At 58.4% G+C, this 57,671-nt stretch carries 45 protein-coding genes, 1 other RNA gene and 1 pseudogene (1 of these 47 running past the window's edge); 33 read left to right on the top strand and 14 right to left on the bottom strand.

Features of this window, described 5'->3' with window-relative positions:
• Positions 1 to 173 precede the first annotated feature (173 nt).
• From ffs to recR, 7 genes are all read left to right on the top strand, one after another.
• Positions 174 to 268: signal recognition particle sRNA small type (gene ffs / locus HMPREF2878_RS02725), an RNA gene on the top strand.
• 317 nt (positions 269 to 585) lie between these two features.
• Complete coding sequence (locus HMPREF2878_RS02730) at positions 586 to 2,055, top strand: SulP family inorganic anion transporter (RefSeq protein WP_070652798.1); 1,470 nt, start codon at positions 586 to 588, stop codon at positions 2,053 to 2,055.
• A 125-nt stretch (positions 2,056 to 2,180) separates the two neighbouring features.
• The gene (locus tag HMPREF2878_RS02735; RefSeq protein WP_180950677.1) at positions 2,181 to 3,452 is read left to right on the top strand and encodes an aspartate aminotransferase type Ic; all 1,272 of its coding nucleotides are present in this window, start codon (positions 2,181 to 2,183) and stop codon (positions 3,450 to 3,452) included.
• Between the two features lie 34 nt (positions 3,453 to 3,486).
• Complete coding sequence (locus HMPREF2878_RS02740; RefSeq protein ID WP_016421871.1) at positions 3,487 to 4,212, top strand: suppressor of fused domain protein; 726 nt, start codon at positions 3,487 to 3,489, stop codon at positions 4,210 to 4,212.
• 30 nt (positions 4,213 to 4,242) lie between these two features.
• A complete protein-coding gene (locus HMPREF2878_RS02745) occupies positions 4,243 to 7,287 on the top strand; it encodes a DNA polymerase III subunit gamma and tau (protein ID WP_049171191.1) in 3,045 nt (1,014 codons plus the stop codon).
• A gap of 113 nt (positions 7,288 to 7,400) precedes the next feature.
• Positions 7,401 to 7,724, top strand: coding sequence for a YbaB/EbfC family nucleoid-associated protein (locus tag HMPREF2878_RS02750; RefSeq protein WP_005511884.1), 324 nt, complete (start codon positions 7,401 to 7,403; stop codon positions 7,722 to 7,724).
• Positions 7,725 to 7,761: 37 nt separating this feature from the next.
• A complete protein-coding gene (recR, locus tag HMPREF2878_RS02755) occupies positions 7,762 to 8,388 on the top strand; it encodes a recombination mediator RecR (RefSeq protein WP_038627355.1) in 627 nt (208 codons plus the stop codon).
• Between the two features lie 56 nt (positions 8,389 to 8,444).
• On the opposite strand, the gene HMPREF2878_RS02760 is transcribed toward recR, so the two are convergent.
• Both HMPREF2878_RS02760 and HMPREF2878_RS02765 read right to left on the bottom strand, forming a co-directional pair.
• Positions 8,445 to 9,257 (bottom strand): type 1 glutamine amidotransferase, encoded by an 813-nt coding sequence (locus HMPREF2878_RS02760; protein WP_070652799.1) that lies wholly within the window; start codon positions 9,255 to 9,257, stop codon positions 8,445 to 8,447.
• Complete coding sequence (locus HMPREF2878_RS02765; protein ID WP_242458695.1) at positions 9,258 to 10,667, bottom strand: MurT ligase domain-containing protein; 1,410 nt, start codon at positions 10,665 to 10,667, stop codon at positions 9,258 to 9,260.
• A 289-nt stretch (positions 10,668 to 10,956) separates the two neighbouring features.
• Here HMPREF2878_RS02765 and HMPREF2878_RS02770 point away from each other — a divergent pair, with 289 nt between their 5' ends.
• The 4 genes from HMPREF2878_RS02770 to HMPREF2878_RS02785 all read left to right on the top strand — a co-directional run bounded on the left by HMPREF2878_RS02770 (position 10,957) and on the right by HMPREF2878_RS02785 (position 13,250).
• Positions 10,957 to 11,295 carry a helix-turn-helix domain-containing protein gene (locus HMPREF2878_RS02770; RefSeq protein ID WP_049190157.1) on the top strand — a complete coding sequence of 113 codons (339 nt, stop codon included), beginning with the start codon at positions 10,957 to 10,959 and terminating at the stop codon, positions 11,293 to 11,295.
• A 12-nt stretch (positions 11,296 to 11,307) separates the two neighbouring features.
• Entirely contained in the window at positions 11,308 to 12,207 is a 900-nt protein-coding gene (locus HMPREF2878_RS02775) for an ImmA/IrrE family metallo-endopeptidase (RefSeq protein WP_070652800.1), read from the top strand.
• A 96-nt stretch (positions 12,208 to 12,303) separates the two neighbouring features.
• Positions 12,304 to 12,807: a PIN domain-containing protein gene (locus HMPREF2878_RS02780; protein WP_141746274.1), complete on the top strand. Its 504-nt coding sequence runs from the start codon at positions 12,304 to 12,306 to the stop codon at positions 12,805 to 12,807.
• Positions 12,804 to 13,250: a thiol-disulfide oxidoreductase DCC family protein gene (locus HMPREF2878_RS02785; RefSeq protein WP_049190150.1), complete on the top strand. Its 447-nt coding sequence runs from the start codon at positions 12,804 to 12,806 to the stop codon at positions 13,248 to 13,250. Before HMPREF2878_RS02780 ends, HMPREF2878_RS02785 begins: the two co-directional genes overlap by 4 nt.
• A gap of 59 nt (positions 13,251 to 13,309) precedes the next feature.
• Here HMPREF2878_RS02785 and HMPREF2878_RS02790 read toward each other — a convergent pair whose 3' ends face one another.
• Positions 13,310 to 14,677 carry an exonuclease domain-containing protein gene (locus HMPREF2878_RS02790; RefSeq protein WP_083310807.1) on the bottom strand — a complete coding sequence of 456 codons (1,368 nt, stop codon included), beginning with the start codon at positions 14,675 to 14,677 and terminating at the stop codon, positions 13,310 to 13,312.
• Between the two features lie 415 nt (positions 14,678 to 15,092).
• Here HMPREF2878_RS02790 and HMPREF2878_RS02795 point away from each other — a divergent pair, with 415 nt between their 5' ends.
• Positions 15,093 to 16,133 (top strand): hypothetical protein, encoded by a 1,041-nt coding sequence (locus HMPREF2878_RS02795; protein WP_070652801.1) that lies wholly within the window; start codon positions 15,093 to 15,095, stop codon positions 16,131 to 16,133.
• Between the two features lie 134 nt (positions 16,134 to 16,267).
• Here HMPREF2878_RS02795 and leuA read toward each other — a convergent pair whose 3' ends face one another.
• Complete coding sequence (gene leuA / locus HMPREF2878_RS02800) at positions 16,268 to 18,085, bottom strand: 2-isopropylmalate synthase (protein ID WP_070559704.1); 1,818 nt, start codon at positions 18,083 to 18,085, stop codon at positions 16,268 to 16,270.
• Positions 18,086 to 18,362: 277 nt separating this feature from the next.
• Here leuA and HMPREF2878_RS02805 point away from each other — a divergent pair, with 277 nt between their 5' ends.
• Positions 18,363 to 20,996: a YhgE/Pip domain-containing protein gene (locus HMPREF2878_RS02805; RefSeq protein ID WP_070652802.1), complete on the top strand. Its 2,634-nt coding sequence runs from the start codon at positions 18,363 to 18,365 to the stop codon at positions 20,994 to 20,996.
• Positions 20,996 to 23,293: a YhgE/Pip domain-containing protein gene (locus HMPREF2878_RS02810; RefSeq protein WP_016421880.1), complete on the top strand. Its 2,298-nt coding sequence runs from the start codon at positions 20,996 to 20,998 to the stop codon at positions 23,291 to 23,293. Before HMPREF2878_RS02805 ends, HMPREF2878_RS02810 begins: the two co-directional genes overlap by 1 nt.
• A 6-nt stretch (positions 23,294 to 23,299) precedes the next feature.
• On the opposite strand, the gene HMPREF2878_RS02815 is transcribed toward HMPREF2878_RS02810, so the two are convergent.
• Both HMPREF2878_RS02815 and HMPREF2878_RS02820 read right to left on the bottom strand, forming a co-directional pair.
• Entirely contained in the window at positions 23,300 to 24,343 is a 1,044-nt protein-coding gene (locus HMPREF2878_RS02815; RefSeq protein ID WP_016421881.1) for a class C sortase, read from the bottom strand.
• 156 nt (positions 24,344 to 24,499) lie between these two features.
• The gene (locus HMPREF2878_RS02820) at positions 24,500 to 25,615 is read right to left on the bottom strand and encodes a DMT family transporter (protein ID WP_246821895.1); all 1,116 of its coding nucleotides are present in this window, start codon (positions 25,613 to 25,615) and stop codon (positions 24,500 to 24,502) included.
• Between the two features lie 648 nt (positions 25,616 to 26,263).
• On the opposite strand from HMPREF2878_RS02820, the gene HMPREF2878_RS02825 reads away from it, so the two are divergent.
• The 6 genes from HMPREF2878_RS02825 to HMPREF2878_RS02850 all read left to right on the top strand — a co-directional run bounded on the left by HMPREF2878_RS02825 (position 26,264) and on the right by HMPREF2878_RS02850 (position 33,235).
• Positions 26,264 to 27,529 carry an aspartate kinase gene (locus HMPREF2878_RS02825; RefSeq protein WP_070652804.1) on the top strand — a complete coding sequence of 422 codons (1,266 nt, stop codon included), beginning with the start codon at positions 26,264 to 26,266 and terminating at the stop codon, positions 27,527 to 27,529.
• A 9-nt stretch (positions 27,530 to 27,538) separates the two neighbouring features.
• On the top strand, positions 27,539 to 28,579 hold the full coding sequence (locus HMPREF2878_RS02830) for an aspartate-semialdehyde dehydrogenase (RefSeq protein ID WP_069359031.1): 1,041 nt from the start codon (positions 27,539 to 27,541) through the stop codon (positions 28,577 to 28,579).
• Between the two features lie 812 nt (positions 28,580 to 29,391).
• On the top strand, positions 29,392 to 30,348 hold the full coding sequence (locus HMPREF2878_RS02835) for an iron-siderophore ABC transporter substrate-binding protein (RefSeq protein WP_016421885.1): 957 nt from the start codon (positions 29,392 to 29,394) through the stop codon (positions 30,346 to 30,348).
• A gap of 51 nt (positions 30,349 to 30,399) precedes the next feature.
• Entirely contained in the window at positions 30,400 to 31,395 is a 996-nt protein-coding gene (locus HMPREF2878_RS02840; protein WP_222865141.1) for a FecCD family ABC transporter permease, read from the top strand.
• A complete protein-coding gene (locus HMPREF2878_RS02845) occupies positions 31,392 to 32,444 on the top strand; it encodes a FecCD family ABC transporter permease (RefSeq protein WP_016421887.1) in 1,053 nt (350 codons plus the stop codon). The genes HMPREF2878_RS02840 and HMPREF2878_RS02845 overlap by 4 nt, the downstream gene beginning before the upstream one ends.
• Positions 32,441 to 33,235: an ABC transporter ATP-binding protein gene (locus HMPREF2878_RS02850; protein ID WP_016421888.1), complete on the top strand. Its 795-nt coding sequence runs from the start codon at positions 32,441 to 32,443 to the stop codon at positions 33,233 to 33,235. Before HMPREF2878_RS02845 ends, HMPREF2878_RS02850 begins: the two co-directional genes overlap by 4 nt.
• Here the strand turns inward: HMPREF2878_RS02850 and HMPREF2878_RS02855 are convergent.
• Positions 33,232 to 34,155 (bottom strand): siderophore-interacting protein, encoded by a 924-nt coding sequence (locus tag HMPREF2878_RS02855; RefSeq protein ID WP_016421889.1) that lies wholly within the window; start codon positions 34,153 to 34,155, stop codon positions 33,232 to 33,234. The genes HMPREF2878_RS02850 and HMPREF2878_RS02855 overlap by 4 nt on opposite strands.
• A gap of 111 nt (positions 34,156 to 34,266) precedes the next feature.
• Positions 34,267 to 35,456 (bottom strand): annotated as a pseudogene (locus tag HMPREF2878_RS10960) (IS3 family transposase); the annotation flags it as partial.
• A gap of 519 nt (positions 35,457 to 35,975) precedes the next feature.
• Between HMPREF2878_RS10960 and HMPREF2878_RS02870 the strand changes: the two are divergent.
• The 7 genes from HMPREF2878_RS02870 (at position 35,976) to HMPREF2878_RS11435 (ending at position 45,750) form a co-directional block, all read left to right on the top strand.
• A complete protein-coding gene (locus HMPREF2878_RS02870; RefSeq protein WP_049171148.1) occupies positions 35,976 to 36,623 on the top strand; it encodes a hypothetical protein in 648 nt (215 codons plus the stop codon).
• Positions 36,624 to 37,562: 939 nt separating this feature from the next.
• Positions 37,563 to 40,490: a VaFE repeat-containing surface-anchored protein gene (locus HMPREF2878_RS11590; protein WP_070652807.1), complete on the top strand. Its 2,928-nt coding sequence runs from the start codon at positions 37,563 to 37,565 to the stop codon at positions 40,488 to 40,490.
• A 9-nt stretch (positions 40,491 to 40,499) separates the two neighbouring features.
• Complete coding sequence (locus tag HMPREF2878_RS02880) at positions 40,500 to 41,255, top strand: class F sortase (RefSeq protein ID WP_070652808.1); 756 nt, start codon at positions 40,500 to 40,502, stop codon at positions 41,253 to 41,255.
• 170 nt (positions 41,256 to 41,425) lie between these two features.
• Positions 41,426 to 41,785 (top strand): hypothetical protein, encoded by a 360-nt coding sequence (locus tag HMPREF2878_RS02885; protein WP_070601297.1) that lies wholly within the window; start codon positions 41,426 to 41,428, stop codon positions 41,783 to 41,785.
• 670 nt (positions 41,786 to 42,455) lie between these two features.
• Positions 42,456 to 44,090 carry a SpaH/EbpB family LPXTG-anchored major pilin gene (locus tag HMPREF2878_RS02890; RefSeq protein WP_070652809.1) on the top strand — a complete coding sequence of 545 codons (1,635 nt, stop codon included), beginning with the start codon at positions 42,456 to 42,458 and terminating at the stop codon, positions 44,088 to 44,090.
• A 237-nt stretch (positions 44,091 to 44,327) separates the two neighbouring features.
• Positions 44,328 to 45,341 (top strand): class C sortase, encoded by a 1,014-nt coding sequence (locus HMPREF2878_RS02895; protein ID WP_246821901.1) that lies wholly within the window; start codon positions 44,328 to 44,330, stop codon positions 45,339 to 45,341.
• Positions 45,334 to 45,750, top strand: a complete 417-nt coding sequence (locus tag HMPREF2878_RS11435) for a hypothetical protein (RefSeq protein ID WP_141753108.1) — start codon at positions 45,334 to 45,336, stop codon at positions 45,748 to 45,750. The genes HMPREF2878_RS02895 and HMPREF2878_RS11435 overlap by 8 nt, the downstream gene beginning before the upstream one ends.
• A gap of 73 nt (positions 45,751 to 45,823) precedes the next feature.
• Here HMPREF2878_RS11435 and HMPREF2878_RS11605 read toward each other — a convergent pair whose 3' ends face one another.
• Positions 45,824 to 46,222, bottom strand: a complete 399-nt coding sequence (locus tag HMPREF2878_RS11605; RefSeq protein ID WP_371326176.1) for a hypothetical protein — start codon at positions 46,220 to 46,222, stop codon at positions 45,824 to 45,826.
• Between the two features lie 42 nt (positions 46,223 to 46,264).
• On the opposite strand from HMPREF2878_RS11605, the gene HMPREF2878_RS02905 reads away from it, so the two are divergent.
• On the top strand, positions 46,265 to 49,462 hold the full coding sequence (locus HMPREF2878_RS02905) for an LPXTG cell wall anchor domain-containing protein (RefSeq protein ID WP_070652811.1): 3,198 nt from the start codon (positions 46,265 to 46,267) through the stop codon (positions 49,460 to 49,462).
• A 107-nt stretch (positions 49,463 to 49,569) separates the two neighbouring features.
• On the opposite strand, the gene HMPREF2878_RS02910 is transcribed toward HMPREF2878_RS02905, so the two are convergent.
• On the bottom strand, positions 49,570 to 50,202 hold the full coding sequence (locus HMPREF2878_RS02910) for a trypsin-like serine protease (RefSeq protein ID WP_070652812.1): 633 nt from the start codon (positions 50,200 to 50,202) through the stop codon (positions 49,570 to 49,572).
• Between the two features lie 828 nt (positions 50,203 to 51,030).
• Here HMPREF2878_RS02910 and HMPREF2878_RS02915 point away from each other — a divergent pair.
• The 5 genes from HMPREF2878_RS02915 to HMPREF2878_RS02935 all read left to right on the top strand — a co-directional run bounded on the left by HMPREF2878_RS02915 (position 51,031) and on the right by HMPREF2878_RS02935 (position 53,896).
• On the top strand, positions 51,031 to 51,558 hold the full coding sequence (locus tag HMPREF2878_RS02915; RefSeq protein WP_070652813.1) for an Asp23/Gls24 family envelope stress response protein: 528 nt from the start codon (positions 51,031 to 51,033) through the stop codon (positions 51,556 to 51,558).
• Positions 51,559 to 51,623: 65 nt separating this feature from the next.
• Positions 51,624 to 51,821, top strand: coding sequence for a hypothetical protein (locus HMPREF2878_RS02920; RefSeq protein ID WP_005511694.1), 198 nt, complete (start codon positions 51,624 to 51,626; stop codon positions 51,819 to 51,821).
• Positions 51,818 to 52,906, top strand: a complete 1,089-nt coding sequence (locus HMPREF2878_RS02925) for an Asp23/Gls24 family envelope stress response protein (RefSeq protein ID WP_070652814.1) — start codon at positions 51,818 to 51,820, stop codon at positions 52,904 to 52,906. The genes HMPREF2878_RS02920 and HMPREF2878_RS02925 overlap by 4 nt, the downstream gene beginning before the upstream one ends.
• On the top strand, positions 52,893 to 53,348 hold the full coding sequence (locus tag HMPREF2878_RS02930) for a hypothetical protein (RefSeq protein ID WP_049181727.1): 456 nt from the start codon (positions 52,893 to 52,895) through the stop codon (positions 53,346 to 53,348). Before HMPREF2878_RS02925 ends, HMPREF2878_RS02930 begins: the two co-directional genes overlap by 14 nt.
• Positions 53,345 to 53,896: an alkaline shock response membrane anchor protein AmaP gene (locus tag HMPREF2878_RS02935; protein ID WP_016421906.1), complete on the top strand. Its 552-nt coding sequence runs from the start codon at positions 53,345 to 53,347 to the stop codon at positions 53,894 to 53,896. The genes HMPREF2878_RS02930 and HMPREF2878_RS02935 overlap by 4 nt, the downstream gene beginning before the upstream one ends.
• Positions 53,897 to 53,961: 65 nt before the next feature.
• Here HMPREF2878_RS02935 and HMPREF2878_RS02940 read toward each other — a convergent pair whose 3' ends face one another.
• The 4 genes from HMPREF2878_RS02940 to HMPREF2878_RS02955 all read right to left on the bottom strand — a co-directional run.
• Entirely contained in the window at positions 53,962 to 54,546 is a 585-nt protein-coding gene (locus HMPREF2878_RS02940) for an RNA polymerase sigma factor (protein ID WP_187401382.1), read from the bottom strand.
• Between the two features lie 102 nt (positions 54,547 to 54,648).
• Positions 54,649 to 56,079, bottom strand: coding sequence for an ABC transporter permease (locus tag HMPREF2878_RS02945; RefSeq protein ID WP_070652815.1), 1,431 nt, complete (start codon positions 56,077 to 56,079; stop codon positions 54,649 to 54,651).
• Positions 56,066 to 56,803 (bottom strand): ABC transporter ATP-binding protein, encoded by a 738-nt coding sequence (locus HMPREF2878_RS02950; RefSeq protein WP_049171119.1) that lies wholly within the window; start codon positions 56,801 to 56,803, stop codon positions 56,066 to 56,068. The genes HMPREF2878_RS02945 and HMPREF2878_RS02950 overlap by 14 nt, the downstream gene beginning before the upstream one ends.
• Before the next feature lie 9 nt (positions 56,804 to 56,812).
• Positions 56,813 to 57,671, bottom strand: the 3' portion of a protein-coding gene (locus HMPREF2878_RS02955) for an efflux RND transporter periplasmic adaptor subunit (RefSeq protein WP_070652816.1). It continues 245 nt past the right edge of the window; only the last 859 of its 1,104 coding nucleotides appear in the window; its start codon lies beyond the right edge, outside the window; it ends in the stop codon at positions 56,813 to 56,815.

Genomic DNA, 57,671 nt, shown 5'->3' on the forward strand with positions numbered 1-57,671 from the left:
GCATGCGGACACACTTTTCTTTACTTAACCCTATGCCGGGGCTGCGGGGAGGCGGGGAACTGTCATGAAAGCTGTCACGAAACTGGTCACGGATCTTGTGGCGGCGCTGCATAAAGCCGCGCGGTGAATGCTTGTGGTGTGACTTTTTGCGTGGGCCTGTAGTAGGCTGTCTTCACGGATCCCATGTGGCGTCCATCTCGTGAACTCCCCCAGGGCAGGAATGCAGCAAGGGTCAGCGAGCTCTGACGGGTGCGTGGGGTCCCCTTTTTTTATCCCCGGCGTTCTTCTGGCACTTATGGCTAGGTTTCGGGCACTTGTCGGCGGTTTCCTGTGACCTATCGATGTTTTTTCGGCACTTATCCCCGCGAAATTGGCCAGGCCATTTCACCTATCGATGAGCTATTCACTTATGGCCACGCTGCAGCGCATCGATAGGTGAATACCTTGGCCACAAGTGGTCGCGTTCGCTGGTCTGGAAGAATACTGTGCATGAGCGATGCAGACGACACGCGAGTGCCACCACAGACAACACGAGAACCGCTAGAAACTCCAGGACCACCAGAAACCCGAGAAACCCCAGCGCCAATGGGCGTGTGGGACTCCTTCCGGTTCGCAGTTTCTTCACCGAAGCGCCTGCGCACCGAGCTGCTGGCCGGTGCTGCGGTGTCGTTCGCGCTAATCCCCGAGGTCATCTCGTTTTCCATCCTGGCGGGCGTGGACCCGGCGGTGGGGCTGTTTAGCTCGGTGATTATGGCCATCGTGATTGCCTTTACGGGTGGTCGCCCGGCCATGATTACTGCTGCCGCTGGTTCGGTTGCGCTCGTCGTCGCGCCGTTGTCGCGGACGTACGGGATGGATTACCTCATTCCAACGGTGCTGCTCGCGGGTGTGTTGCAGATTGCTTTTGCGGCGCTGGGTATCGCTAAGCTGCAGCGTTTCATTCCGCGCGCGGTCATGATTGGCTTTGTCAACGCGCTGGGTATCCTCATTTTCACCGCACAGCTGGAGCATCTCATCGATGTGCCGTGGTTGGTGTATCCGCTGGTCGCTCTGGGCATTGCGATTATGGTGTTCCTGCCCCGCGTGTTCACCGCGATTCCGGCTCCGCTGGTGACTGTGCTCGTCGTCACGCTTGTTGCGGTGGTGGCGGATTGGCGCGTGCCGAACGTGAGCGATATGGGCGAGCTCCCGGAATCCCTCCCGCAGCTGCTGATCCCGAATGTGCCCCTGACCTGGGAGACTCTGCAGCTGATTGCGCCGTATTCGGTGGGCGTGGCGATTGTCGGCATCATGGAATCGCTGATGACGGCGAAGCTCGTGGACGACATCACCGACACGCATTCGGACAAGACCCGCGAGACGTGGGGGCTGGGTGTGGCGAACATCGCGGGCGGTTTCTTCGGCGGTATCGCTGGCTGCGCGATGATTGGTCAGACGATGGTGGGTGTGAAGGAATCGTCGGGACGCACTCGCTTGACGACGCTCTTTTCCGGTGTCTTCCTGCTCATTCTGGTCCTTCTGCTCAGTTCTGCAGTTGGAGTGATTCCGATGGCGGCGCTGGTTGCGGTGATGGTCGTGGTGTCGGTGGACACGGTCGATTGGCGCTCGATTTCCCCGCGGACGTTGCGCCTGATGCCGCGTTCGGAGACGGCGGTGATGCTGGTGACGGTCATCGCCACGCTGGCGACGGATAACCTCGCCATCGGCGTGATTTCGGGCGTGGTCGTGGCGTCGCTGATGTTCGCGCGCCGTGTCGCTCATCTGGTCAGGATTGACGTGCTTGACGACGATCCCAGCGCCCACTCCCGGACGTACAAGGTGCGGGGGCAGCTGTTCTTCGCCTCCAGTAACGACCTGGTGTACCAATTCGACTACACCGATCCTGCGCAGCGGATTGTCATCGATATGTCGGAGGCTGAGATTTGGGATGCCTCCACAGTGGCGGCATTGGATTCGGTGCGGGTCAAGTTTGCTGACCGGGGCAAAGAGGTAGAGATTATCGGCTTGGAGGGGCCGAGTAAGCAGCGTCTGGATGCGCTGTCGGGGAAGTTGTAGAAATCCCAATCCGGGGTATGCCTTACACTTGGTTGCAAAGCCGGATGCGGCGCGGGGAAAAAGTTTTCCGTGCCAGTTTTGTCAGGTTTTAACTTATGTCCGATACCTGGGAGGGTGCGTACACCATGGCCGTGGATTCCTTCGATGTTCAGCAGTTGGCGGCACACAAGGATGAGTTTGCGAAGGCATATGAGGAACTGAAATCCCGTAACCTCGCACTGAATTTGACTCGTGGTAAGCCGTCGTCGGAGCAGCTTGATTTCGCAAACGCCCTGCTGGGGCTCCCGGCGCCGGATTACATTTCGGCTTCTGGGGAGGACGTCCGCAATTACGGCAACGCCAAGGGCATTACTGATATCCGCGCTATCTGGGCGGAACTGCTGGATCTGCCGGTGGAAAACGTCCTGGCACAGGATGCTTCCAGCCTGAACATCCAGTTTGACCTGATTTCGTGGGCTATGCAGTTCGGCAACGTGGACTCGGAGCGCCCGTGGAACGAGGAGCCGGTGCTGAAGTGGCTGTGCCCGGTTCCGGGGTATGACCGGCACTTTTCCATTACGCAGCACTTTGGTATTGAGATGATCCAGGTGCCGCTGAACGAAGACGGTCCGGATATGGATGTCGTGGAGAAGCTGGTTGCCTCCGATCCGCAGATTAAGGGCATGTGGAATGTCCCGATGTTCTCCAACCCGACGGGCGTGACCTACAGCGCTGAGGTCTGCCGCCGTCTGGTTGAAATGGAGACTGCCGCTCCGGATTTCCGTCTGATGTGGGATAACGCCTACATGGTTCACACGCTGACGGATGAGTTCCCGGAGGTTCACAACGTCATTAAGTGGGCGGAAGAGGCCGGTAACCCGAACCGCGTGTGGGCTTTCGGCTCGACTTCGAAGATCACCTTCGCAGGCGCTGGCATTGCTTTCTACGCTTCCTCGGACGCCAACTTGGAGGATTACCTCAAGCACGCTGGTATCCGCGGCATTGGCCCGAACAAGGTCAACCAGCTGGCTCACGCCAAGTTCTTCGGTGACGCGGAGGGCGTGCGCGAGCAGATGCGCCGTCATGCAGGTTCGCTGGCTCCGAAGTTTGAGAAGGTTCTGCAGATTCTGGATGAGCGCCTGACGGAGTACGGCGTGGCAGAGTGGTCGAAGCCGACCGGCGGTTACTTCATCAACCTCGACGTGGTTGATGGCACTGCTCGTCGCGTGGTGGAGCTGGCTAAGGAGGCCGGCATTGCGCTGACCGGTTCTGGTTCTTCCTTCCCGCTGAAGCAGGATCCGAATGATCGCAATATCCGCCTGGCACCGTCGCTGCCTCCGATGGAGGAGCTCGAGGTTGCTATGGATGGCGTCGCTACCTGTGTGCTGCTCGCCGCCGCTGAGAAGGCGACTGCGTAGGCCAAGTAGGCCGGTTAGGTCGGGATAGGACTATATGAACTTCGAAGAGACGAAGTTTTGGATCTCCGGGCTTTTCCCCGGAGAACCCCAGGTCGGCGAGTATGTGACGGAGCTGCCGGCCAGTGGTCGGCACGGGCAGGAACACGATTCGGCTCCGCTTCGGGTCGCTGAGTTCTCGCTTTACGACGGGCCGGACGGCCAAGCGAACGAGCGTCGTCCGGAAACGGCAGCCGCCACCGTGGAGTTGGGCCGCAACTACTGTGGTCTGACCGGCGCAGCAAAGACGGATATCCGCGTGGAGCTCTTCTCCGTCGCATACGCTGATTTTCCCGTGGCCACCATGGTCGCGGCCGCGGGAGCGCTGGTGGAGGAAGAGCCGGAGTTCCTGTCGCCAATTCCGGGCCGTGTCATTCCGAATGCGGTGCGGCTGGCGGCCGATCAGGTGGCCGAGGTAGGGGAGTCGTCGTCAAGCACTGCCTTTACCGTGGCGCACGTGCTGTGCACGGTGCCGTACGTGTGGAGCGACGGGGTGCCGAATGTGTCCGAGATGCCGGGCAAGATCAGCCTGCATGAGGGTGATGTGGAGTCCCCGCAGGGACGCATGACCACGATGACGCAACTGGTGCCAATTACGGATGCGGAGCTGGTGTTTTATGAGCAGCAGGGGCCGCAGGCGCTGATGCAGAAGTTGGCCGAAGTAGATGCTGACCTGCGGGATTGGTGCCGTGAGTCGGTTGTTTCCCAGGAGGGTTCGAACTAGCCGATCCGGGGTGGAAGGTAGGCTGAGCACGTGGCTCTGTATAGGAAGTATCGTCCGGCATCGTTCGCCGAAGTGGTGGGGCAGCGGCACGTAACTGACCCGCTGTCGGCGGCGTTGGAATCTCGGGATGCGCAGGGGCGTCCCAACCGCATTAACCATGCGTATTTGTTCTCCGGGCCGCGTGGCTGTGGCAAGACCTCGTCGGCGCGCATTATGGCGCGCAGTTTGAACTGTGCGGAGGGGCCGACGGCCACACCGTGTGGCCAGTGTGCGTCGTGTCGTGCGCTAGCGCCGGGCGGTCCGGGCAATTTGGACGTTATTGAGCTGGACGCGGCTTCCCACAATGGTGTGGAAGATATGCGTGAGCTGCGGGAAAAGGCTATCTTCCAGCCGGCGGAGTCGCGCTATCGCATCTTCATTATTGACGAGGCGCATATGATTACCGCTTCGGGTTTCAATGCGCTTTTGAAGATTGTGGAGGAGCCGCCGGAGCACCTCATCTTCATTTTTGCGACCACGGAGCCGGAGCGTGTGCTGCCGACTATTCGTTCGCGTACGCATCACTACCCGTTCCGGTTGTTGACTCCGCCGGATATGCGCGGGCTGCTTGAGCGTGTGGTCACGGCCGAGGGCGTGCGGGTAGAGCCGGACGTGTATCCGCTGGTCATCCAGGCCGGTGGTGGTTCGCCGCGTGACTCGCTGTCGGTTATGGATCAGCTCATTGCCGGTTCCGGCACCAATGGCGTGGATTATGAAACGTCTGCGGCCATTCTCGGTGTCACTGACAGCGTGATCATCACGGATGCGATTGAGGCGCTGGCAGCGGGCGATCGTGCGGCCATGTTTAGCGTGGTCGGGCGTGTGATTATGTCGGGTCAGGATCCGGCGCGGTTTGCCTCGGATCTGCTTGGCCGGGTGCGTGATTTGCTGGTGCTGTCCGCAGTGCCGAATGCGCTGGAGCAGGGCTTGGTGGAGATCCCGGAGAGCCAAATCGACGGTGTCCTGGAGCAGGCCGGGACAATTCCCCCGGCGACGCTGACGCGCTTCACGCAGGTGCTCTCTGATGGTCTGCGGCACTTCCGCGGCGTGACGTCGCCGCGCCTGCTGCTCGAAGTCCTCTGTGCGCGCATGCTCCTGCCCGCCACCGAAGACTCCGTGGAGTCGCTGCTGCAGCGCGTAGAAGCGTTGGAGCACGGCAGGCCCGCGCTTGCCGACGGCTCGGGGGCCGCAACCCCCGCAGCGGCACCGGTGTCTTCCGATGCGGGTGCGGCTGAAGCGTCGCCGATGCAGTCTGGCCAGTCGGCTCGGGAGGCGTGGCGCCAGCGGAATGCCCAGCGTAAGAAGGGTGCGCAGTCGGCTTCGGTCACTCAGCGCGGACGTACTGAGCAGGCAGCGCCAGCGCAGGCACCGTCGCAACCTCAGCCCCAGCCGGGACCGCAGCCTAAGGTTCAGTCGGAACCCGTTGAGCAGCAATCGGCACCAGCGGCAGCGGTGTCGCAGGAGTCGGTAACTGAGCCGAAGCCTGCACCAGAAGCACCTACTGCGCCCGCTGAGCAGCCTGAACAGCCTACGCAGGCTACGCCGGCCGAATCAGTTGAGCAGCCTCAGCAGGCTGAACAACCGCAGCAGCCTGAATCGGCTGAGCAGCCGCTGTCCGAGGAAGAGGCTCAGGCAGAGAAGATTCGTGAGTTCCGTCGGAAGATGGCGGAGCATGCCCGGATTAGCGAGCAGCAGACTCGGGCGCAGCTTGCACAGGAGCGTGAGCAGCAGACTCGTGAGCGTGAGGGGGAAGGCGGCTCCATGTCGATTGTCGAGGAGGAGCCAGTTGTCTCTTCCTCGCCAACACACTCTGAACAGCTAACCCAGCCGACTCAGGCCGCACAGTCTGAACAACCAGCCCAGCCCGAGCAATCAGCCGAGTCGGCACGGCCAACTCAGGCCGCCCAGCCCGAGCAGCCTGAACAGCCAACGCAGACTACTCAGTCGCCAGAATCGCAGCCGGAACCGCAGGTTCAGCCAGCACCAGAGCCAGCACCGCAACCGGAACCAACACCACAGCCGGAGCCCGAACCTGCACCCGCCGGTATCGAGCAAATCCGCGAGCGCTGGCAGGACATCCTTGCAGCTGTTGACGGCCCGCACGCGTTCCCCATTCGCGTGCTGGCTGAACAGGCAGTGCCACTCGATGTCGAAAACGATACGCTCATCATCGGCCACAGCACAGGAGCGCTCGCTACCAGGCTCAATACGCCTGATTACGAACAGGCACTGTCTGCTGCCGTAAAGCAGGTGACGGGTTTCAACGGCCAGGTGCACTGTGTCGTCGGTACGCGCCCGCGCGCACCGCGTTCAACAGCTACAGGTGGCGTTGCTGGGGAGGATGATTCGTCGTCAAGAGGTTCGTCCTCGCCGAACGACACCGCCCCTGCACCGACACCAGCAGCATCGGCACAGCCGAAAGCACCCGAGCCCGAGAAGCCGACGCAACCGGAACCGCAGGCGCAGCCAGAGCCCGCACCGCGCCCTCAGCGGTCGTCGGCCTACGCATCTGTTGCGGAACGCCGCGCAAAAATCGAGGCTGCCAAGCGTGCTGCGATGGGTCACCAGGCAGGTCACGACCAGCCAGCGCAGCCACATCAGCAAAGCCAGCCAAGCCAACCGACTCAGCCGAACCCGAACCCGGTCCATCAACAGCCGCAACAGCAGCCAAACCAGCCGCAGCCGCAGTCGTTCCTGCGCGCGGCGCAAGTCAATGCCCAGGCAAATGCCCAAGCTCAGGCCAATCAGGATTCGGGCTTCGGCGGCGTCCCGCTGCCACCAGAGCCCATGGAGGAGTTCGCTCCGCCAGAGGGCGCAGAGGGCGCAGGGGGCTACGGTTCGCGCACCCCGTCCAACGCCAACACCACCTACAACCCGGTTTCCCAAAACCTGCAGGACAACAACTACGAAGAGGACACCTCCGAGTATTTCGAGGCCGCGAACGAGGTCGGGTCGCTCGATCACCGTTCGCTAAAGGACGTGGTCATGGAGATGCTGGAAAAGGAGCTGGGAGCCAAACCGCTAGAAGACCGCTAGAGCCGTTAGAATGGGGCGGCGATGCGCGTCGTAAAGCAAGGGCGATGAGCCTTTAAGCGTGCGCGTAACTATAAATCAGCACGTAAAAAGCACAATAGTTAGGAAAGTTAGTTATGACTCAGCCAGATATGAACGCAATTCTGCAGCAGGCACAGCAGATGCAGGCGCAGCTGCAGGCAGCACAGCAGGAGATCGTCGCCTCCACCATCGTCGGTGAGGCCGGTGGCGGTCTGGTCAAGGTGACTATGCAGGGCTCGGGCGAGGTCACGGACATCGCCATTGATCCGAAGGTCGTAGACCCGGAGGATGTCGACGGGCTGCAGGACCTGGTCCTCGCAGCTTTCCAGGACGCTACCGCTAAGGTGCAGTCGCTGGCAGAGCAGAAGATGGGCCCGCTGTCCCAGGGCTTCGACGGTCTCGGTGGCCTCGGTTTCTAAATTAGCTTTTCAGACCAGTAATTGTAGGTAATTATCATTGTTCGAGGGACCACTCCAAGATCTCATTGATGAGTTCTCGCGCCTGCCGGGCATCGGCCCGAAGTCAGCTCAGCGTATCGCTTTCTACTTGATGAAGGCGGAGCCGGAGGACATCGGGCGACTCCAATCCGCGCTGGGGCGGGTGCGCGAGGGTGTGCAATTCTGCCGGGTCTGCGGCAACATCTCGGAAAGCGACGTGTGCCAGTACTGCTCGGACACACGCCGCGACCGTGGTCTGGTGTGCGTCGTTGAAGAGGCGCGCGATATCCAGGCCATCGAGCGCACGGGGGAGTACAACGGTCGCTACCACGTGCTCGGCGGGGCGCTCGATCCGCTCGGCGGCATCGGTCCGAACGAGCTCAATATCCGCACGCTGCTGCAACGTATCGCCGGCGTGCTTGACGACGTCGACGAGACCGAGCCCCCCGAAATCCACGAGGTCATCATCGCGACTGACCCCAACACCGAGGGCGAAGCAACCGCGACCTATTTGGCCCGGCTGCTCCGGGACTTCCCGGATCTCGAGGTCACTCGGTTGGCCTCCGGCATGCCGCTCGGCGGTGACTTGGAGTTCGTCGATGAACTCACCTTGTCCCGCGCGCTGACGGGCCGGCTGAAGGTCTAGGCCCGCCAACCGGCCGCTGACCAGTCAGCTCGGCCGGTCGCGCGAAACCACAAAAACTAGCGCTCGCTCTTCGGACGCGGCTTGGACAGGATGCGCTCTTCGCGCAGCTTATCCACGACCTCAAGGTCCAGAGGAGCCAGGCTCGACAGGTCCTGGTCGGTCGCGCGGGCCAGCATCAGGTCGGCCAGCTGCGGATTGCGGGCCAACACAGGTCCGTGCAGGTAGGTACAGATAATCGAGCCCTGCACCGCGCCCTCGACGCCACCGGCGGGGTTAAGTGCAGCAACGTCTACTCCCGGAGCAATCCCGGAGTCCGCCTGCTCTACCTCAGGGCCGGAGTTGCCCACGCCACGGACAACCCGACCAAGCGGCTTCGCATCGGCTCCCAGGGTCGTGCGACCCATGTGGTTTTCGAAGCCAGTCAGCGGGCTGGCGTCGACGTCGTCAAGCAAACCGTTCGTGGGATCGACGAGCGTGCAGATTTCGCCGATTGCGCGCGTGGGCAGCGAATCGGTGGTGCAGTCGACAAGGCCGAGACCTGCGACGTCGCGTCCGCCCGCGCGGAAGGAATTGCCGAAGATCTGGAAGCCCGCGCAAATCGCGAGGATCTGCTTCCCGGCCTCGGCTGCCTTTTTGATGCCGCCGTCATTGATCAGATGCTCCACCGCGATGGTTTGTGCGACGTCCTCGCCGCCGCCGACGGTGTAGATATCCAGGTCGGTGGGGACGGCATCGCCCAGCTTGATCGGGACAATCTCGGCGTCAATCCCACGCATCCGCGCGCGTTGCCGCAGCACCAGCGCATTTCCGTCATCGCCGTAGGTGCCCAGCACGTCCGGGAGGATCAGGCCGATAGACAGCTCGCTCATTTACTTTTCCTCCTGTGCTCGTTCGATGTCGCGCTTCAAATCGCGGAAGGCGGTGTAGTTCGCCAGCACCTCAACTCGGGTGACGCTTGACGACGACCCCCGCGCCTCACACGACCGGATCGCCTGCAGCGGATTTGCGACCAACCTCGCATCGATGCCCGCATACAGCAACCGCACCGCGAGGTCAGTTCCGCGTTCGCCCGCGGACAGCACATCCATGCCGTCGAAGTCCTCGAAGCGGACATCCCACAGCCAGGACAGATCCTCGCCGTCAGCGACGTGACCGTTGACTGCGATGACCACTGCATCTGCGGTGCGGTCGACCATGGACAGCGCCTCCTGCCAGCCGGCCGGGTTCTTGGCCAACAGCATGCGCACGTGCTTCTCGGCGCCTTTGTCATCTCTCACAACCATGGTGGAGTAGCGGCCCGCAACGTTGTCGACGGTCTCGGTGGCCCGGAGGGATTTCTCCAGGTCCGCGCCCATATCGACAGCGCCCGCAATCGCCAAGGTGGCGTTGCCGCGATTGGCGTTGCCCGGCAGCGTGAGGTTCATTGGCAGGGTGTCGCCAGCAGGCGTGATGACTCCCTCCGCAGTGATGCGGTAGTCCGGCTCTGGCCGCTTGAACTCCGAGCCGTCCGGGAGTGGCTTCACGGCGTACCAGTTGTGGCCGTCCTGGATGATGGGGCCGCCGGTGCGCGGGGAAGAGGTGGCATCGTTGGTCCAGCCACCGCCCGCGGAGACCCAAATAACCTTCTTGGCATCCCACGCAGCCGACGCGATGAGTGGGTCGTCGCAGTTGGCGATGACCGTCGCCTGCGGGTTAGCGTCCACCGCAGCGCGGAGTGTGGCCTCAATCTTGTTGATCTCGCCGACGCGGTCGAGCTGGTCGCGGGAAAGGTTCAGCAGCACCAGGACCTGCGGTTTCAGGTCCTCTGCGATGTGCGGGACGTGCAGCTCATCGACCTCCAGGACCAGGCTGTCCGCATCGGGAGTGGCGAGCAGCGCGGAGATAATACCCGCGTCCATGTTGTCGCCGCCCTCGTTGGTGGCCACGTTGTGGCCAGCGGCGCGCATGGCGGCCGCGAACATACGGGTGGTGGTGGACTTGCCGTTGGTGCCAGTGATGATCGCGGCCGGGCGTCCCTTGCCGAGGGAAGCCAGAATGCGCGGGTCAATCTTCTGCGCAATCAGGCCACCAATCATGCCACCCGCGCCGCGACCGGACTTCCGGGAGGCCCAGGTGGCGGCGTGAGCGGCGGATGTGGCGAGGCCGGCGCGCAGGCGGGCGCCGGTGTCGCGCAGGCCACGAGAACTATTCGAGTCGCGGGAGCCACTCGAAGCAGTACCGTGCGGGCTGGCATCCGCGCTATCAGCGGAATGCGATTGCGGAGAGGTGCCATTTGTCATGTGTGTAAATATTACGCGCACGAAAGGGCTAGGCCTAAGAAGCAGGCCTGTGAGGCCTGATGGGATTTGTGGGAGGTCTCCCTGCGGAGCCTTGAAATCTGAACTTTGAGGTGATTGCGATCATGTTGATCTTCGGGGATTAGGCGGTCATGCGGCGGAAGAGAGGAAGGAGATTACCGAGGTGAGAAAGCGTATTTGAGGAATCGAATTCAAGCACTGAATCAAAGAATTATTGTTTTGATTCATGTGTTGCCCTATACTGTCCACTAGCAGATAAGGGGGAAGAGGTATGGCTAATACAGAAAGCAACTTCTTCGGCGCGCGCTTGCATCAGTTGCGCACAAATCGTGGCATGACCACACGTGATTTGGCTGACGCCACCGATGGTGTGGTGTCGCAATCTGCAGTCAGTCGCCTGGAAAATGGCAAGGCGACTTACTCACTTGAGCAGGTTATGGCGCTTGCGTGGGCTCTTGGCGTGCCGTTGGATGAACTTGTGGAGGAAAACCCGGTCAGCCAGCGTGTGCAGGCCGTGGCCCGCACTTCACAGGATGGCGCGAGTGTTAAGGGAGCGCGGGAGATGCTTTTGCCTTACCTGCAGCTTCGAGTGCTGCTAACTCAAAATTAAGGAGGGTTCCCCATGTGCAGTGCGAGCAAGGAGGGGCTCGACCTTGCTATAGAGTTCCGCAAGAAGCACACCCTAGGAAATGATCCAATCGCCGACATCGCTGGCTTTATGCAGTTGGTTAATGCAGATTTTATGATTCTGGATTTACCAGCCAATGTTGATGCACTTGCTTTGCGTGACCCCGTGACGGGAGCGACAGTCATTGGAATTGCGAAGTCATCCGTTCCTTACCGTCAGCGGTTTACCGTTGCGCATGAAATTGGGCATTTTGTTTCCAATGATTTCGAGTCCTCGAAAATCGTTGCAGATGATGAGCACTCTGAGCCTGGAATATACGCCTGTGGCAAGCGTGATTATCAGGAAGTTCGTGCTGATGCCTTCGCTCGTAATGTGCTCTGCCCAACTGATGGGTTGAAAACAGACCAGAACCTCCGCGAGCTTATCGGTGGAGGTGACGTCCTTGCTGCGTTGTCCCATGTCGTTCGCAAGTATCAAATTTCGCCGCGAGTCGCACTTATTCAGATGAGGCGCGCAGACCTCATTAGCGAAGGGCAATCGGAAGAACTGAAAGGTGTATCAGCTCCCACGCTGGCTGCCCGGTATGGCTGGAAAGCTGACTATGACCGCGCGGTAAAGGTCTCCGAACTAGTGCAACCATCAGCGCGGTTGGTGAAAGACGTATATCGCGCTTACGAACAGGGGATAGTCGACCTTCCCAGCATTGCTTTTGCTGAAATGAGCAGTGTCGATGAGGTGAAGGAGCTGATAAGTGCATCGCAGTCACAGTTACCGCCATTGAGGCATGATGCGAATGTGCAGAATCAGGATGCGGCTGACACGGAAGCAGATCCCTTCGCGGAACTAGACGCTTTCTTCGGCGATGGTCCCGATAGTTTAGAAAGCGCCCAATAAACGATGGCTGGTTACCTCCTAATAGCTGATACAAGCGTACTTCTTAATTTCGTATGTTCGAAGAATCACCAGTATTTGCTCGACTTCGCAGGCAAGATGACCATCAGCATTCCAGGAGCAGTCAAAAATGAAGTCGAACGCAAATTGGATAAACGGCGCTTCAACTGCGGAAAGAGACACTGGGATTGGTTTCTGGGGCACCCGAATGTCGAAGTTCTCGACGATGACCACAAAAAACTTTATCCCTATGTTCGCCTCTATTCTGGTCCTGGCTATACCTTTCAAGGGGGCAAAGCTAAACACCTGGGAGAGTACATCGCTATCGCCCATTGTCTTTATGCGAAAGATCAGGGTAAGGGCGTAGCCACTGCGCTCATCATGGATGATGGTGATGCCTGTGAGCTAGCGCGGAAGCAAGAAGCTGGATACATTTTCAATACCGAGCACGTGCTACTGCAATGCGTGAAGTCGGGCTCTATTGGGTCGCGCGGGCAAGCCAAGGAAATTTGGGAAGACCTCCAGAAATTTGATGTCCTAGTCAATTTTGAGCACACCAAACTTAATGGCAAGAGTCTGTATAAAAAGGCCGCCGAAAAATGATGAACCCTGACATCACTTTCTACTACGACCGCGATTGTGGGTTCTGCGAGGCAAGCGTGACCCTTCTGGCCAAACTCAGTGGTGTCCGCATGATTGGTGCTAGTCCCGAAGACCAGTCCTTGCCAGAGGAAGTTCGTCAACACATCTCAGCTGAGGCGGTCGCCATGCTTCCAACCCCGGCGGTCGCCACAATCCCAGCCGAAGCAGCAGTCGGTGAACCTGGTGCTAAGAGCGGCCGAGAATTTCGGTACGGCCACGAGGCGATAGGTATCGCCTTGCGTGAGGGCGGCACCAAGGCACTATTCCGATGTGCGGGCACATTCCTGCTCTTCCCGCCACTGACAAAACTGTGGAGCTTTATCTATAAGGTTGTCGCTTCCAACCGTCACAGAATCAGCGCGGTCCTGGGGCTTAACGCCTGCAAACTAGACTCCACAAGATGACTATCCGGCAGGCCCGTTGCCCCAGTGCCACTGCAATTACCCAATGAGCAGCCACCGAGTCAGCCGTTAGCCTCGTCCTTCACAGCGGCCGGCGACATCTCTCCGACCAGTCGCAAGAATGCCTCATCGGAAACGATCGGAATGTCCTTCCGGTGGGCATGCATGGCCTTGCCCGTCAGTTGATCCGGTGTCACATCCGCAGGTCGGTTACACACCAGCACCGATGACTCTCGCGTGACCTTCTCCGAGTAGGCCAGCCCAGCCCGCACGCCCGCCGCAATCAGCTCATCTGGGTCCACCGACACCTCTGGTGCCACGACGAACTCCATGCCCTCCGCGAGCTTCCGCCCCGGTGTATAGCGGCCGGGGTTCTCCACGGGGCGCGGTGCCTCCATCGCGTCGACACGCACTGCCGAGCGCTGCAGACCCACAATGTCTTCGCGCAGCTGGTCGGGCGTGTACATGTTCAGGGTTGCGCCCGCATCGAGCCCGCCCTGTGCGCGGAACAGCGCAAGCGTGGTGGTGACGTCATCCAACGTCCGCACTCGCTCCGGCACCGAGATGCCAGCAATCGATGCCTCGGGCGAAGGCACATCGAGGCCATAGGCGCGCGCGACGGCGCGCAGGCGTGCGTCGTCAAGCCGTTTGCCCTGGCGACGCGCCGTTTCCAACGTATCGGCAATCCGTGCGGGCGCCGGAATCCGCGCGACGCGAGTGCGCGTACGACGACGCCCCCGCTTATTCCGCGCGGACCGCTCACGATTCGCTTGACGACGGGCCCTCTTGGCCTCGGCAACTATAAAACCCCAGACCAGCGGCGCATTATGAGCAACCAACGTGCGTCCATCGAGCGCGTGCGCGAGCTTGGCCTGGATCACCCCGAATTTCGGAGCCCCCTCGAAGTCCGCGGGCTCGAGGCCGTGGAGGTGTGTCGGGCCGGGATCTTCGGTGGGATTGATGACGACATGCCAGGTGTCCACGATGTTGCCGCTGCTGTCGGCGGTGGATACTCCCAGACTGACCAGCCGAGACGTCTTGGGGTGGATGCCCGTGGCCTGGATGGACACGATTGCGTAAGGAGCTTCCTCCGCCGACGAGAACTGCTTGTGCTCGTCAGCGGCCTTTGTTGCGGCGGTCTCGGCTGTGGCCGGTGTGGGTGTGGCTGTGGCCGGTGTGCCAGCGGTACTCGCGCCGGTTGCGATTGCGCCGGTAATAGCCGCGCTGGTCGTGGCCGCGTCGGTGGTGGTTGAGGCCGGCGTAGCTGCGTTGGTCGTGGCTGCGTCCGTTGTGGTGGAAGCCGGTGCAGTTGGTGGTGTTTTCGCGCCCGCTGCCGACGCGCGTTGAGAACGGCGACGATTCCGCCGCCGCCTCTTCGTCTGAGAAGAGGTCCCAGTCGCTTTGCGCTCCTCGCGCGCCGATTCAGTCATGCCTCAAGACTAGCGGGTGCGCTCACCCGCGGAGAAAGTGACTAGGTTTATGACACTTTGAGCACAAAATTTGCCACGAAAGTGTCATAAACCTAGTCAGTAATTTGGGCACTAGCTCGGCCTCAAGCTCAGTAGGACCGTGGGGCACGGTCATACGGGTCCCGTAAACCACGCAAACTACAAAAACCACGCAAGCCCCAAAAGTTTTCCCCCGACTGGGTGCTCAGCCGAAAAGGAATGGAACCGCGAGGGCAATTTCCGCGCCTTATTAAATAGGGGCCACAAAACAGTGCCACAAGCCAAGGCCACAAATAGCGCCACGAAATAGAGCCACAAAACAGTGCCACAAAAATAGGGACGAAATAACTACCACGGGGCAACAGCCACAGGACAACAACCACGGGGCGGGGGAGAAATGGTCAACAAGAAACGCAAGCAACTGGTGGCGGACCAGTTTGGAATCATTAGGCCAGATGACCAGCCGGGGAATGGATACCGCGAGGTCGCAAGGCAAGCGCGGGCCGGTTATCTGGAGCGGCTTTGCCGAGGTCACTATGTAGTCGCGCACGCCTGGGAGGGGCTCCACCGCGAGAAACGCCTGGCTATTACTGCTTTGGCGGTGGTCTCCGAGACGTCGTCAGGCGTTATTTCGGGAGCTGCAGCGCTGGCCTTGCACGGTTCGTGGGTGCTGGTGCGCGATGCGAAGATTGTGGTCGTGGGCGGGAGTCAGGAGTTCCACGGCATCGACTATTGCATGCGCCTGCGCTCGGAGATCCATCTGGATCACACGCAGGGGCTCGCGGACCGGCGGATCGCGGTGCTCGCGCGTGCGGCCTTTGATGAGTGTCGCGTCCGGTTCAGGCAGAAGGGGCCGGAGTCCGTGTCGTGGCGGGCGGCGGTGTTGGCTGTCGAAGGTGCGCTGCGGCATGGCGCCACGCGCGATCAGCTTGAGGAGCTCCCGGTGCATTATCCCAGCGTGCGGGGCCAAGAGCTGTTTCACCGTGCGCTCGCGGTCTGTCATGGTCGTTGTGAAACGCCCGGTGAGGCGCTGACTAAAGCCGCTCTTCTCGAACTCGGCCTGAAATTCCACGAGCAAGCCGAAATTTGGTCGCGCGGCACCAGCCACGATCCGCCGCACTTTCTCGCCCGCGTGGATTTTTATATCCCTGACCTGCTGCTTGTCGTGGAGTTCGATGGCCACATCAAGTATTCGGCGAGCGAGGTCGCGCCGACGCCCGCGGCTCAGTCCGAGCTCCTCACGCGGGAGACTTACCGCGAGCGTTCGCTGCGCGCAACGGGGCTGGATGTCGCGCGGGTGGTGTGGAAAGAGGTGGAATTGCACGCAGTTCGCTTATCGACGCTCCGTTCAATCCTCATCGAGCGCGAACGCGTGGTAGCCGCAGGTGGGGTGACTTTCCGTGCGGATGTGCGCAATGCCGGCCCGTTGATTGGGTAGTTGGGTAATTGGGTAGCGGGGCCGAGGGACCGCTGGATAGTTTGCCCCAAAAAGAAACTGACTAGGTTTATGACACTTTGAGCACAAATTTTGCCACGAAAGTGTCATAAACCTAGTCAGTAACTATGTGGAATTTAAGCCAGTGCGCGGTTGACCGCGCTGGTGACTGCCTTCAGCGATGCGTAGGTGATGGAACCAGCGATGCCGGAGCCCCAGACCTTGGTGCCGTTGACATCTGCGAGGACGTAGGCCGCAGCCTCGGCGTCGTCACCTGCGGTGCGAGCGTGCTGGACGTATTCCTGAACCTCGACGTTGATGCCGAGCTTCTCCAGGGCGTTGGCGTAAGCGGCCAGCGGGCCGTTGCCGACACCCTCGACGGTCTGCTCCTTGCCCTCGTAGACGATGTGAGCCTTGATCTTGGTGGCGTCCGACTCGTTCTGAGGGGCATCGACAGTCAGGGCAATCTGCTCGAGCGGAACCTCGCGGTCCAGGTACTCACCTGCGAAGATGTCCCAAATCGCCTTGGAGTTGACCTCGCCGCCCTCGGCATCGGTGACTGCCTGCACAACGGACGAGAACTCGACCTGCATGGAGCGCGGCAGGTTCATGCCGTGGTCCGTCTTCATGATGTAGGCCACGCCGCCCTTGCCGGACTGGGAGTTCACGCGAATAACGGCCTCGTAAGAACGACCGACGTCCTTCGGGTCGATAGGCAGGTAAGGAACTTCCCAGGTCACCGCGCGCAGGTCCTCGTCGGAAAGCTCCTTGACGGCAGCGCCCGGGCGGACCTTGTCTGCCATTGCGTCGAGGCCCTTGTTCACGGCGTCCTGGTGGGAACCGGAGAAAGCGGTGAAGACCAGGTCGCCGCCGTACGGGTGGCGCTCCGGAACGCGCAGCTGGTTGCAGTACTCGACGGTGCGGCGGATCATATCGATGTCGGAAAAGTCGATTTGCGGGTCGACTCCCTGGGTCAGCATGTTCAGGCCCAGGGTGACCAGGCAGACGTTACCGGTGCGCTCGCCGTTGCCGAAGAGGCAGCCCTCGATGCGGTCGGCGCCGGCCATGTAGCCCAGCTCGGCGGTGGCGATGCCGGTACCGCGGTCGTTGTGCGGGTGCAGCGACAGGATGATGGAGTCGCGGCGGTTGAGGTTGCGGTGCATCCACTCGATGGAGTCTGCGTAGACGTTCGGAGTGATCATCTCCACGGTCGACGGCAGGTTGATGATGATTGGGTTCTCCGGCGTCGGGTCGATGACATCAACCACGGCGTCGACAACTTCCTTGGCGTACTCAACCTCGGTGCCGGTGTAGGACTCCGGCGAGTACTCCCAACGCCAGTTGGTGTCCGGGTAGTCCTTCGCGATGGTCTTAATCAGCTCTGCGGCGTCGGTGGCAATCTTCTTGATTGCGTCCTTGTCCTTACGGAACACAACATCGCGCTGCAGGATCGAGGTGGAGTTGTAGAAGTGAACGATGACGTTCTTTGCGCCGGCACATGCCTCGAAGGTGCGGCGAATCAGGTGCTCGCGAGCCTGAACCAGAACCTGGATGGTGACATCGTCCGGGATCATGTTCTTCTCAATGATCTCGCGCACGAAGTTGTAATCGGTTTGGGAAGCGGACGGGAATCCGACCTCAATTTCCTTGTATCCCATCTGGACCAGCAGCTCGAACATGCGGCGCTTGCGCTCCGGGCTCATCGGATCAATCAGCGCCTGGTTGCCATCGCGCAGGTCGACGGCACACCAAACCGGTGCCTTAGTAATGCGCTTGTCCGGCCAGGTGCGGTCCTTCAGCTGGAAGTCCTGAACTTCCTGGTCGTAAGGCAGGTAGCGGTTGGTTGCCATCTGTGAGTTGCGCTGCTTATTCCAAGCAGGCTGTCCTTCCGGAATCTCGCCAGCAGGAGTGGAGATTACAGAAGGAGCGGAAATAAAAGCGTCGGAAGGAGACATGTTGTGGGCCTTTCTAATTCGGACTTTTCTTGTAGGCCGGCACAACTTACCCCGCGACGGGGAGCCGGCCTTAAACCCAAGCCCCGCCGCGGCATAGAAGCAGTAGTCCGCGTTGCATGTGATGTACCTTACCCCGATGGTTATATGAATTTCATCATTCGGGGGTTTTAGTGGGGGAAATATGCTCAGCCATCCACACGCCACCCACCCCGCCCATCGATAGTTCTAAAGCTAGGACCAATGTATTTAGCGGGGTAAAGATGATAGCGTCCTTAAGGTGCAAACTAGCTGGTCTATTCTGAAGCGAGACTTGCGCCGTCTCCGCAATAGCCCAAGAGTGTGGGTAATCATCATCGGCGTGATGATCACCCCTGCCTTGTACTCCTGGTTCAACATCCCGGGCTTCTGGGATCCGTACGAGCACACCGAGAACATCGGTGTGGCAATTGTGAATGAGGACAAGGGCGCGAGTTCCTCGGTTACCGGAAGCCTCAATATCGGTAACCAGGTGGTCAAACAACTAAAACAAAATCATGAACTGGGCTGGCAGTTCCCCGATGCCGAGAAGGCAGACCGGGACCTAAAGCGCGGCAGGGTCTATGCCGAAATCACCATTCCGCCGAATTTCTCGCAGGAAATGGTTGACCTGATTCAAGGGCAGGGGCATCCAGCAAAGCTGAAATACCGCGCTAACCAGAAGATCAACGCGATCTCGCCGCACATCACGGCGCAGGGCGCGTCCGGTATTGATGGTCAGATTTCCGCTTCCTTTAATAAGGAGATTGCGAAGGCGGTCACCGAGGAGGTTAAGGAAGCTGGCGGCCTGCTGCAGGGCCGGTTCGATGCGGCTCGTCTCAATTCCGCTGACGCTTTCCAGGATGTCGCCGATGCGGTTGCCAATAGCCGCGATGAAGTCGGTGCTATCCAGGAGCAGATTGGCAATCTGCAGCCGACGATTGCGCAGATCAAGAAGACTCTCGGCAGCGTGGACACGGCCCTCGATGACGCCCAGGATGCGTTGACGCAGGTGCAGGCGATTACTGGTGAGCTCAACAACGAGGTCCTGAATTTCTCCGCGGATCTCAACGACGCCTACTTGCAGGGCAGCACCGCTCTGGTGGAGGGCACCGGTAACGCCAACGCCGCGATTGGCGCGATGACTGGCAATCTGCAGGGCGCAATTTCCCGTTCGGATTCTGCGACGGCTGCGGCGGAGGACATCGTCAACCAGGCGGATCAGGTCATTGGTGGGCTGAATTCCCTGCTGGAGGCCAACCCGCTCAATGGCCCGGATAAGCAGGCAATCCAGCGCACCATCGATGCGCTCGACGAGAGCAACGCCACCAATAAAGAGCTGGTGGAGGGCCTGAAGAACGTCTCCGGCTCGGCGCAGGGAACTCTTGACTCCCTCAACGCCACCAGCGAGGCATTGGCGCAGGCCACTAAGGACGGCAAGGCCGCCTCGGATCAGATTCGTCAGGCGTCCCAGGACGCACTCCCGCAGTTGAGCAAGGCGCTTAATCAGCTCAACGCGCGCGTGGGTTCGTACGCGGCGGCGCTGGGCGCGCAAAAGGACACCGTCAAGGAAACGTCCGCGCTTCTCGACGCTACGAGTGGGCAGCTTTCCGCTGCGAATCAGGTCCTCGAGAGCTTTAAGGCCGACCTTGATGGTGTACGCGATGGCCTGGAAACTGCGCGTCTCGATGTCCTTACCCTGGGCACCACCGAAGAGCGCGAAGCCATGAACATGGTCAATGACCTTGATCCTGAGGGTATCTCGCAGTTCCTGAGCGATCCGGCTGAGGTTAAGACGGAGGCCGTGTTCCCGGTGGATCACTACGGCTCGGGTATGGCGGCGCTGTTTACCAACCTGTCGTTGTGGATTGGTGCGTTCATTCTGATTGTGATTTTCCGCGTGGAAGTCGACGCGGAAGGTTTCAAGGAAATCACGGTGGGCCAGGCGTACATGGGCCGCACATTGCTGCTGGGCATCATCGCTACTTTCCAGGCGCTGATTGTCTCTATCGGTGACATCGTCATTGGTGTGCAGCATGTCAGCGCGGTTGCGTTCGTCCTCACCTGTGTCGTGGTGGAGTTGTGTTATCTCGCCATTATTTACAGTTTGGTGGCGGCGTTTGGCCACGTGGGACGTGGTATTGCCGTAGTGCTCGCGTTTATTCAGATTCCTGGCGCCGCCGGTCTCTATCCAATTGAGATGACCCCGGACTTCTTCCAGGCGCTGAATCCGTTCTTGCCGTTGACCTACGGCATTGATGCTCTCCGCGAGACCATTGGTGGTTTCTACTCGAATTACTACTTGAAGAACATGCTCACCTTGATGGCCATGGCAGTGGTCGCCTACGTGGTCGGTTACTGGCTGCGCCGCAGCCTGTCCTCGGTCAATGTCTTGGTTAACCACCAGCTTGAAGAGGGCGGACTGGTCAACAACGAAGAAGTCCACCTGGTCGGTAGCGGATACAAGCTCAGTGACCTCGTCTTTGCGCTGCGTAACCGCGAGGAGTACCAATCGCGAGTCGACGAGCGGATGGAGAATCTGCGTGGCAGCTACACGCTGTTCATGCGCATGGCCATTGGCATCGCCGTGGCCGCCCTGGTGGTGCTGGGTATTTTGGCCCGTAACTACCCGGATCAGAAGGCCCTGTTCTTCGGTCTGGCTTGCCTGTTTGTGCTGCTCTGCCTCGCCTACATCGCGGTGCGCGAGTACGTCAAGCAGTCTGTGATTCACGCCCAGGAGCTCAGCGAGCTGTCGGAGGAGGAGCTGCGCGCCTACATGGAGCACCAAACTTCCCATCCGCATGCGTACTCGCTGGAAAATGCTGGTGATTCGGTTGAGCCACAGGCGAAGGTGTCGTCGGCAAGCGTGAAGACTTCCTCAGAAGGTGAAGCCTAATGAGAAACGTTCTTGAAATTGTGCGGAATGACTTTCGGGTGATCCGCCAGAACACGATGACCGGCATCATGGTTTTCGGTCTGGTGCTGATTCCGCTGCTGTTCACCTGCTTTAATGTGCTGGCCAGCTGGGAGCCGTTTGAGAACACCGAAAAGCTGAAGATTGCGGTCGCCAGTAATGACCGTGGTCATCGCACGGATATCGGTGCGATTGACGTCAACTTGGGCAATGAGGTGCTGTCGAAGCTGAGCCGTAACCACGAAATTGACTGGCAGATTACGGATTCTGAGGACGCCATCGACGGCACTAAGTCCGGTGACTACTACGCGGCAATCGTGCTTCCGGAGAACTTCAGTACTGAACTGATGACCTTCTACGTCCGGGGCACCAAGGCGCCTAAGCTGACGCTCTATACGAATGAGAAGAAGAACGCGCTTTCGTCAATCATTACGAGTAAGGGCGCGAGTGGCGTTATTCAGGAGATTGACAAGAACTTCACGCAGGTCGTCGCCAGTGTTGGGCTGGGCGTGATCACCTCGCTGGATGAGTATCTAAACACCTCCGACTCCAAGCAGGCACTGACGCGCGTGCAAAACCGCGTTGATGACACCGCCGCGCGGCTGCGCTCCGGTGCGCAGACTGCTCGTTCGCTGTCCACGCTGGTGGAGACCACCGTGCCGCTGGTGGAGACCGCGGATTCCATTTTGGAAAACGCTGGTGCGCGGATGGACATTCTGCGCAATGGTTCGGGTGACGGCAACGTCGCAGGCGATCTGGAAGCCGCGGTCGGCAATGTTCGCGACTCGGTTAGCACGGCGCTCGACGCAACGCAGTCGAGCTACGAAGGCGTGCGCGACCGCGTCAACGAGCTTGTCGACGGCACCCAGGCCACCAGCGGCGCGACCGCAGATACCTTTGACGCGATGGCGGCCAAATTCGGCCAGCAGGCCGATGGCCTGACTGCGATGCGCGACCGCCTGGAGGACACCGTTGGGGCAGTGGTTCCGGGTGTCGCTAAGCCGGGCTATGACCGCGCGATTTCCGATCTGAACACCTCGATTGCTCGCACCCGTGGGCTGCAGGAGAGTTTCTCCGCCGTGGCAGCGGATTTGCGTGGTGGCCGGGATACGGGATCGTCGATAAGCCAGGCGAAGGACGCTTTCACGGCTGCGATTGCCGCTGTGGAAAATGCCAAAAACTCCTACGAGCAGAACCTGCGCCCGCAGATCGACGCGCTGTCGGAGCCGGTGTCGCGTCTGAGCAACGACATCGAGGTCATTGGCGAGGACATTCGCGGCATCCGCGGTACGATTTCCGGCTCGCCGGTGGACACGCTGCGTAAGACCAGCGCCGCCACGATGGGTCTGAGCAACCGTTTTGATGATCTGGCCGCTCGCTTCGACGAGATTCACAACGCGCTGGAAGAGGCGAAGGACACCGGGGACCTCTCGCGAATTGCTGAGGCCGTCGGTGATGACCCAAGTGCCCTGGCAGCGCAGTTGGCCGCGCCGGTGCAGGTCGAGGAAGACCCCGTCTTCCCAGTCCAGAGCTTCGGTGCGGGTATGGCGCCGTTCTATGCGACCCTCGCGCTGTGGATCGGTGCGCTGCTGTCGTCGGTGCTGATCCGCACCACGGTCCGTAGCCGCGGCGGTCAGAAGGTCGGCGATGATGAGGCCGAGAATGTGGTCAGCGATGCAGTCGATGATGCGCAGGGCGATGCAGCCAGCGATGAAATCGACGAGCCGACCAGTGACGCACAAATCAACGCTGCGCAGGCCGATGACTACACCCGCGTCGAGAAGTACTTCGGCCGGTTCGCCACCTTCGCCAGCGTGGGCCTGGTTCAGTCCACACTGATGGTGTTGGGACTCCAGGTGTACGTGGGCATCGAGCCCGCGCACCGATTCCTGATGCTGCTGGCCGGCTGGGTGATTTCGCTGGTGTTTATGATGATCGTCTTCTCGTTCGTCTTCACCTTCGACAACGCCGGCAAGGCCATCTGCGTGCTGTTGCTGGTGATGCAGGTCTCGGCCGCAGGTGGCGCGTATCCGCTGCCGCTGGTGCCACAGTGGGTCCAGAACATTAGCCCTTGGCTGCCGGGTACCTACGCGATCGATATGTTCCGCAGCTCCATCGCCGGTATCTATGAGGCAGACTACTGGAAGCTGATGTTCATGTTGGCGCTGTTCATCATCCCGTCGCTGATTCTGGCGCTGGGCCTTCAGCGCATCTTTGAAAAGGGAATCAACGAGATCAAGAACGCAATCGAGGAGACGAAGGTGATGGCGACTTCGTAAGGGGGCCTAATCCTCCGCCTCGTCATTCTCTGTCTCGTCGCTCTCGCGCTCGGCTTCCGGCTCGCCCTTGCCGTCGCGCGAGAGCTTCCGCAGCCACCAAATCAGCAGCGCAATGATCACCGCCGCTGCTGCCAGGATGGCCCACATCCACCACTGCCACTGCGAACCGCTGCCGTCGAACACGGACTCCTCGTCAGGATCCATCGGCACCTGATGCCCCGTCACCAGCAGTCGGTGCGTGTTAATGCCGTAAGGCGTGCACGTAATCAGGGTGATCAGGTCTTCTCCGGGGACGCGTCGTAAAGCATCGGTTTCATCCGGCTTTACGACGGCTACGTCGTGGACCTCATACTTCAACTTGTGACCCGCGACTGCGATGTAGAACGCGTCGCCCTTCTTGACCTTGTCGAGGTTGTCCCACAGCGTCGCATTTTGCAGACCCGTATGCGCCGACAGCGACGCGTGACGACCTTCACCCTCGCCCACTCCGCCGACCGGGAAGTCGGTGCCGTAGAGGTGACCGACACCGCGCGAGAGCGACTTTTCCGACGTGCCGTGGAAAATGGGCAGGTCAGAGTTGATGGACGGGATGACGATGCGGCCGAGCGCGTCGGTCTCGCCAAGCACGTCGAGGTAGTGGCGGTAGCGCTGGTACTCCGGGGAAGACTCGTCATCGGAGGTGGTCCAGGCGTCGCCGGGATTGACCTCGCCGAGGCTGGCGTTGTACTCGTGGGCCTCATTCCAGGCGGTGTCCAAGACCTCAGGAGGAGCGGATTTCTCCAGCTTGGAGTATTCATCTGCGGCGCGGGCCTGCAGGAAGTTGTTCCACTGCGTTGCGACAACCGGGTACAGCAGCACTCCCAAACCACCAATGATCAACAGCAGGGCGATGATGGTGTTCGAGTTGAGCTTCTTGCCTTTTTGGGGCTTTGCTTGGGTTTTGGATGCGGCGCTGGCGTTAGTATCGTTTGCGCGTTCGGACTTCCGCTTAGATGTCGGTTTAGATGCCCGCTTGGAAGTTGCCCGCTTGGAATGGGAATGACGCCCCATCGAGTCCTACCTTTGGTGACCTTGTGCATAGCGGCCACGGGTCTTTCTCACCAGGGACAGTTCCCGGGCAGGGATAGCCAGGCCGACAAATCGCTAACGACTTAATAAGTGCACATACCAATTTAGGTCATGCAACCCGGGAGAGCTGAACTCTACTCACCGTGCTGTGGCATCGGTGGAATCTGTGGTGGTGTTTGCGGTGCTTGTGGTGTCGGTGTCTGCGGTGTTTGCGATGCTTGGGGCGTCGGTGGTCGCGGTGTCTGCGGTGTTTTCGGTGCTTGGGGCGCTTGTGGCGCTTGTGGAGGTCGCCTCTGCCGGCCGAGCCGCCAGGGCAATAGTGGCAGAAATCATGGTCGCCAGTGCGATAAACAGCGCCACCCACTGCACACCAACTGCCTGGAAGCGTTCACCAAGAACGATGTATCCCAAGCTGAAGGCAACAATCGGCTCCACGACGGTCATAGCTGGTAGCGAAGCCTGCAACGGTCCCGCGTTAAAAGCCGCCTGCTGCAGGCCGACGCCAATAACCGCCAGTGCCACCAGCAGCCAGAGTTCCCAGGAGAGCAGGAGCTGGACGAGTCCGCCGTTGACATAGGTATCGACCACCGACTTAGACAGCAGCGCGACGAAGCCGTACAGCCAGCCGGTTGCCGTGCCGAGCAGCAGGGCCTTCGGGTTCTGGCGTAGCACTCCGCGCTGTTTCGTGTCTGAGGTGCTACCTGTGCTGTTGTCGGTGCTGGAGCGGTCTGCGATGGCTGGGCTGTCACTCGTGTTGGAGCCGCTACCCGTGCCGGTATTGGGCCACTGAACTGCAGCGGCGTACAGTCCGCAGGTGACCACGCCACCGGCGGCGAGAGCCCATCCCCACAGGTAGGTGGGGATATCGGTGGAGCCGGCAGTCGGCTTGCCGAGCAACACCAGCGTCGCCACCGCAAAAGTAAGCGCCACGGACCAAATCATCTCTGACCGCGAAATCCGCCGACCATTGACCTTCGCCGCCAGCGGGAGCGTGAGCATCAGCTTCATAACCAACAACGGCTGTACCAGGAGCAACGTGCCAAATGCCAACGCTGCGACCTGAAATACATACCCGGCAATCGCCAAAGTCGAGCCTAGCCACCAGCGTGGCAGCTTCAGGGTCTTCGCCACTCCGCGAAGTGTGCTGGTGCCCTCTTCCAGTGTTCCGGAGAGGTTGTGGCGGATGACGGTTCCCCACGCGATGCTGAGCGCGGACAGCAGTGCCAGTATCGCAGCGAGAAGGTCATTGTTCACGTAGGAAATGCTAGGCATGCAACACTTGTCATGTCCACTTCGCAGGGGTTGGGCGGGGCAGTGTTTGGTGCCCGCAGCGCCGCGGGGAGTAGCTGGCGGATTAGCTGGCCCGGCCAAGATGCTGACGGATACCGGGAGTTCGGGAGTGACACTGACTGAGCCCGGAGTGGAGCTGACTGAGCCCGGGCCGGGGAGCCCGGAGTGGAGCTGACTGAGCCCGGGAGTTCCTGGCGCAGTACCGAGAGTTACTGACCTAGTTTATGTCAGTTTTGACAAGTTTCAGGGCTTATTTTTGTCATAAACCTAATCAGTTTCACATTTGCAGCCCGCTGGCAGCCCGCAGCCGCGCCCGATTCACACCCAATCCACACCCAACCGACACCCCAAACACCCCAAACACCCCAGCCGTCACACCCTCGCCGCGCAGTCGCGCCCAATCCACACCCCAAATACCCCAAACACCCAACCCACACTCGAAAACCAGCCACGATACCCCGCAACCCCTACGCAACCCATTCCAAACCCTCCACACAACCCCCGCAAGCTACGTTTTGGTAACCCACTATGTAATTACGAATGCGACTCAAGTAAATTGAGTCAATAATAGTTACGTGCATATAGTTGCCTAGTTTTTGGAGGTTGCCGACCATGGCACTGGTTGTGCAGAAGTACGGTGGTTCATCCCTGGAGAGCGCCGAACGCATTCGTCGTGTTGCAGAACGAATTGTGGAAACCAAAAAGCAGGGCAATGACGTCGTGGTTGTCTGCTCGGCAATGGGCGACACCACCGATGAGCTTCTGGACCTCGCTGAGCAGGTCAACCCGGTCCCGCCGGGACGCGAGATGGATATGCTCCTGACCGCCGGTGAGCGTATTTCCAATGCGCTGGTCGCTATGGCAATCGCAAGCCTCGGCGCCTCGGCCCGTTCTTTTACCGGTTCGCAGGCTGGCGTGATTACCACGGAGCGCCACGGTAACGCCCGCATCGTCGAGGTCACTCCGGGCCGTGTTCGTGAGGCTCTCGATGAGGGCCATATCTGCCTGGTGGCCGGTTTTCAGGGTGTAAACCGCGAGACTAAGGACGTCACTACGCTGGGCCGTGGTGGCTCGGATACCACTGCGGTTGCCCTCGCGGCAGCTCTGGAGGCAGACGTTTGCGAGATTTACTCCGACGTGGATGGCGTGTACACCGCGGATCCGCGCATTGTGACGGACGCGCAGCGTTTGGACAACATTTCCTTCGAGGAGATGCTGGAGATGGCTGCGGTTGGCGCGAAGATTTTGCAGCTGCGAAGTGTCGAATACGCCCGCGCGTTTAATGTCCCGTTGCGTGTGCGTTCGTCGTATAGCAATGAACTTGGCACCCTTGTTGATGGATCGATGGAGGATATCCCTATGGAAGAAGCAGTTCTGACTGGTGTGGCGCATGACCGCTCCGAGGCGAAGGTGACCGTGCTGGGCATTCCGGATGATCCGGGCCAGGCGGCGAAGATGTTCCGTGCGGTGGCGGATGCGGAGATCAACATCGATATGGTGCTGCAGAACGTCTCCACCGTCGCGGATAACCGCACTGACATTACTTTCACGTGCCCGCGCGAGGATGCTCCGAAGGCGATGGCGTTGCTGAAGAAGCTGCAGGCTGACAACGACTGGAAGGACGTGCTTTACGACGATCACGTGGGCAAGGTCTCCTTGGTCGGTGCTGGCATGAAGTCCCACCCGGGTGTGACTGCGACGTTCTGTGAGGCGCTCGCTGATGAGGGTGTGAATATCGATCTGATTTCCACTTCTGAGATTCGTATCTCGGTGCTGGTTAATGACCAGGATGTCGACAAGTCTGTGAAGGCCCTGCACGACGCTTTCAATCTCGGTGGAGACACTGAGGCTGTTGTTTACGCTGGTACGGGACGTTAAGGAGTTTTCATGACCACGATTGCTGTTGTTGGTGCCACTGGCCAGGTTGGTCGTGTGATGCGCACTCTTCTGGCGGAGCGTAATTTCCCGGCCGATAAGGTTCGTTTTTTCGCTTCTGCTCGTAGTGCGGGCAAGGAGTTGGAGTTCCGCGGCGAGAAGATTGTTGTCGAGGATGTCGCGGCTACTTCTGACGAGGATCTGAAGGGCATTGATGTCGCGGTGTTCTCCGCTGGCGGCACGCTGTCGAAGGAGCAGGCTCCGCGTTTTGCGGCTGCTGGCGCTGTTGTTGTTGATAACTCGTCGGCGTGGCGTAAGGATCCGGAGGTCCCGTTGGTGGTCTCCGAGGTCAACCCGGATGCTTTGCAGGACATCCCGAAGGGAATTGTCGCTAATCCGAACTGCACCACGATGGCCGCGATGCCGGTGCTCAAGCCGCTTCACGACGAGGCCGGGTTGCAGCGTCTGCGTGTGTCCTCCTACCAGGCCGTCTCGGGTTCGGGCCTTGCTGGCGTGAATACTCTGGCTGGCCAGGTGCGCGAGAACATCGACAACCTGGAGAAGCTGACCACTGATGGTTCGGCTCTGGTAGCGGAGGACTTTGGTCCGTACGTCGCACCGATTGCTTTCAACGCGCTGCCGGTGGCCGGCAACTTTGTTGATGATGGTTCGCTGGAGACCGATGAGGAGCAGAAGCTCCGCAATGAGTCCCGCAAGATTCTGTCTATCCCCGAGCTGGCTGTTGCTGGTACCTGTGTGCGTGTTCCGGTCTTCACTGGCCACACGCTGGTGATCCACACTGAGTTTGAGAATGCTCTGTCCGTGGAGAAGGCTACTGAGCTGCTGGAGTCCGCGCCGGGCGTGAAGGTCGTCGACGTTCCGAATCCGCTTGCTGCCGCTGGTGTGGATGAGTCCCTGGTGGGTCGTATCCGTGTCGATCAGTCGGTTCCGGAGGGGCGTGGCCTGGTGATGGTTGTCTCTGGCGACAATCTGCGTAAGGGCGCTGCGCTGAATACCATCCAGATTGCGGAGCTGTTGGTCGCTGACCAGTAGTTGAGCGCAGTACTTAAAAGCGCAAAAAGTTAAGCCTCGGCACTTAGCGAACTTCGTGCTCTCAATGACAACTACTCCCCACTAGTCGGTAACTGATTTCTCAGTCCAACTAATGGGGAGTAGTTCACATTGTTGCGGTAGGGGGCCTATTTTTTCTTATTGACGCCCACGCTTTCCGCTTGGCTGCAGCGCCAGCGGAATGTGAGATTGTGCGAGCGCAGTGCTGGGGGGGGGATTGCGTCACGGGAGGCGCCGGCGCCCTATTTGGCGGCGTGAGGATGTGCAGATGTCGCTAGACCGGGGATGCGTGGCCGACGGCGCCGTATTTGGGGCGCTAGCAGGGGTGAATGTCGCTAGAACGGGAATGCGTTAAAGACACTGATTTGCAGCTCCGCAAAACTGCAGGTCAGGGAATTGTCGCAAAATTCGGAGGCGCGCCTGTGCTGACAGATTCCCGTTCTAGCGACATTTCGACCTTCGAAGTGCAACTTTTCCGACAGTTGGTGCCACGAGTTGCAATAGCGCGAGCATCTCGGCATTGAGAGCCAGGGTGGCTAGGGTGGCCAGGGCGGTGACAGTGGCCAGGGTGGCTAGGGTGGCCAGCGTGGCGACGGTGGCCAGGGCGGCGATGGAGTCGGTAGCGGCCGAGCAGGAAGCGGACTAATTTAGGGTAGCCTGTTGTGTGGTTAGCCTTACCTGTGTAATATAGGCTCGATTGCTGTGTTGGCCGTAGCCGAAAGAGGCCATCAGTCTCTTGGGGCTACGGGTACTTTACAGCGTTTCAAAGAGTTCCTTACGCGTTAGGTTTTCACATGTTTCGAAACAATTCGCTGACCCGTCGAGCGGCGCTGAAGACCGCCGCTGTCTTGGCAGCATCCACTCTTGTTCTGTCTGGTTGCTCCCGAGGCGACGACGCGGCGGCGTCAAAAAATGAGGGCACCGGGGACGAGCGCATCGCCGCAGTTGGCCTGGGAGACAGCGATACCTTGCTCGCTCTAGGCATCCAACCAGTCCTCGTAGCGCCCTGGGGTGCTGAGGGAGATGTTGATGCATCTGGCGTCGGCCCATGGGCTACCGAAAAGCTCGGTGACAACAAGCCTGAAGTGGTTTACGGTACTGCCAACGGATTCACTGCTGAAATCCTGGAGAAGATCTCCGCCGCTGATCCGGACAAGATCATTGCGGTGAACTCTGCCGTAGACGCGCAGGCGAAGAAGGCGCTTAATGACATCGCCCCAACCACCGTTAAGCCAGACGGTGCCACGGACTGGCAGATCCCCTGGCGGGATCAGGTCAACCAGATCGCCGGCGCTGTAGACAAGCAAGAAGAAGGCGACAAACTCGTCGAAGAAACGCAGAAGGCCTTCGATGATTTCCAACAGCAGCACCCTGAGCTCAAAGGCAAGCGTGCGGCTATCGTCATGCCTTATCAGGGAAAGATCGGCCTGTACACCTCCGGTGACGGTCGCGGGCAGTTTATCAAGAGTCTGGGCTTCGAGATCCCGAAGGAGCTCGAAGGTAACGGGGGCGAGTTCTACCGCGACATCGCACCTGAGAACTACAGCGACCTCAACAACGTCGATTACCTCTTCATCCTTGATTACCAGGGTGCCGCCGATACCTTGAAGAAGGATCCAACATTCAGCAAGCTGGACGTTGTTCGCGAAGGCAAGGTCCGCTGGATGGACGAAAACGTGGGCAATGCAATGAGTATGCCGAACCCATTGACCATCCCCTGGGCAGTCGACAAGTTCTCTGACGCAATTTAATTGAAAGTGTCCGTTTCAAGAACTCGACATTCTTTGGTGTTTTCCCGGCGTTTGCTTACTTCGGCCGCACTCGTTGGCTTGGCTTTGCTGCTGCTTGCCTCCCTGTACTTGGGTTCCAAAGATCTTTCCATTGGCGAAGTGACCAGCATCCTCATGCATGGTCCGCACCCATCTACGCAATCCGGCATCATTTGGGACTTGCGCGTTCCGCGCACCCTCTTGGCTGTGATCACAGGCGCAGCCCTGGCTATGGCGGGTGCCATTGCTCAGAGCTGGACCCGCAACCCCCTGGCAGATCCCGGCATTATCGGCGTGAACGCTGGAGCAAGTTTCGCAGTCGCTGCGGCACTGACCTTGGGCTGGGCAACGACGGTCGGGGAGCGGACACTTGTAGGGCTCGTCGGGGCGGCCGTCGCTGCCTTAATCGTGCTGTTGATTTCCCGCGTATCGCGTAACCCGCTAACTCTGGTACTCGTGGGCGTGGGAGTTACCTTCGCCCTGCAAGCGGCCACGAATATGCTGAGCCTCTATTCTTCCGACACCCTGGAAGGGCTCCGCCGCTGGACCGTTGGCTCTACAGCTGGGCGGGGTATGGAAGACGTGGCCTTAGCTGCTTTAGGTCTAGCACTAGGTGCTCTATGTGGTGCGCTTGCAGCACGCCCGCTGGATCTACTTGCGATGGGAGAGGACTCCGCCCGTTCCCTTGGCAGCTCGCCCACGAGAACCCGCTTGTTGGCTGCCGCAGCGGTGATCATCCTCGCCGGCTCGGCGACAGCCACTGTGGGGCTTGTGACATTCGTGGGCTTCGCCGTGCCACACCTACTACGCCCGTTTACCGGCCCGTCCCTGACTCGCCTCTTGCTGCCGACCGGCATTGTTGGTGGCGCGGCTGTGTTGCTAGCCGATATTGTGGGCCGCTTCGTCCTGCAGCCTAACGAGCTGGAAATGTCCATTGTCTTAGCTATTGTCGGTGCCCCAGTGATGATTCTGGCGGTGCGACGTAAGAAGAGTTCACCGACCTCGAATGACTCGGAGCTGACGATATGAGCGATATGACGTCTATCCGTAGTATTAAGCGTTCACGAAGCAGACGCGTCCTGGCGGCTTCGGCAGGGTTCGCCCTCATAGCGGCTCTTTGTTACTGCTTAATCCTGGGGCAAGGAGCGGTGAAGCTCAGCCCGATGGAAGTCATCGAGGTTCTCACCGGTGGGGGCACACAGCAAGCAATCAACGTGGTGTGGGATCTCCGCCTGCCTGTAGCAATCGCTACCGTTCTGGTCGGCGCGGCTCTAGGGCTGGCAGGTGCGTGGACTCAGACCATGGCCCGCAATCCGCTGGCCAGCCCGGACATTCTCGGTGTATCCGGCGGCGCGGCGGTTTTGGTTGTGGCGGGCACCGTAGTTACCCGCCCTGCATGGAGTGAGGGGGTGCCGACGTTCTGGTGGCGTGCTGCACTCGCTTTGCTTGGCGCACTAGTGATCGTTGGTTTGCTCGTTCTACTCGGTGGCTTCGGGACGTCGCAGCGCGTAGTGGTCATCGGCCTGGCACTGTCTTTCCTCACGCAGTCTTTAGTGCAGTATCTCCTGCTCCGGGCTGACTTAACTCGTGCCACGGATGCCCAAACTTGGCTCGCTGGGTCTACCGGCTTTGTGCGTATGGAAGCTTTGTTTCCTATGGTGTTGGGCCTGTTGCCCTTCGTAGTTTTAGGCCTTTGTGTTACGCGCGATGTCCCTCTTCTTTCTCATGATGACGCCACCGCGTCCACACTTGGGGTAAATGTCACGAGGGTGCGCGCTATTTTGCTCATTGCCGCAACGGGCATTGTCGCGGTGGTGGTTTCCTTTGTCGGCCCAATTGGATTCGTGGCACTATTGGCTCCTCAGCTGGCCAAGCTGGTGGCCGGAACGCCCACGCCCCATCCGTTGTGCTCTACTTTTGCAGGCGCTGCTCTATTAGCTGCGTGCGCCGTCGTGGCGGGCGCACTGCCATTTACATCCCCTGTGGGTTTGGTTACCGCCATCATCGGTGGCCCCGCGTTGGTGTTGCTTGTGTGGTTGGCGGCCCGTCGCGGAACTCTGAAAGGAATGGTTCAATGAACGTTCAAGTTGATCACGTCACCGTGGGCTACAACGACGGCCCAAGCATTGTTAAGGACGTGTCTTTCACTGCAGAGCCCGGGAAGGTCACCACGCTCTTAGGCCCCAATGGTTGTGGCAAGTCGACGTTGCTCAAGACGCTTTCTCGGCTGCTTGCTCCCGCCGAAGGACGGGTTCTTGTAGAGAAAAAGGACGTGCATAGTTTGCGGTCGCGCGAAGCCGCCCAACTAATTGCGCTTTTGCCACAACACCCGCTGTGTCCGGCGGGATTGACCGTTGGAGAACTTGTGGAGCGCGGACGGCACCCTTATCGTCGATCGCTCTGGGGTGGGGGAGCGACGGCGTCAGAAGATAAAGAAAAAGTGCGCGAGGCGCTGAAGAAGACGAAGGTTGACCATCTTGTTGCCCGCGACGTGGCGGAGCTTTCTGGCGGCCAGCGGCAGCGGGTCTGGATGGCGATGGTGTTGGCGCAGGATACGCCAATTGTGCTGTTGGACGAACCGACTACCTACCTAGATCCGGCACATGCGATAGAGATTCTAAGTATCGTGCGGGAGCTCGCTCAAGAGGGCAAGACGGTGATTACCGTACTTCATGATCTTGGCCTGGCGGGAGCTTTTAGCGACGAGATGATCGTCATGAAGGAAGGGGAAAAGATCGCCGAGGGTTCTCCAAAGGAGGCTCTGACGGTGGATGTGTTGCGCGAGGCATATGGCCTGAATGCCGAGGTGTGGGAAGATCCCCGCGGTATGGCTCCGATTATTGTGCCGCGAGGGATTGTGGCTAATTAAGGCCGTGCCCTGCCTAGGAACCAATAGGGGCACCACTGCACGGATTCGCTATTGAGGCCCCAGGTGTGAATTGCGTGGCGCCGTACTTCCTTGCAGAGCTGTCCTTCACCCGCGACCCAGACGTACTTCGACTGTGTTGCGGGGTGTTCGGCACGGTCCAGTTGCTGTAGGTGGGACATCACTGCCGTGCTGAAGTCCGTTGTAGCGCTAAACAGCACTTCTAGGCTGCCCAGCTTGCTCTCCCAGTCGGCGACGAGGGATGGCTCGAGGTCACCATGGTTCTCGGCGACCACTACGAGGTGTATGTCGCGCAACTGTTCCGGGGCAAACGCATCCGCGTAATCCAAAATGGCGCGAACGGAAGGTACGGCAGATGGGTCTGCGATAAGTGTTTGTGAACTTTGCGCGCGGTGCCAGAGGCCCTGGCATGTCCAGATGCCTACCTGGTCGCCAACACGAGTTGCAAGAGCCCAGGCGAGCCCTGGTCCGACGTGCTCATCCTTTGGATTTTTGACGCCATGTGTCGCCACGTCGAAAGTTATCTGTCCGCACTCGGGATCGAGTGAGCGTACGGTGTACCAACGTAAATTTGGGCGTTGGGTCTCCGGCATGGCTGTAACGCTTGCGCGGATATTGGCGCCACCTCCGTGGAGGGGTAAATGGAGATTCTCGCCGGGCTTAGCCGGCATAAAGAGGCCAAAGAATTCGTCCGGGCCGGAAAGCTGAAAGCCGACTAGCTCGGGGGAGCGGATGACAATCCTCTGCAGGTTTTCTGCCGGGGCGCTGACGTCATAAACAGTGGCGCGGATGATTCGATGGTGCGGTTCAGAAGGGGCGGCCAAGAGTAGGTGGTCAGAAAAGGCCGCGCGGTAGGCGGAAGTGTTCGTCGGAGTGTTCAGGGTAACTGGGTTCGAGGTCATAGTGGGAGTTAACTTACCCTTACCTAAAGCAAAAGTGAAAGGGTGAGGGGCAGAAAAAGCCCCGCGGGGATCCGAGGTGAACTGGTCCCCGAAAGTTGGACTGGTTTAACTCTAGGCGGTTAGGGCTTCAAGGGTCTGATTCCGATATTGCATCGGGGTCAGGCCCTTGAGTCGTTGTTGGACGCGTTCGGTGTTGTACCACTGGATGTATTCGTCGATTACTTGGTTGAACTCTGCGACCGTGTCGAAGACTTCTCCGTGGTACATCTCGGTTTTCACGTGGCCGAAGAAGTTCTCCATGACCGCGTTGTCGTAACAGTTGGCTTTACGCGACATCGACTGAACACCGCCGTTGTCGCCGATCAGGTCACGCCACGAGGCATGCTGGTACTGGAAACCTTGATCGGTGTGCATCATCCACCCGGGTTCAGGTGCCCACGCCGCGATCGCCTTGGACAAAGAATCGGTGGTCAACGCTGTCGACGGCGATGTAGCCACGGTGTGGGCAACGATTGAACGGTCGAACAAGTCCATCACCGGTGACAGGTAGACCTTGCGGCCTGCAACCCTGAACTCGGTGACGTCGCTGACAAAGACGGTATTTGGCTTATCTGGGGTGAATTTGCGGTCAAGCTTGTTGTCGGCAATGCGGCTGATCGTCCCGGTGTAGGAAACATAAGGTCTACGTTGGCGGATCTTGGCTCGAAGCCCCATCTGGCGCATGAGTTTGTAGACGAGTTTGTGGTTGACCACCCACCCCTGGTTGCGTAGGTCAAGTAGCACTCGTCGGTAGCCGTAGCGATGCTTGTTACGCTCGAAGCTTTCCCGAATCGCTTGCTTGAGCTCGGCGTGGTTATCTGGCTTACTGAGTCGTTGTTGGTGGTAGAAGAACGTCGACCGTGGGATACCTGCTGCCTCTAGGAGGTACTCCAAGCGGTGGTGAGACTTGAGGATGACAATCGCCTGGACTTTCAGGCGCGTCCCTGATTCCTCAAGTCCCGCATTTTTTTTAGATAGGCATTTTCGGCCCGCAACCGTTCGTTTTCGCCACGCAGCTTGTCTTCCTCCGACAGCGGCTTCGGCGTGACCGATCCTTTGGGTCTGCCCTTCGGCTTTGGTTTCAACGCGTCATCGCCGTCTTTGCGCCATTTCCACGACCACCCGCGGACCAGCTGCTGTGATGACAGGCCAAATTCACGTGCAAGATCCATCGCTGTCTCGCCAGCAAGGTGGCGTTGGACAACTTCCTTCTTGATCTCGAACGAGTACTGCTGCTTAGTCGGTTTCTCCACAAGACATAGCCTGCATGCAGCTTAAACCGACGACAGAGCATACGGGCGGCATACTTGGAGACACCAAGGGCATTGGCAGCGGCTGTATAACCCATGCCTTGCTCAAATAGTTCAACCAACTGCTCGCGCTGATATTCACTTAGCGAACTTCGTGCTCTCAATGACAACTACTCCCCACTAGTCGGTAACTGATTTCTCAGTCCAACTAATGGGGAGCAGTTCATTAGGTGCCGAGGCTTTTCTGCTGGAAAAGGCGAGCCTGGTTTGGGGTGACCAAACGGCTAGCAATGTGACCCGTGACATGCGACGTTTGGGCATAAGTGCAGGTTAAATTTTGCCGTTATTCTGTTTCCAATTTCCTGGCTGAAGTGGGTCGAATTTCTATATTGTGACCGTTTTTCATCACCGGTACGGTTTTCGTGTGAGCACGGCAGTGGCCGCAAAGGAGAAGGCGAGAAGCCCTTTACCTTCAGCTCTGGGCATCGCGCCACACCATTTATCTACACTTCATTTTTCTAAAGGATCATCATGGATAACCTGTGCAATATCTGCGAACTGATTTCCTCCTTGCCAGCACCGGCTCCGCTGCCGGTACCTGAGTTCAACGTGAACTTCCCGGAGGGCCCACTGGTTCAGGTCGACTCACTGTTCCCGAACTTCCACTCTCTGACTGAGGGCGGCAACCTGGGTCTGCAGAACGTCGGTGGCGATCAGGACAACGCTCTGCAGAACGTTGGCGGCAACCAGGGTCTCCAGAACGCTGGCGGCGATCAGCTGAACGGCGGAGACCAGATTGGCGGCGACAAGCTGGACAAGGGCGACAAGGTCGGCGGCGACCAGGTTAACGACAAGGGCCAGATTGGTGAGCGTCAGTCCGGTTTCCAGACCGGTGGCCAGGACCAGAGCCTGCAAAACGTCGGTGGCGACCAGGGTCTGCAGAACGGTGGCCAGGAGCAGGGTCTCCAGACTGGCGGTAAGAACCAGAACGGCCTTCAGACTGGCGGCCAGGAGCAGGGCCTGCAGACCGGTGGTAAGAACCAGGGTGGCCTCCAGACTGGCGGCCAGGAGCAGGGTGCCCAGACCGGCGGCAACAACCAGGGTGGCCTGCTGGCCGAGGACGGTGCGGGTGACAACCTGCCAGTCGACCTGGACCTCACCGGTGCAAAGGCTATCTAAGGCCGTTTAAGCTGACTTAGGCACTGCACTACAATGACACTGCGCAGCTATTAGCTCTCGCGGCTATTAATACGTAACAGCGCACGAGCGCCTTCTCACTCCTTGCGGAGTGGGGAGGCGCTTTTTTGTGTTTATAGCTGGCGACGTTGGGTCGATCCGAGTTACTGACTGCGTTTATGTCAAAAATGGCCCGAAAAATGTCCTGAAAGCGTCATAAACTCGCACAGTTTCACATTTGCAGTCCCCTATTCAGTCGCGTTTTACATAACGTGATCTGTTGGAATGCCGTGAATCAGACCCATTTTTGTCTATTAACCGCGGATGGAGAGGTTGGGGCGGAGAGGCGATTATTTATGCAGCCGCAATTAGCACACAATTATGTGGCTTATTAAATGATGTCCGGGGATTCTTTTGTAAATAGTCTTGAGACATCATTTTTGCTCTTAGAGATTTATTGGCTTGCATTTTCATTAGGTGGGGGTGGGGTGTCATTTGTGCCGTAACTCACAATTATGAAAATCGTGACATGGGAGACATTCTAACCCAAATTAATGGGCGGGGATTCATTGAAAAAACTTCATATGCGCAGGTTAATCGTGATTTTATGGGTTGAATGGCTAGGTGTCGTGGCGAAAGGTGGAACTTCGGCATGTGTGTGGTGTCCAAATGTCCACCCCAGAAAAAATATGCAAACAACAATTATTGACATTGAAATAAAAGACAATAGGGGTGGCAATTAAATGGCTCAACAAACATAAAATGTATTTGTTATATTCGGGGACGGCCAACGCTATAAATGAGAATTAGAAGGCGATGTCAACTGGGCTACCTGTGATGGGGGCTGAAGACGCTTATGCGTGGTCATTGATTGTTAATTGAAGGCTGGAAAGGTAGCGAAAGGTGTATAACGCACTGAAATCGAAGGAAGGGGGAGGGCTCATGTTCGGTCGTTTTACAAACGAGAAGCGCTGGTTGGCGCTTTTTAGCTTCGTGGCTGTGCTCGCTCTTTTCTTCGCTAAATCTCCAATAATTGCGCATGCGCAGGAGGCAGAAGACACTGGCGAAACCCTGACGATCCAGAAGATTTTGAGTGTTCCTGGAACAGTTAAGGGTGTTGAAGCCAATGGAAATGTCCGTGATTTTGGGCCACTCATTGCGGCATTTGACGAGGCTGCAACTCCATTTGGTAGCCACAAAATGGGTTACTGCATTGAGGCCAGCGTCGCCGGTGATCTGTATGACACCGGTCGTGTGCAGAACTTCAGTCAGTTCTCGCGCAGTACAGATACCAATAACAAGCTGCGGAACGACTTTGACCGATACCGGAAGCTCAACTGGATTGCGCACCACGGTTCTCCAGCTGTTGGTTTGGATGAACTGGGGAAGGCAGCTGGAGTTAAAGGACGTCTGAATGTGCTGGACGCCAATAACGCAACTCAATTCGCTCTGTGGCACTTCTCCGATGACATTGACTTCTCCAAGGGCATTCACAACCCATCGACGAAGGCTGTCTACGACTACCTCACTGGTCCGGCTAACGTCGGTCAGGACACCGTCGACGGTACGAACCGCACTGGCTACATTTTCAACAATGGTAAGAAACAAGACATCATCGTGATTGATAATGTCACTCCGTCTTCCGGTGAAGTTCCGGCAGAGCCGACGAAGCCGTCTGAGCCAGAAAAGCCAACCGAGCCGGAGAAGCCGACTACTCCGACCACGCCTGCGGAGACCACGACCCCGTCCGAGTCGACCAAACCGTCCGAGCCGGAGAAGCCGACCACGCTTAAGCCGTCGATTTCCACTCAGGCTCGACTGAACGGCAACAAGATTGTCGCGGGTGCTGTGGTTAAGGACATCGTGAAGTTCACTGACCTGGTTCCGGGTAAGAACTACCGCCTAGACGCCACCCTGGTGGACAAGGCCAATGCTGATCGCATCCTGGGTACCGGCAGCGTCGAATTCACTCCGGAGACCTCTTCGGGTGAGCAGGCTGTCATGATTACCGTCTCCGATGATGTAGATGAGCCGGTTTCCGCTGCTGTTGCATTTGAAAAGCTGACCTCGACAGAGGTCACCGCTGATGGACAGGACAACACCGATGGTCAGCGGGCAGAGATCGCCTCCCACGAGGACATTAACGACGCAGCTCAGACCGTTCACGGCGAAAAGCCGGAGCAGCCGTCGACCTCCGAAGAGACCCCGACGAGCGAAGAGACGACCGAGGAGACAACGGAGCCGTCGTCCAGCGAGACCGCTACTTCTGAGACCAGTGAGTCTGAGACTCCGACGACGTCGGAAAGCGAAGAGCAGCCGAGCTCTTCGACGACTACTCCTAACACCTCCGAGTCCACGAAGCCGGCCGCTCCGACGGAACCGACCGAGCCGACTGACAGCACTGAGTCGCAGACCACGGAACCGACCGAGCCGACTGAGACTACCGAACCGTCTAAGCCGAGCGAGCCAGCTGATACGCCGCTGGAGCCGGAGCTGCGCACGGTAGCCGAGCTTCAGGGCAACCGCATTGAGGCTAATGCCAAGGTTGTCGACACCGTGCATTTCGAGGGCCTGGTGCCTGGTAAGAACTACACCCTCTCCGGTGAACTGGTTAACAAGGCTGATGGCTCTGTGATTGGTCATGGCGAGGCGACGTTCAAGCCGACGTCGGCAAGCGGTACTGTGACTGTCACTCTTGAGGTGTCTGGCTCTGTTAAGACTCCTGTTGCCGAGGCTGTCGTGTTCGAGCACCTGACCTCTGATGAGGTTGACTCGACTGGTAAGGAAAGCGCTGGTCAGGTCAATGAGATCGCTGACCACGCAGACATCAACGACGCTAGCCAGACCGTGACCGGCGAGGTTCCGGAGAAGCCGGAAGACACCCCGACTGAGGAAAGCGAAACTCCGTCCGAGGAGACGACCGCACCGGAGACCAGCTCGACTGAGCCGACCACATCCACGGTTCCGGCAACGCCGAGCGACGATGAGCCGTCCGAGCAGCCGGAGACGACACAGCCGGAAGAGCCGTCTGAGACCACAACTCCGTCTACGTCCGAGTCCGAAAAGCCGAGCAAGCCGACGAAGCCTGCCCAGCCGGAAAAGCCGAGCAAGCCGACCAAGCCTGCCCAGCCAGAGAAGCCGAGCAAGCCGGTCAAGCCTGCCCAGCCGGAAAAGCCGAGCAAGCCTGCCCAGCCGGAAAAGCCGAACCACCCGAGCACCCCAGCGCAGTCTGAGGACAACCCAGCCATCACGACTACTGCCGGTATTGCCGGCAAGGGTCTGGTTGAAAAGGGTGCTGTCGTCATCGACACCGTGCACTTCACTGGCCTGAAGCCGGGCACGAAGTACACGTTGACCGGTGAGCTGATGTGCAAGGAGACGGGCAAGTCCACTGGCGCTAGGAGCCGCCTGCACTTTGTGCCGACGGCATCCGCCGGCACGGTTGATGTTCCGATCATCATCACCGACGGCGACTGCGCTTCTCAGGTTGCCTTCGAGACTCTGACCGATGCCAATGGCAAGGAAGTTGCTGTTCACAAGGACATCAACTCTGCGGAGCAGACTGTCACGAACGGCAAGACCCCGGAGAACACGCCATCTGAGCAGCCGAAGGATGAGGGCGAGCAGAACACGCCTAACGACGATTCCTCTGCACCTACCAGCGACTCTGCCACCCCGACCACTGTGATTAATCAGCACTCGGAGCAGAACAACACCAACGTCACCATCATCGGTGGCACTGGCCAGGACAAGCAGAAGAATCACGGAAAGCCGTTGGCTCCGAACTCGGAACGACGTGCAATTAGTTCGGTTCCGTCTGGCCCGACCGGTTTGGCTACTCACGCTCTGCCGACGGTAGCCACGAACTAAGGAGATCCCATGACTGATCAGTTTGGCTCGGACGAGACCGGCAAGGAACCTGGCAACACACCAGGATTCGAACCGGAAACCGAAACCGGCGCACTCGACCACGTTGATCCGTTTGACCAGGACAAAGACCAGGTCGACGGCCAAGTAGAAGACCTGCAGGACGTGCCTTGGTGGAAGCAGCCACGGGTGTATATCGCCGCTATCGCATTAATCGGCGTTATCGCTCTGCTGGTGATTGCCCAGATCAATCGCAATGATTCGACGCTCGATGGCGCGCAGGAGAATCTTCCTACTCCAGCACAGGGTTCTCGGGGAGCTGTGCACGAGATGGAGATGCTCATTGATGGTAAGTCGGCTCCGATTGATTTCGTTCAGCTGACTGATCAGGGATCTCTGATTCCTCCGACCGATGTTTCTCGCCTGGGCTGGTATTCCGCCTCAGCGATTCCCGGTGAGAAAGGTGCTGCTGGATCGTCCGTCATTACTGGTCACGTCAATGAGGTGGATCAGGGTGATGGTTATGCTGCACGTTTCGCTGACTTGAAGGCTGGTGACACTGTCACGGTGAAGGTGGATGGCGAAAGCCGAGACTTCACCGTCAGCAAGGATCCGATCCAGGTGGTCAAGGGCGCTCAGATGCCTGAGGTCGTCAACGATGCAGTTGGTGAGAACCGCTTGGTCCTCATTACCTGCGGAGGCGAGTTCGTCGGCGGCACTTTAGGTTACGCCGACAACATCATCGTCGAGGCCACTCCAGTGCGCTAATCCAGTGCCCTAGCGCACTAGGGCGCTAGGGCACAGCCTCGATTCATTGACCAATTTCATTGGCTACGGCTGTTGAACGCCGTCGAACAACGGCGGCGCCGGCAGTCGCAGAAAAACACAGAACAAATCTGCAGAAACCCTGCAGAAACACAGAAGATAAGGAAGTACCTATGAGCATGTTGAAGAAACTCGGTGTCTGGGGTGTGGGCGCACTCGTGCTTGCAGCTCCGGTTGCTACCGCCGCACAGGCAGTAGCTGCACCTGCAAACTCTGCTGACACTGCAGTTGTCGCTCCGGGCAAGGGTGGGTTCCTCCACTCGGGCAAGCTGGCCGTCAACCGCTACGTCTTCGAGCTTGAGCACCGCGATGGCAAGGACTACGTCAACATCACCTTCACCGGCGATCACAGCGCTGACGTGCAGATCATGCCGGATGGCATGACCCCTGAGGGCAAGAAGAAGGTCGATCAGATTGGTGACGTCCTCAAGCTCAACGGCTACAACGATGTTCACTACTGGGCGGTTCTCTAAACGTCCCTACTGACGCGGCAGGGCGCCCCGTGTCGCTTACTGCCTCTGTGCTTTTACGGGTCCTAGCACAGGGTGGTGCGCCGCGGGGCGTCCTTGTCCCAAAGGTTTTTGCTTTCGCTTGCCGACGATGATGTGACAGCAAGCACGAGAAGGTTGATAAGTCCTCATTTTCCCGGCGTGCGCTGCGGTGATAGTGGTTGCACATAGGGGCCATCGCTATAGGGCAATTGTTTACCCCCATTTTTGGGGTGGGTTTGATTGTGTGGAAATTGAGAGGGTTTTGGCCTCGATTGGAAAAAACCGCTGTGACCTCGATAAAAAGATATTAATCTCTTGCGATTCTTACGTTTGCATAGGTTTTTCGGGTGCTCGGCTTGGTGGCGTTTCTGTGTCGGGTGTCAACGAAGTGCTGAACAGGTTAAGTTATTTATAAGCGGTTCACTGAGCGCTGTTAACCGGGCGAGCAATGGGCTAGAGCTGCAATGTTTGAACATATAAACATTAAAGTTCATAACGCTTAGGCTTAAAAGGTTAGACAGACTGGTCTTTCCCTTAAGGAAAATCTCAGTTTTGGCAAGTCGGGGAACGTTGGTGTCGCCGTCTGGAGTGAATCGCGCGACGTATTGAAGCGTGTCGCTTCATTTTGGACTTCTGTAAAGGACCTGTTTTCGTGAATAAGTTCTCTCGTACCGCCCGCTCGGTAACCTTCGCTGCCATCGTCGGTCTGTCGATGGGCGTCTCCGCCCCGGCTGCAATTGCTCAGGACACTGCCATCAACCAGGCTGCCGGCGACTCCCCGTTGGTAAATAAGGACGCCAAGGGCTCACTCACCATTCACAAGTTCGGTAACCCGACCAGCGAAGGCCAGCCGTCTGGTACCGCAGCTGACGTCGAGGATGTTCAGAAAAACGGTGGCCAGAAGCTTGAAGGCGTCGGCTTCACCGTCTACAAGATCAACAAGACTGCAGATGGCAATACCCCTATCGATGTCACCACTAACGAGGGCCTGCTGGCTGCTTCGAAGCTGAAGGCTGGCGAGTTCGCTACTGGTACCCAGGCGACTCAGGCTCTGATTGACAACGGTACCCTGACGCAGGTCGCAACCGGCACGACCGATAAGGACGGCAAGTGGGTTGTTTCCGAGAATCTCGATCTCGGTGCTTACCTGGTTGTTGAGACCGGCCCGAAGGAAGGCTATGACCCGGCTGTTCCGTTCATCGCTTTCGTTCCGATGACTAGCAATGGCAAGGCAGGCGACGAGACTCAGGGCACCACCTGGAACTACGACGTTCACGCATTCCCGAAGAACTACAAGGACGAAGAGCCGACCAAGACCGTCAAGGACAAGGACCAGAATGCTGGCGACGAAGCACTGGTCTACACCGTGACCGGTACCGCTCGCCAGCTGAAGCCGGAGGCCAAGCGTACCCAGTTCCAGATCACTGACCAGATTGACCCGAAGCTGGAAGTCACCAAGGTTGATGTCAAGGTTGTCAAGGCAGATGGTACGGAGCGGGCTCTGTCTACCGACGACGACAAGGACGGTAAGTTCTTCGAGGGCAACAAGGTCGATGTCGACCTGAAGCCTGAAGTTGCTGAAACTCTCGTGGCCGGTGACAAGGTGGTCGTTACCATCACCACCAAGCTGAAGGCTGAGTTCGCGAAGGACACCGACATCGCGCCGAACAAGGCTCGGGTCTTCCAGAACAACCCGGACGGTTCCCAGAACAGCACCCCGAAGGAGACTCCGGAGGTCAAGACCTACTGGGGCGGCCTGCAGTTCAAGAAGGTTGATGGCGCCCGCAACGGTCTGGAAGGCGCCGAGTTCCAGATTGTCCGTCAGACTGCTGGTCAGAAGTGCTCCGACATTGACACCACCAAGAAGGACTCCTGGACTCCGGTGAACGGTCAGCAGGGTGGCGAGGTTAAGACCACCTTCGTCTCTGGCCAGGACGGTATCGTCAAGATCACTGGTCTTCACGTCAACGACTTCGAAGACAACGCCGAGGTTGTCGAGGGCGAACAGTCCCACTACTGCCTGATTGAGACCAAGGCTCCGAAGGGCAAGGAGCTGCTGCCGGAGGCACTCGAGTTCAAGCTGGTTGCTACCTCGACTGACCCGGAGCGCGTCTACCAGCTGGCTTCCGTCCAGGTCGGCGCTAACCCAGGCGAGGTTGTTAACTCCGACGACACCACCCCGAACCTGCCGATGACCGGTGGTGCCGGTGTCGGCATCCTGGCTGCTATCGGTGCAGCTATCGTCGCAGCTGGTGCATGGTTCGCCCGCCGCGGTTCCAAGAACTAAATCCGAGTAAAGGCTCGGTCACTGGAGCGCTTTAGCTCCAGTGTTGAGGGAATAGCGTGCGTTCAACAGCGCACGCCATTCCTGTAGTTTGCGCATCACTGAAATTACTGTTGCGGCCTTTCGATGTGCTCTTTCTCAACCGCGGGAATCCCCATTCCGGTGAGAAAGAGAAAGGCCACATCCCTTTTTGATTGACTTCTTGGGAGTTCCTCCGTGGGTAAACACTCTGCGTCGACTCTGACGCGGGACGCATCAGCTGAGCAGCCTGAACAGCCTGATCAGGCGAAAAAGAACAGCATGGTTCTCTCCGCAATTCTGGTGATTGTGGGTTTGCTTGTGATGCTGTACCCGGTTGTCTCCACGGCATTGAACAACTACGGCACTTCTAAGGCGGCCAAGGAGTTCGCCAAGCTGGAAAAGTCCGTACCCCAAGACGTTAAAGATGAACAGTGGGAGCGCGCGCACGCTTACAATGAGCGCCAAACCACCGGCCCGATTCTGGACCCGTGGCTTAACGAAGTTAATGACCACAACCCCGAGTACGCCGCTTATCTCGATCAGCTAAACGCTACCGACGTGATGGCGCGTCTGATTTTCCCAGAGATTCAGGCCGACCTGCCGATTTACCACGGCACCAGCGATGAGGTGCTCGCCAAGGGGCTCGGACACCTATACGGATCCGATCTTCCAGTCGGCGGTGTTGGAACCCACTCCATCATTACCGGTCACACCGGACTTACTAACGTAACGCTCTTCGATAACCTGCGGAAAGCAAAAGAGGGAGACGCCTTCTATATCCAGGTCGCAGGCCACAAGCTGAAGTACGAAATTGATCAAATCAAGGTTGTACTTCCGCATGAGACCGATGATCTTCGTCCCATTGAAGGCCAGGACTACATCACCCTCATCACTTGCACCCCTTACGGAATCAACACGCATCGTCTGCTAGTGCGTGGGCACCAAGTGCCGATGGATCCGTCGGAAAGCAATGTCTTCGACCAAACGCACGGAGCTGGATGGCAGTGGTGGATGTACGCCCTGCTCGTAGCGGTGTTTGTGCTTGGCACAGGCTTTGCGTGGTGGCTCTGGCGCCAACGCCTCGACGCCGACGAAGAGCTTGACGACGACGCCGAGAACGCGGACGTCGAGACTGCTGATGGCGACGCAGACAGCGATGAACTCGCTGACGGCAGCGAATCAGCGTCCGAGGATAATAACAACACTTCGTGGTGGGAAAACGACAATGAATAAATATTTGACATCCACCTGGAACCGGATAGCTGCGTTCTTAGCTGCCTGCGCTCTGGTTGCAGTGATGGGTGCAATCGGCGCGAATGACGCCAACGCGGCCAGGATTGTTGGACGCGTGGACGCTCCGGGCGTTTCAGCAACGAGCGGCACTGACATTGTGCGAATTACCTTGAGCCCAGGAAACCCGGACGATGATAATTCGTCGGCATCGGGCTCTATTTCTGGCGTGACCATTCATCTGGAACGTCTCAAGGGAATCTCGCCGGCGAGCCAGCAGGACCGCGAGAAGGTGGAAACGCCACCGCAGCTGAGCTTGCCGAGTGGCCGAAAGACCTCCACTTCAGCCAGGTCACTGACGAAAACGGCTCTGTTAAATTCAGTGATTTGCCGGAGGGCATCTATCTTGTGACCTCGACGGCTCCGAATGACAGTTACCGGGAGATTAATCCCTTCCTAGTATCGGTGCCGTTCTATGGGCTGGATTATGACTCCACTCCTGTAGAGGGAGTCATTGTGGCGAAGTCGCATAAGCCGGGGGAGACGCCACCACCGTCGACACCTCCGACAACTCCGCCGAAGACCCCACCAACGACGCCGCCGGCAACACCGCCGAAGACTCCACCGACGACGCCGGGCACATCGACTCCGCCGAAGACCCCGCCAACGACGCCGACAACACCGGGTGAACCGGGAACCTCGACGACCCCGTCGACTACCTCCACGCCACCTGATGAGCCGGGGACCTCGACACCTTCGGACTCTTCTGGATCCTCGTCGAGCTCCGGAAGCAGCGGAAGTTCCGGCTCGCTGGCGCTTACCGGTGTACAGGTGGCAGGGCTGGTAGCTCTCGCCGCAGCCCTGATTGGTGGAGGATTCGTCATTATCGCCGCTAGCAGGAAGAACTCAGAAAGTAGGAAGAACTAATGTTTTCGACAACATTCCGCTTGCCGGATTCACTGCGAACTGTGCTTCGCATGTTCTTGGCTGCTTTGCTAGCGGTAGCTCTCGTTGTCAGCGGTCAGGCGTTTGCGCCCAACGCGCCGCAGGCGCAGGCGCAGACGGAGGTCATTCCGACGTCTCCGCCGAAGTATGAGTTTAAGAATATTGATGCTCGCCCCACTCCTGAATACGAGTTCACAATCGATAGGGATGCGACTATTGACAGCCTGCAATTCAACGTTGGTGGGAAAGGATGGATTCAGGGCTATAGTTTGAAAATCAATGGCAGGGCAATCGACCCGCAGATCACTCGTAACGATAGTGCTCGACAGGCGCCACTCGAATTCGTACATAAGGGGTTGAATCAAACGGTAAAGTTGGGCGACAAAGTCACGCTCAGCCTTCACTACACTACCCCGAAAGGAACTGGCGACGTGGCCATAACCCTTCGTGGTACTCCTGACGGCTCCACTGAGCCCACCGATCCAAGTGAGCCAACAGATCCGTCAACGGACCCGACGGAGCCTACCCAGCCGACAGATCCAACAGAGCCGACTGAGCCCACCGAGCCAGAGACCCCGGAACCGGAACCGGAACCAGGAGCGGTAACTCCTGCGGACCCAACTCTTGTCGACCCTGCAACTGCACCGGAGTGTGTGGAGAAGGCTTATATCAATATCCCGGACACCAAGGGAGTTGATTACTACCTCAACGCAAACAAGGCACCTGCCGGACCTCATGTCTATGAGCAGAACAAGCCAGGAACCGTAAAGGTCACTGCTGTAGCGCAGCCAGGTTTTAAGCTTGCTCCGAATGCGCGTACCGAGTGGACTTTCAATCTAAGCGGTGAAGTTAAAGACTGCTCAAATTCTGAAGACCCCAAGCCACCGGCTGTCGATGGGCGGCACTTTGATGCCATCGGTCACGAGTTTGCAGTGCAAGCTGACCCAGTAGATCCGAAGCAGCCCAATGCTTTTACGGCTAAGGTGACTGAGGAATCTCACATGAAGTACGCAACGGTGCGTATCGAAACTGACGCGACTTTCTTGGATCCGCAGAAGTACAACCTCACGCTGGACCAAATTGAACCAGGTGTGACTTTGCTGAAGCGCAACGTCAACATCGGCAATGGGTTCATCACTATGGATGTCGTACCGGTAAAGGACGGCAAGCCGGTTGACTCTGCTCTCGTGCCTAAAGATGCAGTGTTTACCTTCACCAATAATCTTTCACAGAACAAGAACCTGAAGGTGACGCTCGATGTGTACGGAGAGAAAAAGAGCACACCAAAACCACCGGAGATTATCTCTCCGCCGGATGGAGCTCAGTGGGTTCACGGACGTGTCGCTAATCCGCCGATGCCGCAGCGCTGTGGCCTGCGCATTGCTGTGGTGGCCGACCTGTCCACCTCACTGAATTACGCTGATTCAAATGGCTTTACCGAGTCGAAGCGGGCGGCAAATGCTTTGATTGATTCGCTGGCTGGAACCCCTGCAGAACTGGGTATCTACAACTTCGCGGGTGGAGCGCCACGTGCTGCAAACGGCTCAACCTATGGGCAGAACCCTCCTTACATCTCGTTGCAATCAGAACAAGGTGTAAACCGGGCAAAGAGCATTGTCGCTAATTGGCAAGGCGACGGCTCGACCAACTGGGAGGCAGGCCTCAAGCAGGTCGCGGCAGGAAACTATGACGTGGTGTACTTCATCACCGACGGTATGCCGACATATTCCTCGAAAGCGCCCGGATTAAAACTTGGTGGCGAATTTGTTCAAGAATCCGCCCTTAACCAGGCAATTGATGCAGCTAATGAGCTGAAAGCGGCCGGAACTCGCATCGTCCCGATTATGGTCGACCTGACTGTAGGTGGAAAGTATGCTCAGCGCACAACTGTTACTCAGGATCTCGTACTAAAGAATGTACGTTGGTGGAAGAGTGGCACAAGCATTTCAGAGCCCGGACTTTATTGGCAGTTCACGAATAAGTACGTAGATGCAGCAAGTTATGTGGGCGATGATACTACTGCTAACTTCGAGATTGCGTATAAGAATGGTGGTTTCAAGGTTTGGGAGCGAACCCCACAAGGCAGGAATATCGAGATTACGCGTGATCAATCCAAGTGGACCTATGGTCCGCGTGGGGTCAAGACCATGGGTGAGGATATTTCTGGCACCGGTGACACCATCCGAGTCGAGCAGTACTCCAAGCTCGCCGCGCAGATGAAGCAGATTGGTGAACAACTTGCTTCTCGCTGTAACGGAGTTGTGAAGGTCAAGAAGCGCATTGTCGATGAAAACGGCAAGGTTCTCGAAGACGGTGCCCCTGGCTGGGAATTTACCCTTGCCGCAAATGACAATGTCATCGGCACCGGGTCCGGTCCGCTGGTCCATCAGTCGATGAAGGTGACCTCCGGATCCGAATCCGACAAGGGTACTGCATCGTGGAACATTGAAAGCGAACGTGAGCAATCGCTGGTTCTCACCGAAACGCAGAAGCAGGGCTACACCCTGTTCCGTCGCGGTGACACGTTAGATTCCACCGGTGATTTCAACGCGGTGTGTACTCAAACCCGAGGCGGGAAGACCTCACCACTGAAGGTCGAAAACGTCGGCGAGTTCGGCTTCCGGGTGAAGATGTCGGAATCCAATAAGGTCCTATCTTCCATTTCCTGCGTGGTCGATAACTACGAAGCGCCGGACACCAAGCCAGGCAAGCTGACCTTGGAAAAGGCGGAATATGTCGATGGCGAGGGAGTCAAGGTTCTACCGGGGCTTGGTGGTGCGACCTTCGATATCTACCCCTCGGCAGGTGGTCAGCCGGATTTCAGTGGAGGACCGGTCTACACCATCACCCCAGATCAGAAGTCAATTGAGATTAACGAAACTGGTACTTTCTACCTGGTAGAGACTAAGTCGCCGGCAGGGCTTAACCTGCTGCCTGAGCCAGTGGCGTTTGAAATCTCAATTGACCAGGAGACTAAGGAATACACCATCTCGGTGGTGGGTGGCAGTAGCCCGCTGATTAAGGCCGAAGGCTCCGGCGAACTCATGATCATGCAGGTGACCGACACCAAGACCGGCAAGCTGCCAAAGACCGGTGGAAACGGAGTCCTGCTCTGGACACTGTTCGGTGCGGTAATCGCAGCCTGTGGTTGGTTCTGGACTCGTCGCCAGCAGTCCTAATAACAAAAATGGGGTCTGTGCAGTTGCCTGCACAGACCCCATATGGCGGCAAAAAGAATTAGGCTCGCTTCCCACCTACTAGGAAGCCCTACATCACCAAAGCCCTCTTACCAGGGTGAGTTCGCGGTGATGTAAGAGCCAAGCTGTTGTCCGTTCCCATCGATGATGTTCCAGGTAGTCGATACAACCCCGACGGCGCCTTTTTCCGGTACCCATACTGGGCCACCGGAATCGCCGCGTTGAGCGTGCACATTTTGAACCTGTAGAGCACTGTCCTCGGTTTGGTATGCCTCTCGGTCAGCGGCTAAACCGCAGGTCACTTTCCCCGTAGTGTTTCCGTAAATGCAGACTGTCTCACCAGTTTGAACATCTGTCGGGGATATTATGGAGTCACCCGAATACGAATTCTCACCGGCAGTAGCGGGGTCATCAAGCGAAACAACTCCGATATCGTTTCCCGTATCTAGTGAATGGTCATAGGTGGGAGACGGTTGGAATACTCCAATTTTCTGGAAGGTCCCATCCGTCACTGTGTCTCCTTCTTGTCCACAATGACCTGCTGTGTAGATCTGAGAGTTGGTTTTGTCGACGTAGCCAGCTGTGCAGACACTGGCTTGTGGCCCATTAGCGTGAACGATAACAACTGGATCACCTTGGTTGATGGTGGCAGCGTAGGCCGGTAGTCCGGTTGTAGCCGTGATAACGGCAGTGACAGTGAAAATCCATGAAGGTCTATTCATGGGGAAATCTGCTCCTCAGTGAGTTGGTCGGTGGCGGCCCAAAAACTGGTTCTGGCGTTTCCAGGCCGCACATTGAAAAGCATTTCCTCTGGTTGATTTCCTAGAGGGCGAATACGAACGCGCATGGTAAGCGTCCAATCATCCTAAAGATGCCGAAAAACAAAGCTAATCTCGTCGAAAAAGATGGAACTTATGCGTGCCGGGCAGTTTATATACCCGTTTCGTATCGCGAATATAAGGAAATGTATAAAACTATCAGTTAAGGCAGAACCTACGCTCAACTGAGCAATCATGTGCGATAGTGCTCCAAAAATGGGGTGGCAAAAAGGGCAACGCCTATCGGGGGGGGGGGGAGCGGGTCTAAACAGCTGCACTAACCAGCAGCAGAGGTGCCGCTGGCACTGTCGCCGTCGTCAAGCGCGGCAACCAAATCGTGGCGCGCACGAGTTCCAATCAGGGGCGGTACTGATCCACCGTCGAAATATGGAATAGTGCCGCAAATTGCACCTTGTTATACAAAGTTGTTGGATTTGTTAGCATTCTGCAGGCAAGTGGGGGCCGCTCGTAACATCAGAACCGTGAATGGCAGGTAAAAACTGCCGTCACGCAGGAGTAATCCAAAAATACAAAAATACCCGGAAGGCTGTGGACAAAAACAAATCAAATCTGCGATCCGGTTTTCTAAGAATTTTTTATAACGAAAGCCGTACTAGACGGACTCTCGCACAGCCATGTGCCCAGCTCGCACTGCAGGTTGCCTGCGGCAGTTATAGCATCGGCGTTGTCCAGACATTTCGTCTACATCACTGAGAACAGGAACGGCATATCATGGCTGACAACGCAAAGAACACTGCTAAGAACACCCCGGCAACTCAGGCTGGCCCGGACTCCGCGAATAAGGGAACCGGCCACGGCCACACTTCTATCGACGACAGCGTCGTCTCCAAGATTGCAGGCATCGCTACCCGCGAGGTCTCCGGTGTTTACGACCTTGGTGGCGGCATGGATCGCTTCGCTGGCTCCGTCCGTGAGTTTGTCTCCGGCGGTAGCGCCAACGTATCCCAGGGAATTGCTGTTGAGGTCGGCGAGCGCCAGGCTGCTGTCGACGTCACCATCATTGCTGAGTACGGCGTTGCCATCCATGAGCTGGCTGAGGCTATCCGCCAGAACATCATTAGCTCCGTTGAGCGTATGACCGGACTCGAGGTCACTGAAGTCAATGTCGATGTTTCCGATGTTCACACCGACTACCAGACCCCGCAGGAGCGCGAAGAAGAGGCCGCTAAGCAGCGCGAAGAGCAGCGCAAGGCCATCGCGGCTGCTAACGAGTCCAAGGAGCAGCCACGCGTTCAGTAGTTAACAACTATTGCGCGTCGAAGCCGGGCAGGATGGGCAGGTAAGCCCGTAAAAAGGGGAATTTCATGTTCGATAATTACACAAAGACCTTCGCGACGATTGCCGTTGTCCTGTGCTTCGCCGCAATGATTGGTGGTTTTACGGGCTTTCTTGCGGTTATTGCCTTCGGAGGTCTGGCCGGTGCAGCCGGTGCGGTACTCGATGGCAAAATCGACGCGCCCGAGCTCAACCGTAAGTTCAACCGAGGAGGCCGCCGACGGTGACTATCCACGTTCCAGCAACGCGTGGCACCACCGTCGTAAGCGAAAAGGCAATCCGCCGCATCGTAGAGATGGCCGTGCGCGCGGTTCCCGGCACCCTCGACCAATCCCGTGTGCTAGGGCGCGACTATCCAATTGTCTCAATCGACAGTGAGATTGCCCCTAGTTCTGCCACTACAAACGTCGTTAGTGCAGTTCGAGTCGCAGTTCGCGCCGTTGCATCATGGCCGGCGCCGACAGCGGAAATTGCGGTGCGCATTCGTTCCAGCGTTGCCACCTGGCTCGCTGATATGGCCGGTCTTGAAAATGTCACCGTCGATGTTGACATCGACAGCGTCGAACCCGGGCACGTGCGTGTCACCCGACAGGACTTAGCGTACTTTTCAGATCACCCGCAGTTGACACCTGTCCGGGTGAACCAGCAGGTAGTGACCGCTCCGCAGGTGCGGCGGGTCCCAGAAGTGCAGTCCATCGCCGTGCCGACGCCGCAGCCAGTGCGCAGTATTTCAGTACCGCAGCCACAGTCAGTGCGTAGCATTCCATCGGTGACACCGCAGCCGGTACGCAGCATTACTCCGCCGCGTCCGGAACGAGTACGCAGTGTCCCAGCACCTGCTCCACAATCGGTGCGCTTCATCACGCCGCCGAAGCCACAACCAGCTGTGGCTATTAAGGCACCAAAGCCGCAACCGGCCCGTCGCATTGTTACGCCGCCGCCGCTGCCAGTGGTTCGCACCTCGGCACCGAAGCCGAAACAGGTGCGTCGCACACCAATTCCACGGCCCATACAGCTGCGAAAGGTCACAGCGCCAAAGCCGTCGTCCTTGGTACAGGTGAGCGTGCCCCGGCAGCCAAATCTGCGTCCAGTACGCGTGCCGTCGCCACGCACAATTAATGTCAAGGCGCCAAGACCAGCGCTACTGCGTCCGGTTAACGTGCCGCGTCCAACTCGGCTGAAACAAGTTCGCGCACCGCGAAAGGAGCAGCTGCGCCCGGTATCCGTGCCGCAACCACGCACCGTGGCGGTAAGCATTCCAGAGCCACGTCCACTGAAAAAGATTGAGGTGACACCCTATGACGCCGACTGAGACGGCTTCGGCCGCGATGGTCTCGGACGAGTCGGTCGAAACTCGCCAGGGACGTGACCCGCGTCAATCGCCAAAGGTCCGCGGGCTAGGAGTTTTCGCTGGTCTGTTGATAATCGCAGTGGCCGTAGTTGCAGGTAGAGAAGCAATTATCAGTGCCAATGGCTCGGGTGGCACCTCATGGTTACAGCCGGTATTCGACTGGTTCAGCAACCCACTGGACTCAGCCGCGTCGTGGGTGCTGCTTCTCGTCGGAATCCTAGCTGCAATCTATGGGCTGGGACAGCTCATCGCAGTGTTTCTTCCTGCCCCGCGTCGGTATGTACGCGTCGATGACGATGGCAACCTGCCAGTGTGGATGCACAAGTCTGACTACCAAGAACTCCACAATGGCACGGCACTTGCTTCCGGAGTTCGCGGCGAATACGAAGGTGATGACAAGTGAAAACATCAGTAAGCGTATTCGACCGAATTGTGCTGTTTCTTTTCTCAGCACTGCTACTGCTGGTAGCAACATGGGCAATTGCGAGCTACTTCGACGTCGCCCCCGCACAGTGGCTTCATGACTCCGGACGGATGGACTCCTGGGGAAAAATACCTGAGCAAAGCTGGTATGTTCCCGTCCTCGGTGTGGTCACAGCGGTTCTAGCGGTCGTCGGCTGTATCTTGGTGGTCGCTAATCTGCGCTCGCACCGGTTCAGCACCGTCGCCGCAGCGGAATCACAAGAAAAACTGGGAGAGATCTCGCTGCCGGTCGCCGACGTTGCCGATGCGGTGTGCACCGATCTAGAGCGCAACGCACACATTAATCAGGCGGATTCGCGGGTCTACCGCGATAATGGAATTCCTACCTTGGAAGTGACTGTGGCAATGTCGCCGCACGCGAGCCTCCCCGCTGTTGTAGCTGCCCTGAAAAACGCGGAGCGTGATATGCGGGATGCCATCGGGCATGCTGATATCGCCTCGACTTACAAAATCGAGCTGGACCGTTAGTCAGCTAGTCAGCTTCGCGGGGAGACAACCTAGATCGGCCAGCTGGGTGCGCTGGCCGGAGGGAGCTAAACAGCAGCAGAGTCGCCGGTGGCACTATCGCCGTCGTCAAGCGCGGCAACCAAATCCCGGCGCGCACGAGCGACACGGGAGCGAATGGTTCCCACACGACACCCTGCGATTTCCGCGGCCTCCGCGTAGGAGTACCCCAGCACCTGCGTCAGAATGAGTGCCTCGCGGCGTTCCTCCGGCAGCTGCTCCAGCAGCACGCGGGCATCAGCGAGCTCCGACCACGACTCGTCAGTCGTAAACTGCTCGGCAGCGTTTTCCACTTCCACCGCAGACTTCTTCGGCCGCGCCGAATCATGGCGAACCGAATCCACCCACACACGCCGGGCCAGCGACAATAGCCACGTGCGGGCAGAAGAACGCGCCGCAAAACGGGGGAGCGCCCCCATCACACGCAGATACGTCTCCTGCGTTAAATCATCCGCGGCATCGACGCCACCCAGGTGTGCGACCAGACGCCACACGTCCTTCTGGGTCAGCCGTACGAACTCCGTCAGCGCAGCCTGATCACCGCGACCGGCTTTCAGCGCCAGCTGCGTGATGTATTCGTCATTAGAGACGAGGCGTGCGGGAGTCATGGACATAGCTTAGCAACTTAAAACCTAAAGATAATTCGCCTGGCTGCACGTGGCCTCACCTGCAAAAAGCAGGCGGCGACGCAGCCAGGCGAACTAGGGGCTGAAGTGTTAGAAGCGGATGGCGTCGATGGGCTTGACGCGGACTGCGATGGTGGCCGGGATAATACCCGCCAGCGCGCCCACGAATGTCGCGACCAACACGCCGATTACCGCGGCCGTGACGGGGTAGGCCACGGCACCGGTCTCCAGCGGCAACGCCAGCATCTTATCCAGCGGCAGCTGCTTGACCGTGATGATCGAGGCAATCACGCCAACCACGCCCGCCACCGTCGTGGCGACAATCGACTCCAGGAACACAGAGATAAAAATCCGGCCTGCCGACGCGCCCATTGCGCGACGAATACCAATCTCACGGACACGGTGGCCGATGGTGACAATCGAGACTGTGAGCAGCCCCAACGCGCCAAGCGCGATCACGATGCCGCCGATAATGCCCAGCGCCGTAGTGATGGTGTTATTCATCTCCTGGGAAATCTCCGTGTCCTTCTCCGACAGGGAGGTATTCACCTTCCAGCTGGGGCCGAGCTCCGCCTGGAAAATATTGTGCAGCGCCTTCTGGTTTTCCTTCGCGGACTCCTCAGGCGTTGCGACGAGAAGTTGCGGCTCACCCACCGGCCCCTCGTAGCTGGCATTGAGGAAAGAATCGTAGTGCGTGACAATGCTCGGGGCGTCCCACGATCCGAGGGACTTATACACTCCCACCACGGTGAAAGTGGTGTTGCCGGTTTCCTTCAAGGTGAAGGTTGGATGGTCGGCTAGTGCTGGGTTTCCCAGGCTTTCGTAGAATTGGTCGTTGACCACCACGGGGTTCATCAAGCGCTGGCCATCGGCATCTTCAAGGCGACGTCCCTGCACGATGGTGCGGGCGTAGATATCGAACCAGCCCGGGTCAGCGGCAATCAGCTCGGGAGTACCTGGCGAAAAACACTCGTAATCATCCGGAGCGCAGTCATCCATATTGTGCTCGGGTGTCGCTGGCTGCATGCGAACCCGCGACCACAAGTTGGCGTGAGTGGTCTCCACCAGGCGGTGAGCAGCAGTGGAAAAGGCGTCATTGATAGACCCGTCTGGGTTGATGACGCTCAAATCGTCCGGGCCGTTTCCGCCGTTGCCCTCGCCGCCGAAGTCGCCGAAGCTATCGGCCATTGTGCCGGCGCTGCCGTCACCGAAGCCTCCGTCGCCGAAGTCGCCACCATCCTCAGAACCGGAACTACTCGCTCCGGCAGTCAACGTGACCGTGCCGGCGACACCCGTGCTCTGTGCGGTGACCGCATCCTGAGAGCTGGTGAGAATATTGCCAAGTGCAATAACCGTGGTCATCGCCCACACTGCGGCAGCCACACTGACCAGCGACAGCATGATACGGCCACGGTTAATGCGCAGCTCATGCCACGCCTCCAGCAGGGCGCCGAGATAAGGCGTTGCTGCGTAGAAGAAGGAAGGCCGTGACTTCGATTCGGTTTCTTTATTCGTCGTCATTACCAACCTCCTCCAATTCGTGCATGGCGTTGGCAGCAGATAGCAGGACGGAGTCGGTGTGCAACTGACCGTCGCGAAGCTCAAGCACTCGATCGCCGCGCTCGGCGACCTCTAAATCGTGTGTGATCAGAATCAGTGCAGCGTTGTTTTCCGCCGCGACTTCTTCGAGCAGATCCATAACGATTTTCCCGGTGTCGACATCGAGCGCACCGGTGGGCTCATCGGCAAGAATGAGCTGCGGTTGGCGCACGAGCGCGCGGGCAATAGCCACACGCTGCTGTTCACCGCCGGAGAGCTGCGAAGGCGTGGCCTCTAGGCGATCGCCCAGGCCGACGCGCTCCAGCATCGCGGCGGCGAGCTCGGTGCGATTCCAAAACTTCTCGCCCCGGTCGTACATCAGCGGAACCTCGACGTTTTCCAGCGTGGTGCGGGAGGGGAAGAGGTTGAACTGCTGGAAGACGAATCCCAAATTATCGCCACGAAGTGCAGCGCGTTTCCTGTCCGACAAGGTGGAAATATCAGTGCCGTCAAACGTGTACGTGCCGGAATCTGGCAAATCGAGCATGCCAATGATGTTCAGCAGCGTTGACTTACCCGAACCGGACTGGCCGACAATGCTGAGGTGCTCACCGCGTGGCACTTCGAGGTCGATGCCTTTCAAAATAGGCAGCTCCTCGCCGTTGGGGAGCGTCACTGTTCGAGTGACTGCGGTCAAACTAAGCATGGCGCGGGCCTACTTTTCAGAGCCAGCGTCATCGCCGGACTCATCGAAGCCGGTGTCGCTGCCATCACCAGCGCCAGTGCCGGTGTCAGTGCCGTCGCCGGCGGACTCATCCTTGTAGGAAGGCACGTACTCCAAAACCTGTTGGCCTTCCTTCAGACCGCGCTTAATCTCGATGAAAGTGCCATCGTTGGCGCCCAGCTCAACCTTGATCTTTGTGGGCTTGCCGCCATCCTTAGCTGGAGCGTAGACGACACCTTCGCGGAAGCGTCCCTCCACTGCGGTCACCGGTAGTGCCGGGACCTCCGAGGTGGTGCCACTGCCAAGAATCAGCGTGGCAGGAACACCTTCGTAGACGGTCTGATCTGCGGGAATATCGCAGCGCAGCTGTGGACCGCCCGAGGAATTCCCAGCAGCGGCGGCCCCCATGCCAGCACCCTCTCCGGCGCCAGTGTTCTGCGAGCCCGCGCCACTTCCCGTGACCGTCTTCACCGAATCACACAAAAATGGTGCCGGGCCATCGGTGATAGCGAGGCGGCCATTGTTAATCGAGTCTCCCAGCGTGTACAGCTGGCTCGGCTTAATAGGCGCTACGGCGTGGAAGCTGTTCGGAGAAATCGTGCCAATCTCCTGGCCGATCTCAACCGTCTGGCCGATGACGATATCCCACTGCACAGTGCCAGAAGCCTTAGCGGTGATGTTTCCCCAGGTCACGGTAGTTTCGGGTGCGGCTGCTGCGGCGCCTTCTTCATCGGAATCCGCGCCGCCGGAGGTGCTGGCAGTCTCAGATACCGAGGTCTTCTTCACCTGGAGCAGGTTTTGCCCCTCTACGGCGTTGCCGCCGCTGTTGACATAGGCGTCAGTGATTTCA

Source organism: Corynebacterium sp. HMSC065H09 (assembly GCF_001812845.1).
Lineage (GTDB): Bacteria > Actinomycetota > Actinomycetes > Mycobacteriales > Mycobacteriaceae > Corynebacterium > Corynebacterium jeikeium_D.

Excerpts from the sequence above, each read along its gene's own strand:
- HMPREF2878_RS02730 (WP_070652798.1), top strand. The coding sequence starts at position 586 with ATGGGCGTGTGGGACTCCTTCCGGTTCGCAGTTTCTTCACCGAAGCGC.
- HMPREF2878_RS02735 (WP_180950677.1), top strand. The coding sequence starts at position 2,181 with ATGGCCGTGGATTCCTTCGATGTTCAGCAGTTGGCGGCACACAAGGAT.
- HMPREF2878_RS02740 (WP_016421871.1), top strand. The coding sequence starts at position 3,487 with ATGAACTTCGAAGAGACGAAGTTTTGGATCTCCGGGCTTTTCCCCGGA.
- HMPREF2878_RS02750 (WP_005511884.1), top strand. The coding sequence starts at position 7,401 with ATGACTCAGCCAGATATGAACGCAATTCTGCAGCAGGCACAGCAGATG.
- HMPREF2878_RS02760 (WP_070652799.1), bottom strand. The coding sequence starts at position 9,257 with ATGAGCGAGCTGTCTATCGGCCTGATCCTCCCGGACGTGCTGGGCACC.
- HMPREF2878_RS02765 (WP_242458695.1), bottom strand. The coding sequence starts at position 10,667 with ATGACAAATGGCACCTCTCCGCAATCGCATTCCGCTGATAGCGCGGAT.
- HMPREF2878_RS02770 (WP_049190157.1), top strand. The coding sequence starts at position 10,957 with ATGGCTAATACAGAAAGCAACTTCTTCGGCGCGCGCTTGCATCAGTTG.
- HMPREF2878_RS02775 (WP_070652800.1), top strand. The coding sequence starts at position 11,308 with ATGTGCAGTGCGAGCAAGGAGGGGCTCGACCTTGCTATAGAGTTCCGC.
- HMPREF2878_RS02780 (WP_141746274.1), top strand. The coding sequence starts at position 12,304 with ATGACCATCAGCATTCCAGGAGCAGTCAAAAATGAAGTCGAACGCAAA.
- HMPREF2878_RS02785 (WP_049190150.1), top strand. The coding sequence starts at position 12,804 with ATGATGAACCCTGACATCACTTTCTACTACGACCGCGATTGTGGGTTC.
- HMPREF2878_RS02790 (WP_083310807.1), bottom strand. The coding sequence starts at position 14,677 with ATGACTGAATCGGCGCGCGAGGAGCGCAAAGCGACTGGGACCTCTTCT.
- HMPREF2878_RS02795 (WP_070652801.1), top strand. The coding sequence starts at position 15,093 with ATGGTCAACAAGAAACGCAAGCAACTGGTGGCGGACCAGTTTGGAATC.
- leuA (WP_070559704.1), bottom strand. The coding sequence starts at position 18,085 with ATGTCTCCTTCCGACGCTTTTATTTCCGCTCCTTCTGTAATCTCCACT.
- HMPREF2878_RS02810 (WP_016421880.1), top strand. The coding sequence starts at position 20,996 with ATGAGAAACGTTCTTGAAATTGTGCGGAATGACTTTCGGGTGATCCGC.
- HMPREF2878_RS02815 (WP_016421881.1), bottom strand. The coding sequence starts at position 24,343 with ATGGGGCGTCATTCCCATTCCAAGCGGGCAACTTCCAAGCGGGCATCT.
- HMPREF2878_RS02825 (WP_070652804.1), top strand. The coding sequence starts at position 26,264 with ATGGCACTGGTTGTGCAGAAGTACGGTGGTTCATCCCTGGAGAGCGCC.
- HMPREF2878_RS02830 (WP_069359031.1), top strand. The coding sequence starts at position 27,539 with ATGACCACGATTGCTGTTGTTGGTGCCACTGGCCAGGTTGGTCGTGTG.
- HMPREF2878_RS02835 (WP_016421885.1), top strand. The coding sequence starts at position 29,392 with ATGTTTCGAAACAATTCGCTGACCCGTCGAGCGGCGCTGAAGACCGCC.
- HMPREF2878_RS02845 (WP_016421887.1), top strand. The coding sequence starts at position 31,392 with ATGAGCGATATGACGTCTATCCGTAGTATTAAGCGTTCACGAAGCAGA.
- HMPREF2878_RS02850 (WP_016421888.1), top strand. The coding sequence starts at position 32,441 with ATGAACGTTCAAGTTGATCACGTCACCGTGGGCTACAACGACGGCCCA.
- HMPREF2878_RS02855 (WP_016421889.1), bottom strand. The coding sequence starts at position 34,155 with ATGACCTCGAACCCAGTTACCCTGAACACTCCGACGAACACTTCCGCC.
- HMPREF2878_RS02870 (WP_049171148.1), top strand. The coding sequence starts at position 35,976 with ATGGATAACCTGTGCAATATCTGCGAACTGATTTCCTCCTTGCCAGCA.
- HMPREF2878_RS11590 (WP_070652807.1), top strand. The coding sequence starts at position 37,563 with ATGTTCGGTCGTTTTACAAACGAGAAGCGCTGGTTGGCGCTTTTTAGC.
- HMPREF2878_RS02880 (WP_070652808.1), top strand. The coding sequence starts at position 40,500 with ATGACTGATCAGTTTGGCTCGGACGAGACCGGCAAGGAACCTGGCAAC.
- HMPREF2878_RS02885 (WP_070601297.1), top strand. The coding sequence starts at position 41,426 with ATGAGCATGTTGAAGAAACTCGGTGTCTGGGGTGTGGGCGCACTCGTG.
- HMPREF2878_RS11435 (WP_141753108.1), top strand. The coding sequence starts at position 45,334 with ATGAATAAATATTTGACATCCACCTGGAACCGGATAGCTGCGTTCTTA.
- HMPREF2878_RS11605 (WP_371326176.1), bottom strand. The coding sequence starts at position 46,222 with ATGACGAATCCTCCACCAATCAGGGCTGCGGCGAGAGCTACCAGCCCT.
- HMPREF2878_RS02905 (WP_070652811.1), top strand. The coding sequence starts at position 46,265 with ATGTTTTCGACAACATTCCGCTTGCCGGATTCACTGCGAACTGTGCTT.
- HMPREF2878_RS02910 (WP_070652812.1), bottom strand. The coding sequence starts at position 50,202 with ATGAATAGACCTTCATGGATTTTCACTGTCACTGCCGTTATCACGGCT.
- HMPREF2878_RS02915 (WP_070652813.1), top strand. The coding sequence starts at position 51,031 with ATGGCTGACAACGCAAAGAACACTGCTAAGAACACCCCGGCAACTCAG.
- HMPREF2878_RS02920 (WP_005511694.1), top strand. The coding sequence starts at position 51,624 with ATGTTCGATAATTACACAAAGACCTTCGCGACGATTGCCGTTGTCCTG.
- HMPREF2878_RS02930 (WP_049181727.1), top strand. The coding sequence starts at position 52,893 with ATGACGCCGACTGAGACGGCTTCGGCCGCGATGGTCTCGGACGAGTCG.
- HMPREF2878_RS02940 (WP_187401382.1), bottom strand. The coding sequence starts at position 54,546 with ATGTCCATGACTCCCGCACGCCTCGTCTCTAATGACGAATACATCACG.
- HMPREF2878_RS02945 (WP_070652815.1), bottom strand. The coding sequence starts at position 56,079 with ATGACGACGAATAAAGAAACCGAATCGAAGTCACGGCCTTCCTTCTTC.
- HMPREF2878_RS02950 (WP_049171119.1), bottom strand. The coding sequence starts at position 56,803 with ATGCTTAGTTTGACCGCAGTCACTCGAACAGTGACGCTCCCCAACGGC.